At 64.8% G+C, this 57671-nt stretch carries 44 protein-coding genes and 1 tRNA gene (1 of these 45 running past the window's edge); 26 read left to right on the top strand and 19 right to left on the bottom strand.

Annotation, left to right across the window (positions count from 1 at the left end; all coding sequences use genetic code 11):
* Both rsmH and ABFD92_13135 read right to left on the bottom strand, forming a co-directional pair.
* Positions 1 to 514 carry the 5' portion of a 16S rRNA (cytosine(1402)-N(4))-methyltransferase RsmH gene (gene rsmH, locus ABFD92_13140; GenBank protein ID MEN6505483.1) on the bottom strand. It extends 392 nt beyond the left edge of the window, so only the first 514 of its 906 coding nucleotides appear in the window; it begins with the start codon at positions 512 to 514; its stop codon lies beyond the left edge, outside the window.
* A gap of 351 nt (positions 515 to 865) precedes the next feature.
* Positions 866 to 1345 (bottom strand): hypothetical protein, encoded by a 480-nt coding sequence (locus tag ABFD92_13135; GenBank protein MEN6505482.1) that lies wholly within the window; start codon positions 1343 to 1345, stop codon positions 866 to 868.
* Between the two features lie 679 nt (positions 1346 to 2024).
* Between ABFD92_13135 and ABFD92_13130 the strand changes: the two genes are divergently transcribed.
* Together ABFD92_13130 and ABFD92_13125 are read left to right on the top strand one after the other, a co-directional pair.
* On the top strand, positions 2025 to 2258 hold the full coding sequence (locus ABFD92_13130) for a DUF6364 family protein (GenBank protein MEN6505481.1): 234 nt from the start codon (positions 2025 to 2027) through the stop codon (positions 2256 to 2258).
* Between the two features lie 2 nt (positions 2259 to 2260).
* On the top strand, positions 2261 to 2698 hold the full coding sequence (locus ABFD92_13125) for a TA system VapC family ribonuclease toxin (GenBank protein ID MEN6505480.1): 438 nt from the start codon (positions 2261 to 2263) through the stop codon (positions 2696 to 2698).
* A 207-nt stretch (positions 2699 to 2905) separates the two neighbouring features.
* On the opposite strand, the gene ABFD92_13120 is transcribed toward ABFD92_13125, so the two are convergent.
* From ABFD92_13120 to ABFD92_13105, 4 genes are all read right to left on the bottom strand, one after another.
* A complete protein-coding gene (locus ABFD92_13120; GenBank protein MEN6505479.1) occupies positions 2906 to 3421 on the bottom strand; it encodes a D-lyxose/D-mannose family sugar isomerase in 516 nt (171 codons plus the stop codon).
* A gap of 291 nt (positions 3422 to 3712) precedes the next feature.
* Positions 3713 to 4831 (bottom strand): glycosyltransferase family 4 protein, encoded by a 1119-nt coding sequence (locus ABFD92_13115; GenBank protein MEN6505478.1) that lies wholly within the window; start codon positions 4829 to 4831, stop codon positions 3713 to 3715.
* On the bottom strand, positions 4828 to 5886 hold the full coding sequence (locus ABFD92_13110; protein MEN6505477.1) for a glycoside hydrolase family 130 protein: 1059 nt from the start codon (positions 5884 to 5886) through the stop codon (positions 4828 to 4830). Before ABFD92_13110 ends, ABFD92_13115 begins: the two co-directional genes overlap by 4 nt.
* A 238-nt stretch (positions 5887 to 6124) precedes the next feature.
* A complete protein-coding gene (locus ABFD92_13105; protein MEN6505476.1) occupies positions 6125 to 6901 on the bottom strand; it encodes a DUF72 domain-containing protein in 777 nt (258 codons plus the stop codon).
* Positions 6902 to 7509: 608 nt separating this feature from the next.
* Here ABFD92_13105 and dinD point away from each other — a divergent pair.
* The 4 genes from dinD to ABFD92_13085 all read left to right on the top strand — a co-directional run bounded on the left by dinD (position 7510) and on the right by ABFD92_13085 (position 13859).
* A complete protein-coding gene (gene dinD / locus ABFD92_13100; protein MEN6505475.1) occupies positions 7510 to 8376 on the top strand; it encodes a DNA damage-inducible protein D in 867 nt (288 codons plus the stop codon).
* 73 nt (positions 8377 to 8449) lie between these two features.
* Positions 8450 to 9376 carry an HNH endonuclease gene (locus ABFD92_13095; GenBank protein ID MEN6505474.1) on the top strand — a complete coding sequence of 309 codons (927 nt, stop codon included), beginning with the start codon at positions 8450 to 8452 and terminating at the stop codon, positions 9374 to 9376.
* 51 nt (positions 9377 to 9427) lie between these two features.
* Positions 9428 to 11413, top strand: a complete 1986-nt coding sequence (locus ABFD92_13090) for a DUF2075 domain-containing protein (protein ID MEN6505473.1) — start codon at positions 9428 to 9430, stop codon at positions 11411 to 11413.
* A gap of 541 nt (positions 11414 to 11954) precedes the next feature.
* On the top strand, positions 11955 to 13859 hold the full coding sequence (locus tag ABFD92_13085; protein MEN6505472.1) for a LamG-like jellyroll fold domain-containing protein: 1905 nt from the start codon (positions 11955 to 11957) through the stop codon (positions 13857 to 13859).
* Between the two features lie 339 nt (positions 13860 to 14198).
* Here ABFD92_13085 and lexA read toward each other — a convergent pair whose 3' ends face one another.
* Positions 14199 to 14810, bottom strand: a complete 612-nt coding sequence (lexA, locus tag ABFD92_13080; GenBank protein ID MEN6505471.1) for a transcriptional repressor LexA — start codon at positions 14808 to 14810, stop codon at positions 14199 to 14201.
* 794 nt (positions 14811 to 15604) lie between these two features.
* Complete coding sequence (locus tag ABFD92_13075; protein MEN6505470.1) at positions 15605 to 15880, bottom strand: hypothetical protein; 276 nt, start codon at positions 15878 to 15880, stop codon at positions 15605 to 15607.
* 261 nt (positions 15881 to 16141) lie between these two features.
* On the opposite strand from ABFD92_13075, the gene ABFD92_13070 reads away from it, so the two are divergent.
* From ABFD92_13070 to ABFD92_13050, 5 genes are all read left to right on the top strand, one after another.
* A complete protein-coding gene (locus ABFD92_13070) occupies positions 16142 to 16777 on the top strand; it encodes a Maf family protein (GenBank protein ID MEN6505469.1) in 636 nt (211 codons plus the stop codon).
* Positions 16774 to 17232, top strand: a complete 459-nt coding sequence (locus ABFD92_13065; protein ID MEN6505468.1) for a DUF192 domain-containing protein — start codon at positions 16774 to 16776, stop codon at positions 17230 to 17232. The genes ABFD92_13070 and ABFD92_13065 overlap by 4 nt, the downstream gene beginning before the upstream one ends.
* A gap of 101 nt (positions 17233 to 17333) precedes the next feature.
* Positions 17334 to 18500 (top strand): PP2C family protein-serine/threonine phosphatase, encoded by a 1167-nt coding sequence (locus ABFD92_13060; GenBank protein ID MEN6505467.1) that lies wholly within the window; start codon positions 17334 to 17336, stop codon positions 18498 to 18500.
* Positions 18501 to 18606: 106 nt separating this feature from the next.
* Entirely contained in the window at positions 18607 to 20106 is a 1500-nt protein-coding gene (locus ABFD92_13055) for a fucose isomerase (GenBank protein ID MEN6505466.1), read from the top strand.
* Positions 20107 to 20252: 146 nt separating this feature from the next.
* Positions 20253 to 21218, top strand: a complete 966-nt coding sequence (locus ABFD92_13050) for a 3'(2'),5'-bisphosphate nucleotidase (protein MEN6505465.1) — start codon at positions 20253 to 20255, stop codon at positions 21216 to 21218.
* 114 nt (positions 21219 to 21332) lie between these two features.
* On the opposite strand, the gene ABFD92_13045 is transcribed toward ABFD92_13050, so the two are convergent.
* On the bottom strand, positions 21333 to 23492 hold the full coding sequence (locus ABFD92_13045) for a glycoside hydrolase family 3 C-terminal domain-containing protein (protein ID MEN6505464.1): 2160 nt from the start codon (positions 23490 to 23492) through the stop codon (positions 21333 to 21335).
* A 129-nt stretch (positions 23493 to 23621) separates the two neighbouring features.
* On the opposite strand from ABFD92_13045, the gene ABFD92_13040 reads away from it, so the two are divergent.
* Both ABFD92_13040 and ABFD92_13035 read left to right on the top strand, forming a co-directional pair.
* Positions 23622 to 23966, top strand: a complete 345-nt coding sequence (locus ABFD92_13040; protein ID MEN6505463.1) for a nucleotidyltransferase domain-containing protein — start codon at positions 23622 to 23624, stop codon at positions 23964 to 23966.
* Entirely contained in the window at positions 23923 to 24333 is a 411-nt protein-coding gene (locus ABFD92_13035) for a HEPN domain-containing protein (protein MEN6505462.1), read from the top strand. The genes ABFD92_13040 and ABFD92_13035 overlap by 44 nt, the downstream gene beginning before the upstream one ends.
* Before the next feature lie 46 nt (positions 24334 to 24379).
* Here ABFD92_13035 and ABFD92_13030 read toward each other — a convergent pair whose 3' ends face one another.
* Entirely contained in the window at positions 24380 to 26176 is a 1797-nt protein-coding gene (locus ABFD92_13030; protein MEN6505461.1) for a radical SAM protein, read from the bottom strand.
* A 404-nt stretch (positions 26177 to 26580) separates the two neighbouring features.
* On the opposite strand from ABFD92_13030, the gene ABFD92_13025 reads away from it, so the two are divergent.
* A complete protein-coding gene (locus ABFD92_13025; protein ID MEN6505460.1) occupies positions 26581 to 31317 on the top strand; it encodes a PQQ-binding-like beta-propeller repeat protein in 4737 nt (1578 codons plus the stop codon).
* Between the two features lie 113 nt (positions 31318 to 31430).
* On the opposite strand, the gene ABFD92_13020 is transcribed toward ABFD92_13025, so the two are convergent.
* On the bottom strand, positions 31431 to 32162 hold the full coding sequence (locus tag ABFD92_13020) for a PEP-CTERM sorting domain-containing protein (protein ID MEN6505459.1): 732 nt from the start codon (positions 32160 to 32162) through the stop codon (positions 31431 to 31433).
* A 604-nt stretch (positions 32163 to 32766) separates the two neighbouring features.
* On the opposite strand from ABFD92_13020, the gene ABFD92_13015 reads away from it, so the two are divergent.
* From ABFD92_13015 to ABFD92_12975, 9 genes are all read left to right on the top strand, one after another.
* Positions 32767 to 33111, top strand: coding sequence for a thioredoxin domain-containing protein (locus ABFD92_13015; GenBank protein MEN6505458.1), 345 nt, complete (start codon positions 32767 to 32769; stop codon positions 33109 to 33111).
* A complete protein-coding gene (locus ABFD92_13010) occupies positions 33108 to 34931 on the top strand; it encodes a glycosyltransferase (protein MEN6505457.1) in 1824 nt (607 codons plus the stop codon). The genes ABFD92_13015 and ABFD92_13010 overlap by 4 nt, the downstream gene beginning before the upstream one ends.
* Positions 34932 to 35120: 189 nt before the next feature.
* The gene (locus ABFD92_13005; GenBank protein MEN6505456.1) at positions 35121 to 35864 is read left to right on the top strand and encodes a class I SAM-dependent methyltransferase; all 744 of its coding nucleotides are present in this window, start codon (positions 35121 to 35123) and stop codon (positions 35862 to 35864) included.
* 402 nt (positions 35865 to 36266) lie between these two features.
* Complete coding sequence (locus ABFD92_13000) at positions 36267 to 37091, top strand: hypothetical protein (GenBank protein ID MEN6505455.1); 825 nt, start codon at positions 36267 to 36269, stop codon at positions 37089 to 37091.
* Between the two features lie 95 nt (positions 37092 to 37186).
* Positions 37187 to 37963 carry a UvrB/UvrC motif-containing protein gene (locus ABFD92_12995; protein ID MEN6505454.1) on the top strand — a complete coding sequence of 259 codons (777 nt, stop codon included), beginning with the start codon at positions 37187 to 37189 and terminating at the stop codon, positions 37961 to 37963.
* A 7-nt stretch (positions 37964 to 37970) separates the two neighbouring features.
* Positions 37971 to 39281 carry a phosphomethylpyrimidine synthase ThiC gene (gene thiC, locus ABFD92_12990; GenBank protein ID MEN6505453.1) on the top strand — a complete coding sequence of 437 codons (1311 nt, stop codon included), beginning with the start codon at positions 37971 to 37973 and terminating at the stop codon, positions 39279 to 39281.
* 128 nt (positions 39282 to 39409) lie between these two features.
* Positions 39410 to 40435, top strand: a complete 1026-nt coding sequence (locus tag ABFD92_12985) for a zinc-binding dehydrogenase (GenBank protein MEN6505452.1) — start codon at positions 39410 to 39412, stop codon at positions 40433 to 40435.
* 42 nt (positions 40436 to 40477) lie between these two features.
* Positions 40478 to 40663 carry a hypothetical protein gene (locus tag ABFD92_12980; protein MEN6505451.1) on the top strand — a complete coding sequence of 62 codons (186 nt, stop codon included), beginning with the start codon at positions 40478 to 40480 and terminating at the stop codon, positions 40661 to 40663.
* A gap of 17 nt (positions 40664 to 40680) precedes the next feature.
* A tRNA-Arg gene (locus ABFD92_12975) sits at positions 40681 to 40754 on the top strand.
* Positions 40755 to 40788: 34 nt separating this feature from the next.
* On the opposite strand, the gene ABFD92_12970 is transcribed toward ABFD92_12975, so the two are convergent.
* Positions 40789 to 42219, bottom strand: coding sequence for a radical SAM protein (locus ABFD92_12970; protein ID MEN6505450.1), 1431 nt, complete (start codon positions 42217 to 42219; stop codon positions 40789 to 40791).
* 233 nt (positions 42220 to 42452) lie between these two features.
* Between ABFD92_12970 and ABFD92_12965 the strand changes: the two genes are divergently transcribed.
* Complete coding sequence (locus ABFD92_12965) at positions 42453 to 44315, top strand: CehA/McbA family metallohydrolase (protein ID MEN6505449.1); 1863 nt, start codon at positions 42453 to 42455, stop codon at positions 44313 to 44315.
* 127 nt (positions 44316 to 44442) lie between these two features.
* Here ABFD92_12965 and ABFD92_12960 read toward each other — a convergent pair whose 3' ends face one another.
* Both ABFD92_12960 and ABFD92_12955 read right to left on the bottom strand, forming a co-directional pair.
* Positions 44443 to 46239 carry a hypothetical protein gene (locus ABFD92_12960; GenBank protein ID MEN6505448.1) on the bottom strand — a complete coding sequence of 599 codons (1797 nt, stop codon included), beginning with the start codon at positions 46237 to 46239 and terminating at the stop codon, positions 44443 to 44445.
* Positions 46240 to 46333: 94 nt separating this feature from the next.
* Complete coding sequence (locus tag ABFD92_12955) at positions 46334 to 47455, bottom strand: protease inhibitor I42 family protein (protein ID MEN6505447.1); 1122 nt, start codon at positions 47453 to 47455, stop codon at positions 46334 to 46336.
* A gap of 165 nt (positions 47456 to 47620) precedes the next feature.
* Between ABFD92_12955 and ABFD92_12950 the strand changes: the two genes are divergently transcribed.
* Complete coding sequence (locus ABFD92_12950; protein MEN6505446.1) at positions 47621 to 49423, top strand: sugar-binding domain-containing protein; 1803 nt, start codon at positions 47621 to 47623, stop codon at positions 49421 to 49423.
* 143 nt (positions 49424 to 49566) lie between these two features.
* Here ABFD92_12950 and ABFD92_12945 read toward each other — a convergent pair whose 3' ends face one another.
* The 4 genes from ABFD92_12945 to ABFD92_12930 all read right to left on the bottom strand — a co-directional run bounded on the left by ABFD92_12945 (position 49567) and on the right by ABFD92_12930 (position 52182).
* Complete coding sequence (locus tag ABFD92_12945; protein ID MEN6505445.1) at positions 49567 to 49755, bottom strand: ferredoxin; 189 nt, start codon at positions 49753 to 49755, stop codon at positions 49567 to 49569.
* A 138-nt stretch (positions 49756 to 49893) separates the two neighbouring features.
* On the bottom strand, positions 49894 to 50814 hold the full coding sequence (locus ABFD92_12940) for a sigma-70 family RNA polymerase sigma factor (protein ID MEN6505444.1): 921 nt from the start codon (positions 50812 to 50814) through the stop codon (positions 49894 to 49896).
* A 138-nt stretch (positions 50815 to 50952) separates the two neighbouring features.
* Positions 50953 to 51219, bottom strand: a complete 267-nt coding sequence (locus tag ABFD92_12935) for a hypothetical protein (protein ID MEN6505443.1) — start codon at positions 51217 to 51219, stop codon at positions 50953 to 50955.
* A gap of 279 nt (positions 51220 to 51498) precedes the next feature.
* Positions 51499 to 52182 (bottom strand): response regulator transcription factor, encoded by a 684-nt coding sequence (locus ABFD92_12930; protein ID MEN6505442.1) that lies wholly within the window; start codon positions 52180 to 52182, stop codon positions 51499 to 51501.
* A gap of 175 nt (positions 52183 to 52357) precedes the next feature.
* Between ABFD92_12930 and ABFD92_12925 the strand changes: the two genes are divergently transcribed.
* Positions 52358 to 53548, top strand: coding sequence for a hypothetical protein (locus ABFD92_12925; protein ID MEN6505441.1), 1191 nt, complete (start codon positions 52358 to 52360; stop codon positions 53546 to 53548).
* Positions 53549 to 53555: 7 nt separating this feature from the next.
* On the opposite strand, the gene ABFD92_12920 is transcribed toward ABFD92_12925, so the two are convergent.
* Positions 53556 to 57416 (bottom strand): PQQ-binding-like beta-propeller repeat protein, encoded by a 3861-nt coding sequence (locus ABFD92_12920; GenBank protein MEN6505440.1) that lies wholly within the window; start codon positions 57414 to 57416, stop codon positions 53556 to 53558.
* Between the last annotated feature and the right edge of the window lie 255 nt (positions 57417 to 57671).

Raw genomic sequence — 57671 nt, 5'->3', positions numbered from 1 at the left:
CGATCGCCCGGGCGATCCGGCGGCTGTAACGCTCCTCGCCATAGGCGTAGATCAGGTCGGCCAGTTCGCCTTCGTCCATCTTGGCTACCAGGTCCGCCGCGGTGGGCCTGCCGCCGGTGCGGTCCAACCGCATGTCCAGCGGACCGTCCTGGGAGAAGCTCAGACCGCGAGCGGGATCGTCGAGTTGGCTCGACGCCACGCCCAGATCGGCCAGCAGGGCGTCGACTTTGGAGATGGCGGCTTCATCGAGCACAGCGCGGGCTTGGGAGAAGTTGCCTTGAAAGAGCCGCACCGGTTTTCCCAGCGGTTTGAGCCGCTGACCCGCGCGGACGAGATTGCCGGCGTCCAGGTCCATCCCGATCAGTTGAGCATCGACAGGGGCTTGACTTAACAGCAGCTCCGCGTGGCCGCCCAGGCCTACGGTGCAGTCCAGAAACACATGTCGCCCCGGTCCGCCCAGCAGTTCCACGACGTCCTGGGGCATCACGGGACTGTGAGCGGGCAGGCCGGTCATGGCCTTGACCTCGCCTCAGTCGCCGGCGGCACAGGCGGCCGCCGCCACGGCCACGTGAGGAGAGAAAGCGACCCGGGAGTAGCAACCGCCCAGTCCCTGAACCCGCCTGAGCTTCTGAACTAAGTCCAGCAGGCGCTGCCGGTGCCCATCGGTCATCAAAGATGGCCGGTTAAGCTGTCGGCGAAGTTCGGCCAGGCTCGCGGGAGGGCTTCCATGCCTTCCGGTGGAGTGGCTCTGGGATGTCTGAGAGGTGGCCATTTCAGTCCGTTGTCTCCCGGGACCGCTTTCCTTTTTCTTAAGTCCGCCGCGGGCGTGGTCAACCATGACCGGCCCGCGGGCGATTCCCACGCCTCAGTCCGTTGAGGCGCCTTGTTTATTCTGTGCGTTCAGCGCGTCTGCCGCGTCGTAAAGCATGTCGCCGTAGACGGGCAGTTCGCTGTCGACTCGAGCGTCCCATTCCTCGCTGGGCCAGATCTCGATGTGATCGTCCATTCCCAGCAGCGTCACCTTGTCTGCAATCACCGCCCGCTGCATCGACTTTTCCGGAAGCACGACGCGACCCTGGGAGTCGCCCTTGAGCATCCGCGCCATCGCGAAGAACAGATCGATCTTCCGCTTGTCGCGAGTGGGCAGGGGCGAACGCTTCAGGCTGGCCGCCAGGCGACGGTAGTACAGGTCCGGATAAAGCCACAGATGCCGGTCCGGACCCAGAACCAGGATGAAATCCTTGCCGTCTTCCTTGGGATCCATGCAGTCGCGCAACGCCGCACTGATAGCCAAGCGATGCTTGGCATCGATGAGTTGCTCGAACTCTCCCACGAACAGCGCCATTCAAGGTTCTTTCCGCCACCGGCTGGGATGGCTAGGGAATATTAACCACTAACAGGGAAACCAACAACAAAAAAAAGCGATTCATCACAAAAAAATCTGTCCAGTCTCTGTTAGGCCTTCCCTGGCCGGGTGCCGCTTTTGTGGCATGGGCGTCCCGCCCATGCATCCGTGTGTGGCATGGGGCGTCTCGCCCATGCACCCGGATACCCATGGCGACCCACGAAAACAGAAACGTGTGTCGCCATGCCACCCGCGCCGTCTGCCGTGGCCTTCCCTGGCCAAGCCGATCTTCCATGACCTGTGCGGCCGCACGCGCCGCGCCCCCGCCGGGGCATCCATGCCCGGCCAAGACATCCGATAGCGCCCAACCAATCTCTGGCCGGGCGCTGACTCACTAGAGAAACTTGTCAATCAGCGCGATACTCAAGCCAGGGCGCTATCCGCCCTTCGTGTGGTTATCGGCCCTTTGGTGAAAATCGCATTATGAAATTTCGCAGCAAAATCGAAGCGATCAACCCGCCCTGGCCGCCCAGCTCGACGCTTTCGCCTGCCGCTGGCTGATCACTGTCAAGCTTCACTTTCTCCGTGTTCTTTACGCCCGTTGCGGCCAAGCCTTTCGCCGATAGGACATTTGAATCGCCGGTTGACATTTCGCCATATGCATGATATGGTTAACCATATGAAGACCACGTTGAACATCGATGACGGGGTGATGAAGCGTCTTAAGGAAGAGGCGGCCCGACAGGGGCGGACCATGTCGGAATTGGTCGAGGCCGCGTTGCGGACGAGTCTCAAACAGCCCCACCGCCACAGGAAGGCTCCTCCCCTGCCGACGTTCGACAGCGGCGGGGCGTTGGTGGACATCGCCAATCGCGAAGCGCTCTACGAGGCGATGGAATCTTCCAAGGATTAGACATGTTCGTCGTCGACACCAACATCCTCGTCTATGCCGCTGACCGCCACGCCGATGAGCATGCGCGATGTCTGAAACTGATCGAGGGCCTGCGCCGCGGCGTCGAACCCTGGTACCTGACATGGCCAACCGTCTACGAGTTCCTCCGCGTCGTGACGCACCGAAAGGTGCTGCGGCATCCTTGGAGCCTGGCCGAAGCCCTGCAGTTCATCAACGCCCTGATGGAGGCTGACAACCTGAGCCTGCTGCCCGAGACGCCTCGCCACATGGCCGTGCTGGCGGACCTCGCCGCGCAGTCACACGTGTCGGGGGGCAACACCGTCTTCGATCTCCACATCGCCGCCCTGATGAAAGAGCACGGCCTGAGCCGAATCTATACCCGCGACACCGACTTCCACCGCTTCACGTTTATTGAAGTGGTGGATCCGCTGCAAAAGTAGGGGATCATGCCAAGTCTTTCTCCCCATCCGCAGGCAGCGCAGGGGGCGACGTGAGCGAGGCCTTCAGCGACAGTGAGGGTCTTGAACAACATCCAGGGCGGCGTCGCTGCCGCCGCACTCCAGGGTCGCCTTGCGGCGACGAGAGCCCAATCCTCCATCATTCCAATCTCTGTCTCTGCGGTCTCTGCGAACTCTGCGGTGAATCGTCTATTCCTTGCCCCCGGTGATTCTCTTGTCGTCGAAGTAGTTGTCGCAGGCCAGGCTGGGTTTGCTCACTTCCAGCAGCAGCGCGCTGCCGATGCCGGTGAAGCGGTGGCGGTAGCGCGGGCCGGGGGGCATGGCCAGCACGTCGCCGGCTTTCATGATCCGCGTGCGGGCCCCGACGGTCATGCGGACCTTACCCTGGGCGACGAAAAACGTCTCGTGCTTCATCTTGTGGCAGTGCATGGGGCAGGTCTGGCCGTCGAAGAGGAAGAGGTACTTGCCGCAATACCCCGCTTCCACCTCGTTGGCGATCCAGACCTCGATCAGCCCGGTCTTGTCAAACTCGCCCAGGCCGAAGTCGATGATCAGCGGCTCGGCCGAGGCCGGCAGGGCAACCTTCCACGCCCGCATCTGCCGGCGAAACGCCGCCATCGCCGCCGCGGCCGCCCGGCCGGTGATCGAAACGTACACCCCCTTGTTCTTCTGCGCGCCCACGGCGGATTTCGTTTTCTTCGCCATCTCTCACGTCCTCGGGTTCGGGGAAATAACTCTGCCACAGAGGTCACAGAGAACACAGAGGGGGGGTCAAAAACAAAGTTCTTCTCTGTGCTCTTTGTGACCTCTGTGGCAAAGCTTCTTCTCTGCGTTCTCTGCGACCTCTGCGGTGAACTGGTTTTGAAAAACATCCAGGGCGGCGTCGGTGCCGCCGCACTCCAGGGTCGCCTTGCGGCGACGGGATCAGCCGCCCACTCTTCCATCATTCCAATCTTCCACCCATTCCATTCTTCCTTGGTTTCTGCGGTGAGTTCCTCATCCCCCCGCCACTTGTTCGTAGAGCGCCTCGTGGGCGGCGACGGTTTTTTCGATCGGGTACGTCGCCCGCACGTGCTCGCGGGCGGCCGCGCCTAGCGTTTGGCGCAGGGGCGCGTCGGCGGCCAGTTCGAGGATCGTCTCGGACAGGGCGACCGAGTCGCCGGGGTCGATGAGGATTCCCGTGCGGCGGTGGGCGACCAGGTCGCGCAGGTGCCCGGTGTCGCTGACGATCACCGGCAGGCCGACGGCCATCGCTTCGGCGGCGGCCGTTCCGAACGCCTCCCAGCGGCTGGGCAGGACCATGATGTCCAGGGCGTTGAGCAGCGCGGGCACGTCGTCGACGAAGTCCAGCAGGCGGCAGCTTCGCCCGCCCTCGCCGTAGCGGATAAAGTTGCGCACGATGGCCTGGCGGGGCCCCTGACCGGCGATCACCACGTTGACCGGGTTGCCCCGCGCCCCGAGGTGGCTGATGGCCGACAGCAGCGTGTCGATGCCCTTCTGCGCATTGAGCCGCCCGACGAACCCCACGACGATCTGCCGCTCGTCGACGCCCCACTGGCGCCGCATCGCCTCTCGAAGCCGCGGCGCGGGGGCGAAACGCTCGATGTCGATCCCGTCGGGGATCAGCGCGTACTTCTCCTCCGGCAGGCCGCTGCGACGCTGATGAAACTGCCGCACCGACTCGCTCACGCACACCAGGCGGTCGCAGTACCCCGCCAGGAACCGCGTGAAGGCGAACTCCCACGGGCGGAACCGGCCCGCCGGCGTGCGGGCGGTGTGGATCAGGTGCGGCACGGCCGCCAGGCGCGCCGCCGGGCGAGCGGCCAGGTCCGCCTGATACAGATGCGTGTGGACAATGTCCGGATGCAGGCGGCGGAGCTGGTCGCTCAGACCGCGCAGGCGCAGCAGGCGCCACGGGTGCGTCATCTCCAGATCCGTCACGTCGATGGCGGCGTCCTGGAACCATTGTGCTGCCGAACCGCCCCGCAGCGCCAGCACCCGCACGTCAAAGCGGTCGCGGTTGAGGCGCCGCGACATTTCGCACACGCTGCGCGCCGCCCCGCTGGGACGCAGGTCGCCGATCACGTGGCAGATTCGTATTTTCGAGTCGCTCAAATCCGGCTATCCTTGGCGGCCGCCACCATCTCGTCGATCGTGGTCGTGGCGGCGGCGCAGACACGATCGCCTGCGCCGTAGTAGACCACGATTCGCCCGTCCTCGTCTACCGTCAGTCCGTTGGAGAAGACGCAGTTGGCGTAGATGCCGGCCATCTCGTAGCTCTCGCGGGGCTCCAGGACGGGCCTGGCGCTGTGGCTGATGATCCGCTGAGGGCGTTCGAGTTCGCTGAGCATCGCGCCGAGATAATATCGGCCTTGTTCGTCGGCGGCATGGAAGATTTCCAGCCATCCCTCGGGCGTCTCGATGGGCGCGGCACCGCATCCGACGCGTTGGCCCATCCACGTCGAGGGCGTCGGGGCCAGGGTCAGCTCGTGGCGTCCCCATGATTCCAGGTCCGGCGACCATCCCGTCCAGATGCACGGGGGGTTGAAGATGCTGCTGTAGGGGCGGTGGCGGCAGACGTACATGTTCTGGATCTTGCGGGGGAAAATGCACACGTCTTTCTGGTACGGCGGAAAGATCACCCCGTGGCGGTAGAACTCGACGAAGTCGCTCGTCGAGGCCAGCGAGACCGTCACCCCGCGGTCGCTGACGGAGGTGTACGTGATGTAATACTGCCCGTTGGTGAACGTGATGCGCGGGTCTTCGCAGCCGTACGCTTCGTACTCGTTGACGGGGAAGATCGCCGGTTTGCGGTCGAAGCTGAAGTGCTCGCCGTCGCGGCTGCGGGCGATCCGCAGGTGCGACAGGCTCGACAGGAGCATGCGTCCGCGGTAGTGATACCCGCGGGCGTCGGGCATCGTCAGGTCCGGGTCGCTGGTGGCGATGTGCTTCACGTCGATGGCCCCGGCCGCGGCGTCATAGATGAGGTAGCTGACGTACTGCGGCTGCGGGATCGGGCGCTCCCCGACGCGGACCAGCAGCAGCGTTTCGTCGCCGAGGCGCACTGCCGCGGGGTTGAGCGTGCAGAGCACCTCCAGGTCGCCCCGCGTGGGGGCAACGTCCTGCGGCGTCAGCAGCGGATTGGCAGCCAGTCGTTGCAGTAGCGGCATCATGCCCCCTTTGGGGGAAAACCCCAAATCCTAAACTCGAAATCCGAAGGAAACCCAAAAGAACAAAGTCCCAAACCACAAACCTCAGCGAAAATCCCCAACCTCCAACCTCTAACCTCTAACCCAGGTCCATTCATCCACTCATCCACTCATCCATTCATCCATTCATCCATCCATCCATCCATTCATCCACCCATCCGCCTTCGCCAAGGCTACGGCGGACAGGTCCACTCACCACTCAGAGTTCCCGCACAATCCGCTCGAACGCCTTGGCATTCGCGGCCGCCTGGCCGGCGTGGCAGTTGTTGAAGAACGCGTAAACCTTGTCTACCGGCGCCTCCAGCGACGACCAGCCGCGGGCGATCTCTTCCAGCTCGGCGTCACCGTAATTGTAATCATATCGGGCCGCGTAGCCCGCGTGCCACTTGGCCGCGTCACGCGAGTGCAGGCGGAAGTACCCCGCCCCCGCCGTGGCCACCGGGGCGTGATGGTACAGCTCGGCCAGGTCCGGAACATCCGGTACCACCAGCAGCACGCCCCGCTCTCGCAGCGACTGCATAGCCGCCTCGTCCTGCCACGAACAGTGCCGAAACTCCACCGCCAACCGAACCGCCGCCAGGTCGTCGCAGACGGCCGCCAGGTACTTGCGATTGCCCACCGTTCGATGGAACGACTGGGGAAACTGCAGCAGCACCCCGGCCAATTTGCCCGCCGCCGACATCGGCGCCAGGGCCTCGAGGAACGGCCCAGCCGCCTCGCGAAGCTGCTTGTGCGTGGTGTCCTGGTTGGCCTTGACCCAGAACTCGAACCCCGCCGGGCTCTTGCCCGCCAGCGCCCCCATCGTCGCGGCCGACGGCATGCGGTAGTACGTGAAGTTCAACTCGACAGCCGCAAACTGCCGCGCGTAATAATCAAACATATCCCCCGTCCGAACCTGGGCCGGATAAAAACTCCCAACCCAGTCGCCAAACGAATACCCGCACGTGCCAATGACAAATTGAGCCTTCGCGCCCATCACCGTAATAGTACCCGACAGCCCGCCGCGACGGCAGGAAGGATGCCGTTTCCGATTTCCAATTTTCAATTTTCAATTTCCAATTTGCCGGGAGGCCCAACCCGGTACGATTCCTCCATTTCCAATTTCCAATTTGCCGGGAGGCCCAACCCGGTACGATTCCTCCATTGCCAATTTCCGATTTCCAATTTCCAATTTGCCGGGAAGCCCAACCCGGTACGATTCCTCCATTGCTAATTTCCGATTTTCAATTTCCAATTTGGCGGGAGGCCCAAGCCGGTACGATTCCTCCATTGCCAATTTCCGATTTCCAATTTCCAATTTGCCGGGAAGCCCAAGCCGGTACGATTCCTCCATTGCCAATTTCCGATTTCCAATTTCCAATTTGCCGGAAGGCTCACGCCGGAGCCGGCGCGGTTCCCTCTTCAATTGGAAATTCCCAATTGGAAATTGCAAATGCCCTACTGTCTTGCGAACCGGCCGCCGCGAAGGCATAATGCCCCGCAGGGCATTTTCCGACAGGGGACTGCCCCATCGTCTTTGAAAGGCCGCAATGCTTTTGCCGACATTGGGAAAATAGTTCGCTCGACTTATTGAAGGGGTAAGACATGGACAAGGAAATCGTCGTTCGACTGCATGCGAATTTTGAAGACATGGTCCACAAGGACTCCGAAAGCGGGGTGGAATACTGGTGTGCCCGCGACCTGCAAGTGCTGCTGGAATATGCACGGTGGGAGAGCTTTGCCAAGGTTGTTGATCGCGCTATAACTGCTTGCACAAAGAGTGGTTGTGATCCGAAGGACCATTTTCGTGGTTTGACGAAAATGGTCGACCTGGGTTCGGGGGCTGTCAGGGAGATTCAGGACATCGCCCTGACCCGCTACGCCTGCTATCTGATCGCCCAGAACGGCGATCCGGCCAAGGAACAGATCGCCTTCGCCCAAACCTACTTCGCCGTCCAGACCCGCAAGCAGGAGATAGTCGAGCAACGTCTGGCCGAGGCCGAGCGCGTCAACGCGCGAAAGAAACTCACTCATTCGGAGAAGGAGCTTTCGGACGTCATCTTCGACCGACTGCGGGCGCATGAGAGTTTCGCCCGGATTCGCAGCAAGGGCGATACCGCCCTCTTTGGCGGACGCACCACGCAGGATATGAAGGCCAAGCTTCGCGTGCCCAGGACGCGGCCGCTGGCGGACTTCCTGCCCACCATCACGATCAAGGCCAAGGACTTCGCCAACGAGATCACCAATTTCAACATCAAGGCCAACGACCTGCGCACTGAGGGCGTCATTGCCGACGAGCACGTCAAGAACAACCGAGACGTTCGCGGCCTGCTCGTCGCCCGCGGGATCGTCCCCGAGTCGCTCCCGGCGGCCGAGGACGTCAAGAAGGTCCAGCGCCGCCTGGCGTCGCAGCAGAAGAAGCTACCCAAAGAAGTCGAGCCCTTCGAAGGCGAAACAAAGGCGGGAACCTGACCGGGATGCGGCCTGCAGCCCTCCCGACATCCGTACTTGCGGATCCCGCGGCGCACCGATATCTTGTTCACCCATGAACGGGTCCACTCTGGGAGCTTCTGAAGATATCCGCTGGCTGGGCGTTCTCAGCAATATCCATTACGACCCCGCCAAGGGGATAGCGCCGCACAAGCCTCTTTTGCTATTGGTCGCCTGTGATTTGGCTGAGGAGGGAAAACTCAGCGGCGCGATCCTGAGAAGAGACGGCGACCTTGCGTTTCGCTTCAGCTCTTACTGGAAGATCGTGGCCGAGAGGCGACGCACAAAGCCTGACGTGAGGCTTCCATTCTTCCATCTTCGCAGCGAGGGAGTATGGAACCCCCTGGAGGCAGACGGCCGACCCGCCGAGGATCGCAAGCGCGCAGAGCTGGCGCAATTGGATCCTTCATTCTGGATATGCCTGTGCGATTCATCCTTCCGCGCTCTGGCGCGGCGAACCCTGATCGCCAAGTATTTCAAGCCAAGCGAAAGGGCGGAACTCTACGCTCTTCTTGGGATAGAGGCTCCTCCCGACGATGTTGTTGCCGCCGATGCATCACGTTTCCTGACGGCGGATGATTCGCAGGCCAAGCGCGACGCCAGGTTTTCCATTCGGGTTCTGCCGGCTTACAACTACACGTGCGCCCTCACGCGGTATCGCATGATTTCGGTCGATGGAGTAACGCCCCTTGATGCAGCCCACATCCACCAGTTCAAGAAGGGCGGGCCCAATCATCCCGGCAACGGGATCGCGCTGACCAAGACCGCGCACTGGCTCTTCGATCGGGGCTTCTGGTCCATCAGCCCGGACATGCGCGTAATAGTCGCCCAAGCCCGCTTTGACGAAGCGGGCGAAGAGGCCTATTTGCTCAAGCCAATGGCGGGCCGGGAAATTCTTCTGCCGGATAACCCCTACCTTCGGCCGGACCTCGATTGCCTGCGCTGGCATCGGACGCACCACAAGTTCGAGAAAGCCTCGTGATCTTTGAGGTGTTGCTCTCAAACGTCCCACTTGGCATAATCTCCCCTGCCCATGAAACGGCATTACTATTCCGATCCAATTGCGGGATTTCTCGACAAGGAGCCAGATGCGATTCTGGGCGCCCTTGCTCGCGGAGCCGAATTTGCTACCGAAACGACACAGACCGATGCTTGGCAGGAAGAGATCGCCATCCTCACAGACGTGCTGACGGACTACCGCGGCCGCGGAGCGGTGTTTTTTGAATACTCCATCCCACGGCTGGGACGGCGAATCGATGTGGTGGTCATCGTCGATCACGTTGTATTCGTTCTGGAGTTCAAGGTCGGGGAAAAGGACTTCGCGGGCCACGCGATCGATCAGGTCTGGGATTACGCGCTGGACTTGAAGAACTTTCACGAGCCCAGCCACGGCTGCGCGATCGCGCCGGTACTGATTCCTACCGAGGCAAGGCGCGCGGCGACAACCATTGCCATGACGCCGCAGAACGACCGGATTCTACAGCCGATTCGCAGCACCAGGTCCCATCTTGGCGAGGTGATCAAGAACGTCCTGAGCTTCGTTGACGGCCCGGCGATTGATGCGGCCGCATGGGAGCAGGGGCGGTATCATCCCACGCCGACGATCGTTGAGGCCGCCACGGCGCTCTATCGCGGGCACTCGGTGGAGGAAATCTCCCGACGCGATGCCGAGGCTATTAACCTCACAGGCACATCCAACTGCATTTCAGACATTATAAGCCGTGCCCAGGGGGAGAAGCACAAGGCCATCTGCTTCGTAACCGGCGTGCCGGGGGCGGGCAAGACGCTTGTGGGACTGGATATTGCAAACAAGCATAGTGACAAGGATACCGAGCTCTACAGCGTCTTCCTCTCGGGCAACGGGCCCTTGGTCAAGATTCTCTGTGAAGCGTTGGCGCGAGATAAAGTCCGACGCCAGCGTGAAAAAGGCAATAGACTCTCCCTGGGGGAGGCCCGGAGCACAGTCAAGCAGTTCATCCAGAACGTGCACCATTTCCGCGACGATTGCCTAGTCGATAGACTGCGTCCGCCGATTGAACACGTGGCCATCTTTGACGAGGCCCAGCGCGCGTGGGACTTAGAGCAGACGGCCAAGTTCATGCGCAACAAAAAGAAGGTTCTCAACTTCGACCTTTCCGAGCCCCAGTTCCTGATCTCATGCCTGGACCGCCACAACGACTGGGCCGTCATTGTTTGCCTGGTCGGTGGCGGCCAGGAGATCAATACTGGCGAGGCTGGCATCAGCGAGTGGATCGAGTCGCTCCAGCGCGCGTACCCAGACTGGCACGTGTATGTGTCGCCGCGTCTGACGGATAGCGAATACGCGGCCGGGCAGGCGCTGGAAAGAATCAAAGCCCTGCGGCACGTGAATTACGCGGACGAACTGCATCTGGCCGTCTCGATGCGTTCCTTTCGTGCTGAGCACGTATCGCTGCTCGTTAAGCAGATTCTGGACCTCGAGGGCGACGCCGCGCGGGGGACGCTGGCCAAGATTAGGTCCAAGTATCCCCTCGTGGTCACGCGCGACGTGCGCACAGCCAAGGAATGGCTGCGATGGAAGGCCAGGGGCTCAGAGAGGTACGGGATCATAGTTTCATCGCAAGCCGAGCGACTCCGCCCTCACGCTATCCACGTGAAGGCGCCCATGGATCCGGTCCATTGGTTTTTGAATCCTAAAGAAGACGTTCGATCTTCTTACTATCTGGAGGATGTGGCGACTGAGTTTGCTGTGCAGGGCTTGGAGTTGGATTGGACCTGCGTAACGTGGGACGCAGACTTCCGCTACAGCGACAAGGGCTGGCAGCACTGGTCATTCAAACGAGGGCACCGCTGGGAGAACATCCGCAAGTCGCATCGCCAGATGTACCTCAAGAATTCGTATCGGGTCCTGCTGACCCGGGCGCGCCAGGGAATGGTGATCGTTGTCCCCAACGGCGACCCCTCCGATCCCACCCGCAGGACCGCATATTACGATCCGACGTTTGAATACCTGCGCGAGGTGGGATTTGAGATCATATAGAGCCGGGAATACCTGATGGCGGATTGCCTGAGAGGACATCCGGTAAGAGACTCGCACCCGGCGTGCTCATTCATAGCCAGTAGCCACAGAGGAAGGGGACATCACCACAAAATCATAGAACCAGAAGATTTTGCGACGCGGGCGTTGTGCTCTGGGCTGACGAGTATTCGTCTTTCGAGCGAAAGAGGATATCGCTTAAGACCTTTTTGAAACTGATTGTTGCGATTCCACCGAAACCGCTGTGAAAAGTACAACAAAGTGCAAGGAACGACAATTGTGGTGAGGTCTATCAGCTTTAAGCCATCGGCTATCAGCGGATGCCCCGTTGTTGCACTTCCGCGAAAGTGCTGTGAAAAGTACAACAAAGTGCAAGGAAAGTGCAAGTCGCGGTGGAGGCGGGCTTGACCGGCGGGGTGGGGATTGGCGGGGCGATTCTTTGGCCGCAAAGCAACATTGGCCCGGCGGGGGCGTTAGGTATTATAATGCCTTGGACCGGCGGCGGCTGCGGGGGGAGGCGTCGCGACTCTTACGAGGTGGGTCTATGGAACGTGGCGCTGCGACGGCGGCGGCCTTGATGGTCGCTTCGATGGTACTGGGGTCGGCGGGCGGGACGGCGGCTGCGCCGACGTCGCGTCCGGCACGCAGAGCCGCCAGCCGGCCGGCGGGTCGACCGGTCGCTCGACCGGCGGGGCAGGCGAGCACCCGCCCGGCGGCCGCCAGCCAACCCGAGGCGCGCGGGGCGGCGTCGAGCCGTCCGGCGTCGGCGGCGGCGACCTCGCCCGTCGCCCAGGCCCAGAGGCTCACCGACGCCCAGCGGGCCCAGCAAGTCAAGAAGGCCGCCGGCGAGTTCGATCGCATCCTGGGCAGGCACGTTCGCGCGGCGCTGGCGACGCCGGCAGTCCAGGACGACCTGTCGCTGGCCGAGGCAATTCTGACAATGCAGGCCGAGGCGGCAGAGGACGTGTTCTTCGCCGCGGCGATGTGCGAGAAAGCCTACGAGCTGTCGGCGCCCAGCGCGGCGGGGCAGACGACGGCCGCGACGGCGCTGGAGCAGTTGCTCGCCCTGGCGCCGTGGAAGAGCCGGGCGTGGCTGGAGGCGCTGGTCGAGATCCGGCGCAAGAGCTTCGCCGCCAGCCACGGCGAAGACCGCGTGCGCGATGGGAACCTGCTCGTGGCCGACACGCTCCGGCTGGCCGAGGCGCTGTCCGAGGACGACGCGTTCAACGAGGCCTGCGACGCCTGCTACCGGGCGATCCCGGCGGCCAAGGCGATCAAGTCGGACAAGGTCGAGGCGCTCGAGGCCGCCCAGGCTCGATACGCGGCGCTGAAGCCCATCGGCATCGCGATGACGGTGCTGCGGAAGCGCATCGAGGCCAACCCCGCCGACCAGAACGCCCGCAACGAGTTGATGCGCCTGTACGTGGTGGAGCGCAACGCCCCGGACAAGGCGGCGGCCCTGCTGACGCCGGGGGCGCCGGCGGACTATCGGGACAATCTGCCCGACGCCCAGCGCAGCGCGGCGGCGATGGACGAGCACCAGAGCCTGCGCCTGGGGCTGTGGTACGAGGGGCTGCTCGAGCGCGCGACCGACCAGGGCAAAGCGCTGATCGGACAGCGGGCGCGCGAGTATCTCCAGCAGTACCTCGATCTGCACGAAACCGCCGACACCCGCCGGGCCCAGGCGTCGGCCGCCCTCAAGAGCGTCGAGGCGATGCTGCTGAGCCTGGAGCAGAAGAAGACCCGCCAGGTGATGAAGTTCGTGCGGACGCTGGATCTGTCGTCGGGGCGGCTGGTGTCGAACTCGCCGGCGCAGTTCCGCGCCGCGTACGCGTATCGCACGATCGACCTGTGGATGCAGGCCGGCAAGGACGACGGGATCATCATCGACCAGGGCTCGTCGCGCACGGGGATGGCGCTGGGGTTGTTCAAGGACCGCCTGCATTTCGCCTTCGGCGACGCGAAGGAACACCTCCGCCACTTCCGCGACGACCAGGGCAAAGACCGGACAGAGCCCGTTGCGGCGGCGGTGATATCGGCCCCGCTGGGCGACCGCAACAAATGGTGCCACGTCGCGATCCAATACGCCGCGGGGCACCTGTCGCTGTGGGTCGACGGCAAAATGCTTGCCGAACGCCAAGTCGGAACGCCCGCCGTTCCCGGCGACGCCGAGGGCGCGTCCATCGGCGGCGGGGCCGGGTCCAACGCCGGATACTGGGGCACCAAGGGCTTCGGCGGCAAGGTGGCGGCCGTGCGCCTCTCGAACCGGGCGCGGTACACCAAGACGTTCGAGCCCGAGGAGCAGATGGGCACTAGCGGCGCGTTCGCGTTCATCGGGGCCGACCGCCTGCGAGTGGGCGAGATCGAGCGCAGCACGCGCGACAGCGTCTCGGCCATGTACATCGTCTGGACGGTGCTCGGCCAGGTGCGCGTGGTGAACGTCGAGTAGCAGATTTCGGATTGCGGATTACCCCAGATATTTCACCGCTGAGATCGCAGAGGCCGCAGAGATGTTTTGAACGAAAAGATTTACAGAAAACTACGGAAGCGGGGACAGTCTGTTTTTTCGAATTAACGCCGACGGCGACGTTAGATGGTCTTGTTTTAAGCCATTTGCTACTCCGCGTGCTCTGCGATCTCTGCGGTTCATGCAGTTTTCGGATTAGCTTGGGGTGGCATGGCGACACGCGTTGTTCTGCGGGTCGCCATGGGCGTGCGCTGAGCATCATGGCGACCCACGAGAAACCCAAACGTGCGTCGCCATGCCACCCATTCCGCCGCCAGCGGCTCAGACGCGGCGGATGACGCCGACGACCACGCCCTGGATCGCCACGTTGCGGACGTAGATCGGTTTGTACTTGCGATTGGCGGGCTGGAGGCGGATGCGGTCTTTTTCTTTGTAGAAGGTCTTGAGCGTCGCTTCGCCGTCGGCGAGCAGGGCGACGACCTTGTCGCCGTTGCGGGCGGTTTCGCTGCGGCGGCAGATCACGTAGTCGCCGTCGGCGATGTGCTCTTCGATCATGCTGTCGCCGGTGACCTCCAGGGCGAAGGTCGAGCCGCCCACGTCGAAAAGCTCGTCCACATCCAGGCTGCGGGTATCCTCGATCGCTTCGATCGGCGCACCGGCGGCGATGCGCCCCACCAGCGGAATGCGGCTGGGCGTTTCGTCTTCGAAGGAGTAATCAGGCCGGACCTGCAAAGAGCGAGCCTTGTGCTTGGGCCCGCGGATGAGCAGCCCTTTTCTTTCCAAGGCGCCGACGTGCTCGAAGACCGTGACTTTTGTCAGTTGCAGATGATCGCCCATCTCCTGCATCGTCGGCGAATAACCGCAGCGGTTGCGATAGTCGCGGATGTACCTCAGGATCTCCAACTGTCGGGGAGTCAAAGTCTCTGTCTGCATGTTCGTTCTCCTGGGTCTGTGCCCGGATAGCCGCGGCTGCACGCGACGCGCTGACCACGTAGCCCCGCGCGGCCGTCAGGCGGGCGTCGGGCGGCTGAACCATCGCCACCTGCTCCAGCGGGGCCGTGGCGTTGGCCAGCACGACATCCTTGTGCTCGCGAAACCCTAACAAACCCGTCACGGCGGTCCAGAACCCCGCCCGGTTTTCCTGGTGAGGGCCTGAGCGTTGCGGGCGTTTCCGCCAGACAATGCCCTCAGGCCCGACGCTCACCAGCGGAGCTTCCAGGCCCATGGCGGCGGCCTCATCGGCGATCTTGACCGTCGGCGGTTCCAGCGGCAGCGGGGCAAACCGCGCCGGCCACGATGTTCGATACACGCCGCCGGGGCCGAACTGGCACACGGGCAGCGTTTCTTTCTCCACCGGGTACATCAGTCCGTCCGCGGGCTCCGCCGGCCGGCTCGCCCGCCCGTCGCGTCTCAGGTTGTCATGTTGGTCTTTCATATGTATGCTACCCTAACATCGGCCAAACGCAAAGCGAAAGCTTAGAAAATCTTTCCAGCCTTCCGTGGCCACCCCGTCCCGGCCGGCGATCCGTCGCCGACAAGATTCCCGACATGCAGTATCTGGGACGCGCGTGGAGTCGCGGCCCCTACCGCTTGCTGTTCCACTATCGTCGCCGGAGTGGCGGAGACTTGACGGAAAGGCACGGGGAGAAGAAGGCCTTGCCCGGTTGCCAAAAAAAAGCCGCCCTTGCTTTCGGCAGGGGCGGCATGAGATCGATGTATCGGTTGCGTCAGAATCCGGGCGTTTCGCCGGGGGCGTTGGGCGGGCGGGTCTCGAGCATCTGTCGCAGATATCGATTCTCGCGCCGGGTGGCTTCGAGGTCGAACAGCATGTACTTCATCTGCAGGCGGAGTTGATCGAGGTCGGCTTCGACCGAGTCGGTCTCGCCGCAGATCAGATCGCTGGTGAGCAGTTGATCGGAAACGTATTTTGCGTCCGGAAGGCCCGAAGCGCAGATTGCTTCACGCAACTCCGCCAGGCGTTCTTTCAATGCTAATTCATTCATTTGAAATCCGGCCCCTAATGCGCGGCACCCGCTTCCTCTAAAACGGCCGCCGCTAGTCTCCTGAACTCCTGATAGCTAAGTGTGGCTGCATTTTACAGCGACATCCTGCTTTGATCAAGAGGGAATCCCTGAAAACAGCCTTCTTTTCCTGAGATAAATATCGGAAATCCACCTACAGATTGTTTCTCTTACCATCCCTGTAACCAGATCTGCCCTCTTTGCCACTTATCATCGCAGACACCGGCAATCGGACGTGATATCATGATGACCGAAATGACCCGCACGATGGATTTAATATTGGCCTCTTCCAGCCCGCGACGCAGGAGCCTGCTGCGCCAGGGCGGTATCGCATTCAGGGCGGTCGACCCGCCGCTGGACGAGCCCGCTTCGCTCCAGCCGGGCATGACCGCCGCCCAGACCGCCGAGGCTCTGGCGTACTACAAGGCCCGAAGCGTAGCCGAAAGCCACAGCGAGAGTCTCGTCCTGGGCGCCGACACGGTGGTGGCCGCCACTGACGGAACGCTCCTGGGCAAGCCCGCCCATCGTCTCGAGGCGCGCACGATGCTCCAGACGCTCTCGGGCAGCCGCCACAGCGTCATCACCGGCGTGGCGCTGCTGGGCCCGGGACCACGACGCCTGATCGCCTCCGATACTACCTTCGTCACCATGCGAGCCATGAGCGAGACCGAAGTGGCCGCCTATCTCGACAGCGGCGAGTGGCAGGGCAAATCCGGCGCCTACGCCATTCAGGAAACGGCCGACCGGTTCATCACCAAAATCGAAGGCAGCTTCACCAACGTCGTCGGCCTGCCGATGGAACTGCTCGATCGCATGCTCGCCCTGGCGACCACGCGCGACGCCGGCGACCCCTGCTGCCGCGACGGGCACAGCCTATGAAAGCGACATCCCTCGCCATCGCGATCGCCGCGGCGGCTTTGGCCGGGTGCTCGCATCCGAGCCGGCCCGCCGCCGCCCCGAACGCCCAGGGCGGACCGACCGCCTCCGTCAACGGCCACACCTGGCATCTCGAACTGGCCCGCACATACGAGCAGCGATACCAGGGCCTCAGCGGACGCACCAGTCTTTCTGACGACGCGGGGATGCTTTTCATCTACGAGAATCCTCAGGTGCTCGAGTTCTGCATGCGCGGCTGTTTCATCGACCTCGACATCGCCTTCCTCGACGAGCAGGGGGTCGTCGTCTCGATGCACACGATGAAGGCCGAACCCGACCGCGTCGGTCGCGTCGCGTACAGCTCCGGCCAGCCCGCCCAGTACGCCCTGGAAGTGGCCGCCGGGTCGCTGGCGCGCCACAACGTCGCGGTCGGGCAGCAGATCCACATCCGCCCCTGACGGCCGCCTTTCGTTACTAAAGCCCCCGCCGGGCGTTGACGATGAGTCCTACAGGAAAACCGCCAGCCCGCGGACACTTCGCGCGGATGCAGAGGGCTTTCTTGAACAGGCAACCCAAGGTCATCTGGTGTTCCGATGAACCGGCGCCGCCCAACGTGGTCGCGGCGACGCGCGGGTGGGTTTTCCACACGCGCCGCCTCAGCGACCCTGCCGCCGACAAACCTCACGACGGCCTCACCGTCGTCTATCCCAACGGTCAGGCGTCGGACCCTGCCGCCATGATTCGCCTGCTCGAGAGCCTGCCTGCGACGACGGGGCTGTGCGTGTTCATGCTGCCTCGCGGCGAGTCGGTCGCCTGGTCGCTGATCAACCAGGACAGCGGGCGATGCATCGGGTTGGACCTCGCCACGCCCGCCGAGCAACTCGCTGCCAAGCTCGAAACGCTCGCACGCATCGAACCCATGGTCCGTGGCCTGCGCAGCGAGCTGGCGGCCGCCCACCATGCCCGCGCCGGCGCCGCCGACGCGGTGGCCAGCCTCAACGAGGAGATGCAACTGGCCGCCAAGCTCCAGCAGGACTTTCTGCCCCAGCGCCTGCCGGAAGTTCCACCGGCGCATTTCGCGGCGCTGTTCAGCCCCGCCAGTTGGCTCAGCGGCGACATCTACGACGTCACGCGCCTGGACGAGCGCTTTATCGGGTTCTACGTCGCCGACGCCGTCGGGCACGGCATGCCCGCGGCCCTGCTGACCATGTTCATCAAGAAGGCCCTGCAGACCAAGCGCGTCAGCGGCAACAGCTACCAGATCATTCCGCCGGACCTGTCGCTGCGGGAGCTCAATACCTCGATTTGCCAGCAGAATCTCTCCTCGTGCCATTTCTGCACGGCGATCTATGCCGTCCTCAACACCCAGACCCTGCAGATGACCTACTGCCGCGCCGGACACCCCGAGGCGCTGCTGCTGGGCGCCGACGGCTCCATCAAAATCCTCCCCTGCGACGGCGGACTGCTGGGCGTCTTTCCCGACGCCACCTTCCAGGCCCGGACCGTGCAACTGGCAGCCGGCGACCGCGTCGTGTTCTACAGCGACGGGATCGAAGAGGCCCTGCGAACCATCACCGCGCAGCCGCGCCTCCCGATGAGCGACCTGCTCTCGCCCTGGGCGGCTCTGCCCTGCGACGAGCTGATCGCGGAACTGTCCACGCAGATCGACGCCCACGCCAAAGCCAGCGACGACATCACCGTGCTAGGCCTCGAAATCCGCCGCTGATTGCGCCACTTGCGGCTTAGCATCTTTTCAGCCCCGCTGGACATGCCCGCGGCGGGAATATAGACTTGCGGCACATTCACGCGCTCGATCGCGCAGGAGATTGAACATGGCAAAGGCACTACCCAACGCACCGCAGGTCAAGATCGCGCTCGTCGGCGTCAGCCGCGACTGCTTCCCCATCGAACTCACCCGCAAACGCCTCGCGGCACTGAACAAGTCCTGCAAGGCCGCCGGGCTCAACGTCACCGCCCTCAAGACCGTTATCGAGAACGAGAAGGACACGCTGGCGGCGTTGGATGAGGCCGCCGAGGCCGGCGCGAATGCGGCTGTGATCTTCCTGGGCAACTTCGGACCCGAGGGCCCGCTGGCGATCTTCGCCGAGCGCTTCGGCGGAGCGGTGATGGTCTGTGCCGCGGCGGAGGAGTCAGGCGAGTCGCTCATCAACGGCCGCGGCGACGCGTACTGCGGCATGCTCAACGCGTCGATCAACTTCGCCCTGCGCAACCTGAACGTCTACATCCCGCAGATGCCCGTGGGTCTGCCGGACGAGCTGGCGGCCAAGATCGGCCACTGGACGAAGATCGCCCGCATTCAGCTCGCCGTGGCGGGGCTGAAGATCTTCACGTTCGGACCGCGGCCTCAGGATTTCTACGCCTGCAACGCCCCGATCTCGCAGCTCTACGATATGGGCGTCGAGGTGCAGGAGAACTCCGAGCTGGACATGCTGCTGGCGTACCAGGCCGTCGCCGAAGACGACGCCGACGTCAAGAAAACCGCCCGCGACATGGCCAAGGAACTCGGCGAAGGCAACGCCTACCCCGACCTGCTGCCCAAGCTGGCGCGGTTCGAGGTGGCGCTGGTGCGCTGGGCCGAGGCGAACCTCGGCAGCCGACAGTACGCCATCTTCGCCAACAAATGCTGGCCGTCGTTCGAGAAGGCCTTCGGCTTTGTGCCCTGCTACATCAACAGCCGCATGAGCAGCCGCGGCATGCCGGTGGCGTGCGAGGTCGACATCTACGGCGCCCTGAGCGAGTACCTGTGCTACCTCGCCAGCGACACGCCGGCGACGCTGCTGGACATCAACAACACCGTGCCTGCCGACATGATCGGCGGGCGGATGAACCTGATGGGCGCCCAGCCGGTGGACCTGTTCATGGGCTTCCACTGCGGCAACACGCCGGCCTGCTGCATGAAGAGCTGCTCGATGAAGTTCCAGCTCATCATGAACCGACTGATGGAAGACCCCAAGCAGGCCCCCGACATCACCCGCGGCACGCTCGAGGGGCAGCTCCGCCCCGGACCCATCACGTTCTTCCGCATCCAGGGCACGGCCGACGGCAACCTCGTCAGCTATGTGGCCGACGGGAACATCCTGGACCTCGACCCGCGCAGCTTCGGCGGCATCGGCGTGTTCGCGATACCGCACTTCGCGCGGTTCTACCGCCACGTGCTGATCGGCAAGAAGTTCCCGCACCACGGCGCGGTGGCGTTCCAGACGGTTGGCAAAGTGCTCTGGGATGCCGCTGCGATGCTGGGCCTGACCGACATCAACACCCCGCTGGCGCCGGGCAACCTGTACGCCGGCGAGAACCCGTTTGAGGGCTGAAGAAGTTACGTCCACGAATGTCACGAACCTGTCCGCCGTAGCCTTGGCGAAGGCGGATGACACGAATGGAAAAAGACTGAGATCGCAGCGCGGCCCCTTGGAGTGCGGCAGCCTTAGCTGCCGCTTTGGAAGTTTTTGAATCACAGATGGATCTGACCAAAGAAACCAGCGTCGCCTTCGGCGCCGTTCGCGACGCGATGAATTACTGCCTGCACGTGCAGCAGTCGCTCATCACGTCCTCGCTGGCCAAAGATGACCGCAGCCCGGTCACCATCGCCGACTTCGGCGCCCAGGCCATCATCTGCCGCGCGATCCAGAAAGCCTTCCCCAACGACTCCATCCTGGCCGAAGAGCACGCCACGCAGGTCATGCGCGACGGCGAGATGGGCAGGCAACTCGTCGCCGCCATCCACGCCGGCTATGACCCCGTGACCGCGCCGGACCTGGAAACCATCTGCTCGTGGATCGACGCCGGCCGCGGCGATTCGGCTGCCCGCCAGTGGATCGTCGACCCCGTCGACGGCACGAAGGGCTTTCTTCGCCGCGAGCAATACGCCATCGCCCTGGCGCTGCGGATCGACGGGCAGATCAAGGTTGGCGTGCTGGGGTGCCCGAATCTTCCGGCCCACAACGGCCAGATCGGCTGTACGTTCTATGCAACCGCCCGAGGCGGGGCCGTCGAGATGCCCCTCGGCGGCGAGCCGAGATCGCTGAGAGTCTCGCGAGACGCCGAACTGGTGCTGGCCGAGAGCGTCGAGAGCGGCCACACCGATCACGACCGTCACGCGGCGATCGCGGCGCGGCTGAAAATCACGCGGCCGTCGATCCGCATGGACAGCCAGGCCAAGTACGCCATCGTCGCCCGCGGCGACGCCTCGGCCTACCTGCGCCTGCCCAATCCCAAGACGCCGGACTATCGAGAGAACGTGTGGGACCACGCGGCCGGGTACTTGATCATCACCGAAGCCGGCGGCCGCGTGACCGACGCGGCGGGCAAAGATTTGGATTTCTCCCAGGGTCCAAAGCTGATCAACAACCGCGGCATCGTGGCCACTAACGGCCACTGCCACACTGCGGTGCTTGAAGCCGTAGCACGGGCATCTTGCCCGTGAGTAGCACGGGCATCTTGCCCGTGCAATCCGGGGAGCATGGGCGAGACGCCCATGCCACACCGCAAGAGCATGGGCGAGACGCCCATGCCACTCACGGCCGGGACGGCCGTGCTACTAATACGGCAGTTCCTGCCTCTGCCCGATCACTTCTAATCGGCCCTTGAGGCCTTCCTGACAGCCGCCGACGGTGATGGTAAACCAGCCTGGTTCGAGGATGCGATTGCCGTCGTTGCTGATCAGCGACAGATCGCGAGGCGTGAGGGTGAAGGCCACGCGCTTCTTCTGGCCGCGCTTGATCGTGATGCGTTTGAAGCCGCGCAGGTCGCGCTTGGGCGTGGTTACCGAGGCCTCTTCGTCGGTCACGTAAAGCTGCACGACCTCGTCGCCGTCGCGTTTGCCGGTGTTGGTCACTTCGACGCTGACGGCGAACGACCCGCCGGCGGCGGGCTTGATCTTGAGCTTGTCGTAGGCGAAGGTCGTGTAGCTCAGGCCGAATCCGAACGGATACAGCGGCTCGGCTTCCATGTAGCGGTAGGTGCGATTCTTCATCGCGTAGTCTTTGAAGTCCGGAACGTCGGCCAGGCACTTGACGATCGTCACCGGCAGTCGGCCGGCGGGGTTGCAGTCGCCAAAGAGCACGTCAGCGATCGCCCGGCCGCCCTGGGCGCCGGGGTACCACGCCTCGACGATGGCTGGGACATTCTCGGCCGCCCACGTAATCGAGATCGGGCTGCCGTTGAGCAGCACCAGCACGACGGGCTTGCCCGTGGCGTGCAGCGCCTGGAGCAGTTGCTCCTGCATGCCGACCAGGCCGATGCGGACGCGGTCGCCGCCGCCCTCGCCGCCCATCTCCTCGCCCTCGAGATCGGGCGTCAGGCCCATGACCGCCACGATTACATCGGCCTGCTCGGCCACTTCCAGAGCCTCGGCGAACCCGCGCGACGCGCGGCCGACCCACTCGTTGTCCTTGTCCGAAAAGTCGAAGCAGCCCGGCTGATACAGCACGCGCGTCTGCTTGCTGACGGCCCGGCGGATGCCGTCCAGCGGCGTGATTGATTCACTCGGCGTGCCGTTATAGTTGCCCAGCAGCACGTTGGGCGCGTAGGCGTTGGGGCCGATGACGGCGATGGTCTTGACGTTCTTCTTCAGCGGCAGGACGTTGCCCTCGTTCTTGAGCAGCACGATGGACTGCCGCGCCATCTCGATGTTGAGATCGCGGTGCTTGGGGCAGTCGACGACCGAGAACGGCGTGCGGGCAAAGGGCACCTTGGCCGGCGGGTCGAACATCCCCAGGCGGAACCGCGCCATGAACAGCCGCGTCAGCGCGCGGTCGACGGACGCCTCGCTCAGCAGACCGCCCTGCACCGCGGCCAGCAGCGAGTGGTATGCCTTGCCGCAGTTGAGATCGCAGCCGTTTTCGGTGGCCAGTGCGGCCGACTCGGTGGCGTTGTGCGTGATCTTGTGATGCTCGTGGATGTCGCAAATGGCCATGCAGTCGCTGACGACGTAGCCTTCAAAGCCCCACTCGTCGCGCAGGATTTCCTGCAGCAGGGTCTTGCTGGCGCAGCAGGCCTCGCCGTTGACGCGGTTGTACGCGCCCATCACCGACAGGGCCTTGCCCTCGACGACGGTGTCGCGGAACGCCGGCAGGTACGTCTCGCGCAGGTCCTTCTTGCTGACGATGGCGTCGAATCCGTGCCGCAGCGGCTCGGGCCCGCTGTGAACGGCGTAGTGCTTGGGCGTCGCGACGCTCTTGAGGTACTTGGGATGGTCGCCCTGGAGCCCCTTGACGAACGCCACGCCCATGCGGCCGGTGAGGTACGGGTCCTCGCCGTAGGTTTCCTGCCCGCGGCCCCAGCGGCCGTCGCGGAAGATGTTCACGTTGGGCGTCCAGAAGGTCAGGCCCTTATAGATGTCCGCGTCGTTGCGGCGGAGGTAGTGGTGATACTTGGCGCGCCCTTCGTCGGCGATGGCCGAGGCGACCTTCTGCATCAGATCGACGTTCCACGACGCGGCCATCCCGATCGCCTGGGGAAAGACCGTCGCGATGCCGGACCGCCCCACGCCGTGGAGGCACTCGTTCCACCAGTTGTACGCCGGAATGCCCAACCGCTCGACGGCCGGGGCGTCGAAGAGCATCTGCGTGCATTTCTCCTGGATGGTCATGCGGCCGATGAGATCGGCCACGCGCTGCGGCATGGGCAGCGAGGCGTTGAGGTAGGCGGGTTTGGCGGGCTTGGATTTCGGAGCGTCAGGCGCGGCAGCTTGGGTCATGGAAGGATTCCTTTTTGTGGAAGATATGATTCTATTGGAGGCGGCGGAGGCGAGCAAGATCGAGAATCGAGACGGAAAGGCTCGTCGATTCTCTTGTTCGCCTGCCCGGAGGCTGGTATTGTTCTTGACGTGACGAATCTTACGGCAATTCGACGGGCGGTCAGGCAGGCGGCACGAGCTAACGGCGCGACCTTGGCAGTGTTATTCGGCTCGCATGCGCGCGGAACGGCGACGCGGCATTCGGACGTCGACGTTATTTTCGTGGAAGAGACGAATGATCGCTTCCTGGACCGGCTCGTGCGGTACATGATTCCTCTGTCGGAGGCGCTGCACGAGGCCATCGAGGTCCTGGTTTATACTCCTGCCGAGTTTGAGGATATGAAGGACCGCGCGTTCGTTCGCCGCGCGCTGCAGGAAGGAATCATTCTATATGAGTCTGGAAAAAAACGCACAACAAGCCGCTCGCTGGCTTGAGCAAGCCCAGCGCGATCTCAAAACCGCCCAAGGCTCACGTGCGATGGGCAGCCACGAATGGGCCTGCTTTCAGTCCCAGCAAGCTGCCGAGAAAGCCGTCAAGGCGCTATGGTATTTCCACAGCTTCGATCCGTGGGGACACAGTGTCTTGAAACTGATCCAGGATTTCCCTGATCAATCTGTCGCCTCAACGCTCGGCAAGCTTAAGAATCAAGCAGCGCGTCTCGACAAACTTTATATTCCGACAAGGTATCCCAATGGCCTGCCCGATCTGGTGCCGGGCGACGCTTACACTTCAGCGGAAGCGGCGCAGGCCATGAAGGCCGCTAAGCAAGTCATAGATCTTGTGGCTTCTCTCATCCAATGACAGCACGGGCGGGGCGCCCGTGTGACTCACGGGCAAGATGCCCGTGCTACTGCGAGATGTCATGGGCCGCACGGGCGCCGTCGGGGGCTCGCATGGGGATGGGGCTGGCCAGCGGGGCTTTGAGGCGGGTGATCTTGCACATTGCCAGGCGCAGGCCCCAGGTGAAGGTGCGGCGGACGGTCTGGAGCAGGCCGCCGATGCCGATGAACTGCACGCCGGCGGGCTTGAAGCCCAGGCGGTCTTTGCGCCACAGCAGCGTCCAGATCAATCGCAGGGGATTGTAGAACGACAGGTACGCGATCATCAGGTTGTACTGCTTGCGCCACGGGCGGCGGGCGGTGGAGGCGATGACGTAATTGCCGTCGTACATGTGCGGCTGAACCTGGCGCGACCCGACGCTCTCGAGCACCATGCCGGAGGTGAAAGTGTCGACGTAAAGTTTCGAGCCGGCCGAGGGCGTGATCATCAGCACCTGCATGGCCACGCCGCCGGCTTTCTTGAGCAGGCCCACCTGGTTGAGCAGCCCGCCGGCGCCCGTGCGCGTCCAGAGCGGCTGATCGTCGTGGTGCATCATCATCGGCATGGGGCAGATGCCGTGGCTTCGCAGCAGGCGGAACGCCTCGATGGTCTTGTCGACGGTCTGGCCCTTCTTGACCAGCGTGCCGGTCATGTCCTCGACGCCCATCCACAGCGCCCGCAGACCGGCCTTGTGCGCCACCGCCAGGTGGTCCTTCATCGTCAGCACGTCATGCACGGTGACTTCGGTGGCCCAGCGGACGGTGCGCCCGAGCTTCTTGCCCCAGGTGCCGGTGGTGGCGGCGATGGCCTCGATGATCGCCAGCGACCGTGGCGGGTCGTTGAAGAAGTTGTCGTCGGCCCCGAAGAAATACTTGATGCCGTACTGGCTGGCGAGCTGCGACATTTCCTTTGCGATGCGAGGCCCGCTCTTGGCGCGGTACGTGCGCTGGTTGTAGGCGGGGATCGGGCAGTACCCGCAGGAGAAGCGGCAGCCGAAGGTCATCGCCAGCGAGCCGATGGGCGTGTGCTTGTGTACGCTGTTGGCGGGGATAGGCGCCCCGGACAGATCGCGCCGGCGGCTGGGCGGCTCGAGCAGCGAGTACCCCAGCGTGGGGTCGGGCAGTTCGTCCAGGTCGCCGCAGAGGCGCTGGATGCCGGTGTCGACCAGGGCCTCGGGCGCGCGGCCGTCGGGTCCGACGGGATACACCAGTCCCGGCACGGCGTCGAGGGCGCCGGAGGCTTTGGCGCGCATGAAGGCGGCCCGCAGGGGCTCGCCCGGCGCCCGGGTGTCGAGGACGGCTTCGAGCATGGCCAGGAAGACGTAGTCTTCGCCGGTGACGGCGATATCCGCGCGCCACGGGTCTGCGTCGTCGGGGCTGAAGAGGTCCCAGGGCGCATAGACGCACGAGGGCCCGCCGGCGACGATCAGCGGGCGGTGCGCCGGGTCGATCGCGCAGGCCTGGCGCAGCATCCGCCGCGCGCGGTCGATGTGCAGGCCCATGCTCGAGATCAGCAGCATGTCGGGCAGGCGCCCGTCAAGCCGCACGCGGCCGGCGTGAACGTTGGGGTTCCACTGCTGAAGCACGAGGCGCGTTTTTTCGAACCCGCTATCAGCCAGCGCCGAGCCGATGGCGCGGATTCCGGCTGGGGCCATCCGCAAGTCGGCGTAGATGAACGGGAGCATTCGCGTGCGGTGGTCGAAGGCGCACAGGGCGACGCTGGCCAGATCGTGGGAGGCGGCTTTAACGCGCAGGCGCCGCCGGATGTCTGTCGCCTCGCCGGCGGGCAGCAATCGGTCGTCATCATCGCGGCGCGGCAGTTCCATCCACAAACTCCTGCCAGGGGGAAAGAGATGCATCATAGCATCCGCGTCCGGGGCCACAAAGGCTTTTGCGGGCGGCCGCGCCAGGAAGTTGGGCCACAGGGGCACAGAGAAGAACGAGGAGAGGGGCACAAGTAACTAGATGCCGCCGCATTTGACGGGTGGCATGGCGACACGCGTTGTTCAGCGGGTCGCCATGGACATGCGCTGGTCATGGCGACCCACGAGAAACAAAAACGTGTGTCGCCATGCCACCCGCCTTCGGGTACGGCGAGGCGAGCAGCGCGGCCATGGCGGCTGGTTTCTTCAATCGCATTGTCCGGGGCGGGGGTTAAAGAGATGCCGGTTTGTGCCATGGAGGGCATTTCAGCGCGGAATTTTCTGTGCCCATGCTGCATAATCGTGTCGTGAGACTGCTGTGCCCTCAACTGGTGGCCGTTGCGATGCTGACCGGCGCGCTGTGCGCTGCGCAGCCCGCGGCGCCGCGCAAGATCGACTTCTTTCCCCCGCAGTGGACCGCCCTGAACATCGTCTGGCAGCCGACGTGGGAGGCGACTGTCGCGGCTAACAGCGAGCAGGCGTGGAGCGAGGAGCTCTCGGCCGACAAAAGCCTGGCTCAGGCGGCCGGTCAGATCGTGGCGCTGCGGCGGATCGCGTTACACAAGGCGCTGATGGAGCGGTTCCCCCGCGAGAAGGACAAGCACCTCCAGGCCTACCGCACCATCGCCATGAGCTACCAGCAGTTGGGCATGGGCTACTGGCGAAGCTACTGGGGCTGGAAGCTGGTACACGACTTCCCCGCCCGCAAAGAGCAGCACGCCGAGGCGTACGGCTGGATGATGCAGTGGCCCTACGCCGGCAGTTACTTCAGCCCCGACGCGGCGCAGTGGAAGTTCGCCATCGACGACGTGCTGGCGCTGCACGCCCGCGGCGTCATCGCCGACGACAGCCCGCTGCTGGCGCAGGCGGCGGGCGCGCTGGCCGAGATGAGCGTCCAGGAGGACCGCTACGACGTTTTCGCCGGCGAGCTCGACCGCATCGAGCGGCTGGGCAAGACGGTGCCCCGGTTCAACGAGATCGCCCAGAACCTCCTCCTGCCGTACGGTCACTTCGTGGCGGCGGCCAAGTGGGCAGACCGCGCCGGAAACCCAAACTCCTTCGCCCTGCTGACCGACGCCCCCACCGGGTCGATCGAGGGCCTCATCCAGAACCAGGAGCTCCAGACCCGCTGGGAGGCCCTGACGCAGGGCGACAAGCTTTCCAACCCCGCCGGCGCGCTCGACGCGGCCGCGGCGCAGGAGATCCTCGACCGCGCCGCCGGCAGCGAAGCGTTCATGAAGCGCGACGAGTCGCACTATGTGTCGTTCCAGGTGATGGCCGCGGCGGCGCTGGACGAGCTGACGCCCCAGCGGCTCGAGCCGCTGCGTGCGGCGCAGTTCAAGGGCGCCGCCCGGATCGCCGACGCCGTGCGCCTGACCGGCAGCGGCGACGACCTGGCGCTGGGGCTGAGGCAATATCCCTGGGCGGCGAACCTGCACGAGCTGGAGGTGGATTTCGCCGAGCAGGCCCTGCGCCAGGGGCGCTGCCAGTGGGCGATCGCCGCCTTCCGCGACGCCGCCCGCCGCGGCGGCGACCCGGCGCTGCGACGCGCCGCCCAGGCCGGGCTGTGGATGGCGCTGGCCCAAAGCAGCGGGGCCGACTTCCAGACCGCCATGGACGCCGTGCCCAACGAGACGCTCATGCCCTGGTTCGGCGGAACCATTCCCGCAGGAAAGCTCAAGAGCCAACTGCTCGCCCAGGCCGCCGCGGCAGACCAGACCCGCTCGCTGGCGCTGAACGCCTTGGCGCGCCGGCGCATCAGCCTGCCGCCGGACTGGCCGACGGACGACCTCCAGGGCCCGCCCGCCGACCAGGGCGCGCACAGCCCCTGGCCGGTCCAGGCCATCGCGACGACCGGGGCGGCGCTGATTGTCTCGGGCCCGGGACGCATCGCTCGCTACGACAGCGGCCGCCCCACGCCGGTGTGGACCTATCCGCCCGGCGAGGCCTCGCAGGAGCCCCCCTCGTGGGACGCCGCCGCGGCGTGGCGCTACCTGGGCGACATGCGGCACTTCCCCTTCAGCCGCCGCCCCGTCGCGGTGGGCCCTGCCGCGGTGTGCGACGACGGTTCCGTTGCCTTCACCCTGACGCTCCAGCAGGGGCGCTGGATGGTGACGGCCCTGAACCTGGCGACCGGGCGCGAGGCGTGGTCGACGCGGGACCGCAGCGACTGCAGAGACCTGAACTTCATGAGCGAACCGGCCGTCGTCGACGGGCGCGTTTACGTTCTGGCCGCGCCGGCCGAAATCGCCCGCGACGCCGGTCAAGGTCCCGGGCGCGACGCGGGCACCCCCGTCCTGCTGCACCTGGCGTGCCTGGCCAGCGAGGACGGACAACTGCTCTGGAAGCGCGACATCGGATGGCAACCGCACACGCTGCTGGACCTGGCGCAGCGATCGGCGGCCGTCACCGTGCATGACGGGGCGGTGTACTGTTCGACGAACATGGGGCTGATCGCCCGCTGCGACGTGCGCGACGGGATGGTCGAGTGGGTGCATGGCTACGCCAGCGCCATCCAGGCGCGCGGGTGCCTGTCGGTGAACTTCGCCCGCCAGGGCAGCCGCGCCATCGTCGCGGGCAGGAAGCTCCTGATCGCCCCGCGCGATCACACGGGCATTCTTGCCTTCGACACAGCCAGCGGCCGGGGGCTCTGGGAAACCGTGCTGACGCCGTCGGACCGCCTGCTGGGCGTGACCGGCAGCGCCGTGATCGGCGCCAACGAGCGGTGGCTGGCGGCGGTGGACCTGGCCAGCGGCCGCCAGCTCTGGTGCCGGGAGTTTCGCGGAGGCATCGCCGGCCAAGGGGCAGTCTGCGGCGGCGAAGTGGCGGTCATTTCGGGCGGCAGGGTGCATCGGATCTCTGCCCAGACGGGGCGCGACGTCGAGTCGGCCAGTCTGGCGACGGGTCCCAACGCCGAGCCGATCATGCTCGGCGACGGTAGCATCGTCGAGGTGGAGGCCCCGCCGCTGGCGCCAGAGCCTCCGCGCGACGGCGCCGGCGGCGGGCTGCAACTGCCCCTCAAGTGCATCTGGCAGTTGAACGCCCCGCGGGCCACGCTCGTTTTGCCGCCGCAAGGGCAGGCCGACGGATTCATGGCCGTCGTCAGCGGGCGGCGGCTGGCATGCCTCAAGACGCATCCGAAGTGGCAGATCGCCTGGCAGCGCCTGCTGGAGCGGCAGCCGCAGGCGGTCGTGGCGGCAGGCGACCGCGTGATTGCGGCGACGCTGCACGAGCTGCGCGCGTACGACGCCGGCGACGGGCGGTTGCTCTGGTCGCTCGAGCTGGGGTTCCTGGCCGGGACCCTCGGCGGCGACGCAGCAACGATCTTCGCCGTGACGGCGACGGCGCACGAACCGCACGTCGCCGTGATCGACGCGGCGTCGGGCAAGCTGCTCTGGACGCGCAGCCTGGCGCTGGGGGCGCGGTTCAGCGGGGGCATCTGGGACGCGGCACTGCACCGCCAGGGACAGGCCGGCGTCGACGTCGTCATCAACACGCTCTGGGGCGACGTCGGATGGCGGTGGAGCCTGGTGACGTTCGAGGCCGCCACCGGCGCCATCCGCGACATCCGCCGCTTCATGCCCGACGACATGAACTGGTCAGGCTACGCCTCGCTCGACGGCGATTCGATGCGGTTCATGGGTCACGACGCCCGAGTTCACGTGGCGCCCCGCGGCGGCGGAGGCGACCAGGCCGCCGCCTGGGAAACTAAGTTCCACCTGAACGCCTGGAACCACTTCCGCCACCTGGCCGAGATCCGCTGGACCGGCAAGGCGATCTACGCCAACGCCGTCGATCAGTTGTTCGAGTTCGACCTGTCCACCCGCAGGCAGACGGTCTACACGCCGCCCAAGGACGCCCGCATGATCCAGGCGGTCATCCACGACTTCCGCCCCGGCGGCGAGGCCGCCTGGGTCGTCTCAGGCGTCACCGGACAGATGCGCGCCGTCGGCGGGCAGCCCGCCCCCCCGCCCTTCTACAGCCTTGCCGACTCGCGAATGTACGTCGACATGTTCGACCCCGCCACCGGGCGGCACCTGGCGAGGCAGGAACTGCCCGACGCCCTGTGCGGCCTCAAAGATCTGGCGGGCTTCGACACGCGGGCTCGCATCCTCGACAATGGCGTGGTGGTGGCCGACCCGCGGGCGGTGCGGATCTACGCCTCGGGCGCCGCCGCGGCCAAGCCCGCCCCCCGCGCAACGCCCGCCAAGCCCCCCAGCACCGAGTGGTTCTACAAGAGCAAGTGGGGCGTGTTCCTGTTCTATGCCCCCACGCTCCAGCGCATCCGAACGCCACAGGAGTGGGATGCGACCGTGGCGGCCTTCGACGCCCCCGCCCTGGCTCGCCAGCTCAAGGAATGCGGCGCCGGATACCTGATGATCCCCGTGCGGTACCACGGCGATTTTCCGCTGGCGCCCAACTCGGTCATCGAGAAGGACCGCCCCGGTCTCGCGCCCAAGCGAGATCTGATTGCCGACCTGGCCGGCGAGCTGGACAAGCAGGGCATCGCCCTGGTGCTCTACTGCACCGCCGGGGCCGGCACCGGCGACATCGGCGAGGCGGCCGGTTCCGCGGCGGTCATCGAGGAGTGGTCGCGGCGCTACGGGACGGCGGTCAAAGCCTGGTGGATCGCCGGGATCAACGACGCGGCGGTGCTGCAGCGCATGCTCGCCGCGGCCGCCCGCGCGGGCAACCCCGACGCGCTGGTGGGCTTCGGGCGAGAGGGCGTGCCCCGGCGCAACAGCCCGTATGAAGACTTCACGGCCTCGTTCTTCGCCGATGCGGCAAAGCTCTCCTGCCCAGGGCGGCGAGTGGACGGCCTGCAGTGGCACGCCGTGCTGCCCTTGGGGGCGACCTGGGGCGCCCAGCGCGGCGCGGCGGTGCGATGGCAGGGCGATCGGCCAGCCGCCATCACCGAGACCCTGCTCAAGCGCGGCGGCGTCATCACCTGGGACGCCAAAGCCATGCGAAGCGGGCTCATCGAGGTGGACTGCCTGCCCGCCCTTAAAGCAATCGGGCGGACGGCAGCAACGTTCCGCCGGTAGCCCCCCGCATCGCGCCCGCCGCCCCTCCATCAACCAGCGCCCTGAGCGCAGAAAATGCCCCGGCATCGCAGTGCCGGGGCATTGATGAAAAACAAACGTTACCGCCGCGCGGACTATTTTCTGCGCCGGCGAATCACCGCCGCCACACCGCCCAGCGCCAACAGGCTCATCGTCGCCGGCTCGGGGACGGGCGCGACGATTTCGGTCTGCAACAGAACATCCGACACGGCAGACACGTACCCGTGCTTCTGAATGCGCATTCCGATGTTGCCGATGTCGAGATAACTAGTGCCAAGACCGTTGACCGTGGCGATCGAGGTTGTGCCGCCGTCAATAAACAGGTCAACGCGGTCGTTGGTCTGATCGATGACCATTGAAAGCGTATGCCATGCCGCATCTGTACGGACAGTACTGGCATAGAGGACGCCATCCCACTTGATCCCAAAATGGTTATACGAAGTGGGTGGGTCGCCTTCGTTATATGCGAACCCGTACTCGCCCATGTAGAACATTTCTTCGGTCGGAGCAGAGTTGCGGGTCAGGCCTACCCAGGTCCGAGCTCCGGATGTCATCATGCTGGCGGTAATTGTGACCTTGTCGACGTTGGCCCAGTCGATGGAGGCACTGTGGTATGGCATTGCCCAAACATTGTAAGCCACACTGTAAATATACTTGTCTCCACCACCGCGGTCGGCAACGGAAAGTGAACCCGGATTCTGCCATCCGCCATCGGGGTTCTGCCACGAACTGTAACCGTCAAAAGTGTCTTGGAAAACCGTCACCGGCGCCGCCCAGAGCGTCCCGCCTGCCGCAAGAACAACTGCAATCGCTGTAAGGATCTTCATCTCGTTTCCCTTTCCTTTGGCCATTGCTGACGTTGACAGGCCCATCGCAACGATGGGAAAACACAATCACTGCCAGCCGCGATAACAGCAAAAAGATGATTCGTGAAGCACAATATGAAACCACTACGGTCGGAGATATGCCTGCCTCCGTTGAGCGCTTTCGGCCGCCTGATGAAGGGGCCGCCTCTGCAATCGCTCAAACACAAGGCCTACGCTCGACCTGTGATCACCTTACCACGGAACCGCAATTTTGCAAGTCAAAAAACGGCAGATTATCGACTGTTCTGCGGACATCTCGACGCTCAGAGATGGATCACACCGCCAACCCCTCCAAAATGCACCGTAAAAGCACCCAAAAAGCACCCAAACCCCAGGTATGAGCCCGGAAGACTGCATGAGCTAAGGGATCGTGGCTCTTCAGGCCTGCGGCCCTTCGCGCCACGGAACCCGATGCTGCCGGCCCTGCGCTATTCGACCTCGGCGGTGGACATATGCGGAATAGACCAAGCTCAGGAGCTATCCCAAAGGGATTTTCTTTCCGCCGCGGCGGCGCTGCGATACTATCTGCCCTGGACTGCTGACCCGCCACGACAAGGAGACGGTTGTGCCCCAGGACATTGCGGAACTTTCTGAAGACTCGTTCGACGACGAAATCGGGCGCTCGGCGCTGCCGGTGCTGATAGACTTTCATGCCCCCTGGTGCATCGACTGCCGTCGCCTGGAACCGGCGCTGCAGGAAGCGGCGGGCGATTTTCACGGAAGGCTCAAGGTGTATAAAGTCGATGTCGATAAGCAGGAAGCTCTGGGCCGGCGGTTCGGCATCAGCACGATCCCGGTGCTGGTGCTGCTGTCGTCAGGACAGGAAGTGCGGCGCCTGGTGAATGTCAAAGACAAGCTGCGGATCGTCACGATGATCGAGGCCTTCATGGCACACGAGAAGCCTTCATGAGTCGCAGAAGCAGAAAAGAACCCGAGGCCGCCCCCGAGGCGGCGCCGGCGGGCAAGGGGCTGCTGTTCGAGATCGCCTGGGAAGTCTGCCAGCAGGTCGGCGGCATCTACACCGTCCTGCGCAGCAAGACGCCCTGCATGGTCGAGCGATGGGGCGACCACTACTGCCTGATCGGTCCGTGGAACGACGAGGTCAGCCCGCTGGAGTTCGAAGAGATCCGCCCCACCGGGCACCTGGCCGAGGTGGTGAAAAAGCTCGCCGAACTCGGGATCACCGCCCATCACGGGCGATGGCTGATCACCGGTCAGCCGCGCACGATCCTGCTGGACCTTCGGGCGGCCTTTGGTCGCCTGGCGGAGATCCGCTACCGCTTCTGGCGCGACTTCGCCATCCACTGCCCCGTCGAGCCGCTGTTCGACGAGGTGATCGCCTTCGGCTGGAGCGTCGAGCAGTTCTTCCGCTTCCTGATGGCCGAACACGCGTCGCGCACGCCGGTGATCGCGCACTTCCACGAATGGATGGGCGGCTCGGCCATCCCTGCGCTGCGGGCGGCGAAGTTGGGCGTGTCGATCGTCTTCACCACGCACGCGACGCTGCTGGGGCGGTACCTGGCCTCGAGCGACCTGGGCTTCTACAACCGCCTGGCGCGCGTGAACTGGCTGGAAGAGGCCCGCGCGATGAACATCGAGCCGCACGTGAAGCTCGAACGCGCCGCCGCCCACGGGGCGCACGTGCTGACGACGCTGAGCCAGATCACCGCAGACGAGTGCGACCACCTGCTGGGGCGCCGCCCGACGGCGCTGCTGCCCAACGGGCTGAACATCGAGCGCTTCGTGGCGATGCACGAGTTCCAGAACCTGCACCTGCAGTACAAGGAACGCATCAACCATTTCGTGATGGGCGAGTTTTTCCCCAGCTATACCTTCGACCTGGAGAACACGCTGTACTTCTTCTCGGCGGGGCGCTACGAGTACCGCAACAAGGGCTACGACCTGACGCTGGAGTGCATGGCGCGGCTCAACGCGCTGCTGCAGGGCAGCGACCGCACGGTGGTGTTCTTCCTGATCACGCGCCAGCCGTTCCGCTCGATCAACGCCGAGGTGCTCAACCGAATCGCGATGCTCGAGGAGCTCCAGCGCAACTGCCTGGCGATTCGCGACCAGATCGGCCAGCGACTCTTCGCCGCGGCCGCCGGCGGGCAGATCCCCGACTGCAACGCCCTGGTGGACGACTATTGGCGGCTGCGGCTCAAGCGCCTGCTGCACGCCCGCAAGAGCCACTCGCTACCGACGATCGTCACGCACGACCTGGTCGACGACCAGCACGACGAGGTGCTCAACCAGCTTCGCTACCTCAACCTGGTCAACGGCGCCGACGACCGCGTCAAGGTGATCTACCACCCCGACTTCGTCAACGCCAACAATCCGCTGTGGGGCATGGACTACGACCAGTTCGTGCGCGGCTGTCACCTGGGCATCTTCCCGAGCTTTTACGAACCGTGGGGCTACACGCCGCTGGAGTGCGTCGCGCGCGGGATCCCTGCCGTCACCAGCGACTTGTCGGGCTTCGGCTCGTACGTCTCGCAGGCCATGCCCGATCATGATGAATCCGGCATCTACGTCGTGCCCCGCCGCGGCAAGTCGTTCGAGGAGTCTGCCCAGCAGCTCGCCGGGCGCCTGCTGCAGTTCTGCCGCATGGATCGCCGCCAACGCATCACCATGCGAAACCAGGTCGAACGCACGGCCGACCAGTTCGACTGGGCCGTCATGTGCCGCCACTACGACGCCGTCCACCGCATGGCCGCGACGATGAACGACTAGGACTATTTCCAATTTCCGATTTTCAATTTCCAATTGAACAACAACCTGAAAGACCTCCTGGCGCGGATTCCTCTGTTGTTTGTTCTTTGTTGTTTCAACTGTTTGTTTCGGATTTCGAAATTCGGTTTTCGGATTTGTTTCTCCCAATTGGAAATTGGAGCCGGGGCCTAGAATAGCTCAGGGCGCATCATGACCTTTTATGACGAAATCGCCGCCGGCTACGACAAGATCACCGGCGCCGCCGGGCGCGTGAAGGTGATCGAAGCCTTCGTCGGGGAGTTTCTCAAGCGCTACCCGACCGCGTCGGCCGTCGATGCCGCCACCGGCACCGGCGCCTATGCCATTGCCCTGGCCAGGGCGGGCGTAACCGTCACCGGCACGGACATCTCGGCGGCGATGGTCGACGAGGCGGCTTCGGCGGCCCTCAAGGCCGGACTGAACGTCGGCTGGATGTGCGTGCCCATGCAGGACCTGGCCGGACGGGTCGAGGACCCTGTCGACGCCGTGCTGTGCATGGGCAACTCGCTGCCGCACCTGTTGACCGCCGACGAGATCGAGGCCGCCCTGGCCGCCTTCGCCGCGATTGTCCGCCTCGGAGGTGTGTGCGTGCTTCAACTGCTCAACTACGATCGCGTCCTCAGGCTCGGCGAGCGCGTCGTCGGCATCGACCGCAGCGGCGAGCAGACCTTCGTCCGCTTCTACGACTTCCTTAACGACCGCCTGCGGTTCAACATCCTGGAAATCACCTGGGCCGGCGAACAGGCCGTTCACACCCTGCACAGCACGACCCTGCGCCCCTGGAGGGTCGCCGAGATCACCGCCGCCCTGGCCCGCTGCGGATGGACCGACGTGCAGCAATTCGGCGGCCTGGACTTCTCGACGCTTCACGACCTCAAGAGCGAAACGGTGATGCTGATCGCCAGGAAAGCGTAGACGTCGGTTGTTTCTTTTCAGAGCCCGGGGACGGGGACGGGGAGTGCGGGATTGGGACGGGATTGGGGGGATTAAGAGGATTAAAACAAAGAGAGAACGGGGAGAGTTTTCGTCCTCGTCCTCATCTTTGTTTCTTTTCTCTTTATTCGTGCCATCCGCCTTCGCCAAGGCTACGGCGGACAGGTTCGTGACATTCGTGGACGTAATTCTTTCCCCGAGTCATGGGGACGCGCGGGGCAAGCCCCGCCGCTAATTTCAGCAGTCTCCGTTTACTTTCTTAATCCTCTTAATCCCCCTAATCCTTTAATCCCGCACTCCCTGTCCCTCACTGCTTAAAAATCCGCAATCGATTGACTGGGCGGTTTTGCCGTTGTACTTTGACGCTCGAAAAGGAGAACACCAATGAACGTTCGCCCCTGGACATTTGCGATGATCGCTGCAGCGGTCCCTGCCCTGGTTGGCTGTTGCGTGGTCAAGCCGACCCCCGCGCCCGCGACGGTTGTGCAGGAACCGCCCCCGCCCGCGCTGATCGCGCCCTCGGGCGCCGTCGCCGCCAGCATCAAAGCCATGGGCGGCATCGAGGCCTGGCAGAACGTGCAGACCGTCACTTACGACGCGGTGGTGACCTTCTATAATGACGGCGGAACCGCACACGTCGACCGCCATCGCCAGGCGATCGATCTGATCAACTGGACGCTTACCGCCAGCTCGACCCGCCCGGCCGGGGCGTGGCAGGCCGTCGTCGACCCAGAGGGCAAGGTCGCCTTTCATCCCGCCCCCGCCCGCGAGAGCGATCTGCAAACCCTCCTGACCAACGCCCTGCCGATGGTCCTCGAACGGGCCCCGGGAGTGCTGAACCTGGTCTCGGTCCACACGAGCCAGCGGCCCGGCCGCCAGAGCCGCGCCCGCATCGACGGCATCGACGCGATCCGCGTCGCCGCGGCAGGAGACGGTTGGGCCAAGGCGTACTATCTCGACCGCGGCAGCAACCTGCTGCAGTTCGCCACCTCCGGCGGCGACGCGCCGGGCCAGAGCGGAACCATCACCCGGTACACCTTCACCCGCCTGGGCAAGGACATGCGGTTCCCCAGCCGCATCGAGGTCTTCGCCATCGGGCAAAACACGCTGCTGGGCGAGAAGAAGATTCTCGACATGGACCTGCTGAACATCCGTCTGACCCCGCGCCCGCCCGCGCCGGCGGCAGCCGCCCCAGCGCCGGCACGCTAGAAGTTCCTAAGCCCAGCCATTGCAATGGCTGGGCGTTTTTCCGCTAACAGAGGTTTCCCTACACGCCACGCCTGTGCAGCGATAGAATGTAGACGATGGGACTGGATATCACGAACATTCTGTCGGACTGGCCTTATGAGCCCGGCCAGATTACCGCCCGGCGCATCCGCGGCGCCGACGGCAAGAGCAAGATCCAGCTCCGCCTGGACCTGGGGCTGCTGCAGATGGAAGCCGAAGGCCGCCCCGACGGCAAACGCCCCCACGGCTACGAGAGCCTGCTCGATTACCACGAGCATCTGCTGCGCCGCTGGGTCGACGAGCACGGCAGCGACGAGGGCTTCGACCTCGATGAGCAGGCCTGCGAGTTGCTGCGCGGCGAAGGCGTGATGTACTACCACCGCTACCTGGCCGAGTTCGTGCTGGAAGACTACGAGAGCGTCGAGCGCGACGCGATGCGCAACGTCCGGGCGTTCGATCTCTGCCGCCGCTACGCCCGCGACGAGTCGGACAAGTACGCCCTCGAGCAGTACCGCCCGTACGTGATCATGATGATCGCCCGCGCCCGCGCGAGGCTGGCGCTGAAGCAGAACCGCCCCAAGACCGCCCTGGCGTCGGTGCGCAAGGGCATCAAAGACATCGAAGACTTCTGCCGCCAGTTCGGACAGGAAGACGCCATCGAAAGCTCCGGCGAAATCGCCATCCTCAAGGCCATGGTCAGCGAGATCGAGGCGCGAATCCCCGCCGACCCGATGCAGAAACTCAAAGAAGCGCTGGACAAAGCCGTCACCGATGAGCGGTACGAGGAAGCCGCCCAGCTTCGCGACCAGCTCCGCCGGGCCACCGAGCAATCGGCACGCCTCTCCCAGGAATAGCAACCCCATGACCCAGTACCAGCACGCCCGGGCGGGAACCATCACGCCCCAGATGAAAATCGTCGCCCAACGCGAGTCGCTGCCGGCAGAAACCGTCCGCGACGAAATCGCCGCCGGCCGGCTCGTCATCCCCGCAAACCGCCTGCACCTGGCGCCTCCGGCCGGGGCGGCCGTCACCCTGGCGCCCTGCGGCATCGGCCGATGCGTCACCACCAAGATCAACGCCAACATCGGCGCCTCGCCCGTCAGCAGCTGCAAAGACCTCGAGCTGACCAAGCTGCAGTGGGCTGTCAAGTACGGCGCCGACGCGGTGATGGACCTGTCCACCGGCGGCGACCTCGACGCCACGCGCGAGCACCTGATCGCCAACGCCTCCGTGCCCATCGGCACCGTGCCGATCTACTCGATGATCGTCAACAAGCCCATCGAGGACCTCACGCGCGAGGACATCCTGGCGACCATCCGGCGCCAGGCCGCACAGGGCGTCGACTTCTTCACCATCCACGCCGGACTCCTGCGAAAGCACCTGCCCCTGGCCAACACGCGCAAGCTGGGCATCGTCTCGCGCGGCGGAAGCCTCCTGGCCAAGTGGATGGTCCATCACGGTCGCGAGAACCCGATGTACGAACTCTTCGACGAGATCAGCGCCATCTGCGCCGAGTACGACGTGACGTACTCGCTGGGCGACGGTCTGCGCCCGGGGTGCCTGGCCGACGCCTCCGACGACGCGCAGTTCGCCGAGCTCGAAGTGCTGGGCAACCTCGTGCAGCGCGCCCGCAAGTCCGGCGTGCAGGTAATGGTCGAAGGCCCCGGCCACGTGCCCTTCGATCAGATCGAGATGAACATGAAACGCCAGCAGGACTGCTGCGACGGCGCGCCGTTCTACGTGCTGGGCCCGCTGGTGACCGACGTGTTCCCCGGTTACGACCACATCACATCGAGCATCGGCGCCACGGCCGCGGCCTACTGGGGCGCCAGCTTCCTGTGCTACGTGACGCCCACCGAGCATCTGGGCCTGCCCCGCCCCGAGGACGTGCGAACCGGATGCATCGCCTACAAGATCGCCGCCCACGCCGCCGACGTGGCCCGCCACCTCCCCGGCGCCCGCGACTGGGACGACCGGATGGCCGCCGCCCGAGCCGACTTCGACTGGAAGAAACAATTCGAGCTGGCTTTCGACAGTGAAGCCGCCAAAGAAATCCGCACCCGCGACGTCAGCACCGAAGAGCACTTCTGCTCGATGTGCGGCCGCAACTGGTGTGCGGTTCGGCTCAGCCAGGAAGTGCGGAAGACCATGCAGGACCAGGCCGGGGCATAGCCGGCGAGCCGGATGCTCGGTTTCCTTAATCCTGCAATCGCGCACTCCCCGTCCCCATTCGTGTAATTCGTCACATTCGTGGACGTAGCTGTTTCTCTCCGCCTAGGATTGACCGAAAGGAGCCGACCATGAAAGCGGCGGTGCTGGAACGATTCGGCGACATTGATGCGATCCAGATCAAGGACATCGAGCGGCCCAAGCCGGCGGCGGGCGAGGCGCTGCTGGAGGTTCGGGCGGCGGCGTTGAACCATCTGGACATCTGGATCCGCCGCGGTTCGCGCAAGGACGTGCCGCTGCCGTGGGTCTTCGGCAGCGACGCCGCCGGCGTAGTGGCCGAATTGGGCCCCGGCGCCCGCGGGCTCGATGTCGGCCAGGAGGTGGTGATGCACAGCGGCCTCGACCGCATCGAGGCCGACGCGCCGCTGTCACACGGGCGGCGGATGGTCGAGGGCATCATCGGCGTGGCGCGGCCGGGGGCGTTCGCGCAGTACGTGGCCGTGCCGGATTACTCACTGCATCCCAAGCCCGCGCACTTGGATTTCGCGGCGGCATCGGCAATCTGCGTCGACCACCTGACCGCCTTTCGCATGGTGTTCTCGCGGGCGCATCTGTTCGTCGGCGAGAGGGTATTGATCCACGGCATTGGCGGGGGGGTGGCTTTGGCGGCGCTGCAGCTCGTCACGGCCGCCGGCGGCAGAGCGATCGTCACCTCCAGCAGCGACGAGAAGCTTGCCCGCGCGAAAGAGATGGGGGCGGCGGCAGGCATCAACTACCACACGGCTGGCGACGTGGCCGAGGCGGTGCTGGCGGCCACCGATGGGCGCGGCGTCGACGTGGTGATTGACTCTGTGGGCGGCGCGACCTGGGGCATCAACTTCAAGGCCGCCCGCCGCGGCGGACGTATCGTACACTGCGGCGTCACCGGCGGGGCCGAGGCGACGGCCGACATCTCGACGTTGTACTGGAAACAGCTTTCGGTGCTGGGAGCCACGCTGGGCAGCCAGGAGGAGTTCGACGAGCTGCTGCACCTGATGTCAGATCGGGCGATGGCGCCGGTGATCGATTCGACATGGCCGCTGGAGCAGATCCACCAGGCCACCCAGCGACTCGAAAGCGGACAGCAGTTCGGCAAGATCGTGCTGACCGTTTCGTGAGATTCACCGCGGAGACCGCGGAGGTCGCAGAGGAAAAGGGGAATGATGGAAGGGTGGAAGATTGGATGGATGGAAGAAGAATGGGTGGCATGGCGACACGCGTTGTTGTTTCTCGCGGGTCGCCATGGGGCCAAGCATAACACGATTGGCGCGGGTTATGTTGACTTCCGCGCGGCCAGGTGCAAGAATACGTTTTCCGGATTGATCAATTGGGAAATTGCCAATTGAAAATCGGAAATCGAAACGCGCCCGTAGCTCAGCTGGATAGAGCGTCTGCCTCCGGAGCAGAAGGCCAGAGGTTCGAATCCTCTCGGGCGTAGTGGTTACGAAAGGCTGCCAGGAAGGCAGCGAGATCAGGAGAGCGGAGCAGCTCCGTCGCGTCGCTTCTGGGCGCGGCGCCTGGACCTGTCCCGCAAGTACGTCATCCATCGCAGAGCGATCTTCGGCAAGTAGGGCAGCACGCCGGGCAACAGGCTCACCGCACCAACCTGCAGCCCTTTTCGGGCCATGCGTGCAACCCCGGCGGCTGTATAGAACTCCCGATGTATCTGTCGCCGCACTCGCCGCATCTGTTTGCCGGAGCAGTGGTCGGAGTAGATCTTTCCGCTGCTGGAAATCTGATAGCCCGGGCTTTGAGCGACCAGTTCGTCCAGGCCGGAGTAGGGACTGTATCGCAGGCAGGAAAGACCGATCGTGTCCAGGCCGAGTTGGCGAGCGAAGGGGCCGATCGCCAGCATGTCTTTGACGCTCTCCCCGATGCAGCCAAGGATGAAATAGCCGTGAAGGATCATGCGGCTGTGGCGCAGAACCTCGAAGTACTTGCGGATCCGCGCCACGCCGAAGCCCTTCTGCATGGACTGCAGGGTCTTGTCGTGGGCGGACTCGATGCCCAGAAGGAGCATGAGGAAACCCGCCCGCTCCATCTTCCGCAGGACCTCCGGGCGCCGGGCGATCTCCAGTCGGGCGTTGACGATATACTGTTTGCGGATGCCCCGGGCGAGGATCAGGTCGCAGATCCGTTCGACCCGGTCCATGTCGTGCGTGAACAGATCGTCGGTGAAGCCGACCAGTCGAGCGTCCATCTGCCCCAGTTCATCGACGACGGACTCCGGCGACCGGGCCGTCCACTTGCGCTTCTCGCCCCAGGGGTTTCGATTGAATGAACAGAACTTGCACTGAAACGGACAACCGCGCGAGGTGGCGATCGAATCGACCTTCAGGCCCGTGCTGACGCCCTTGATCTTCAGGACGTACGCCCCGCGGCGGAGCCGGCGGTCGGGGTACAGGTCGTCAGGCGCTTGGCCGAGGGTCCGGTTGGGATTATGTCGGATGAGCCCGTCCTTGCGGAAACTCAGCCCGGCAACCTCGTCCATCGGCACGCCCCGACATAGTTCCTCCATCGCCTCCTCGCCGTCGCCTCGGACCACTGCATCGATATTAGGGAACTCCGTCAGCCACCGCTCCGGACACTCGGTTGCGTGTCGGCCGCCGACAATCGTGAGAATCCCCGGCGGCACGGAACGGATTTCTTCGTCCAGAAACTCGCGATCGAGGTCCCAATTGACCGAGAAGCAGACCAGGTCTGTCTCCGGTCGCAGGAAGTCGCCTGTTCGCCCTTTCTCCATTCGAAGATCGACCACATCCAGGGTCCGGGCGTGTCGCTGGACGACAGCGGCAATGAATTCGAGCCCCAGCGGCGGCCAGAAACCCGCCTCATTGAGCTCTCGCCGATAGGGATACACGCACACCGCGTGTCTGAAGGCCGCTGGTTCGTTCGGCTGCATCGTCGCGCTCCTATACCCCCTGCCCCGGTTTCTCAGGTCTGAGTGCAGGCCCATGCTGGCACCGGCCGCAACCGCTGCCAACGCCTGTCGGTCCGACGTGCTGTGCGGCCAGCAATTGATTGTAGCCCGGCCGCCATCAATTCGCAACGTTCCGTTGCCCGGCCAAATGGCGGCTGAAAGACGGATCGTCGCGCGGTAGAATCGGACTCGCCAACAAGCAAGGGAGCAGCAACATGACGCAGATGACAATCGTTCTTCTGGTGGCAGGACTCGTTGTGGTGGGCTGTACGGTAAGTTCCGCCGCGGCGGCGCCGCCCAGCGGCGCGGGCGCGGGGCAGGCCAAGGTCGCCGGCGTGCGGCTGGACCAGGCCGAGATGACGTTTGAATTGATCCTCCGCAGCAACGTTGCCGCCGGCACGGATCTGCGCCTTCGCCAGGAGAGCCGGCTGCGCCCGGTGATCGTCGGCGTTTTCCAGGTGACCGGCGTCACGGTCGCGGGCGAGCCGCTGACCCTGCGCGACGTGCCGACCTTCGAAGACATCACCGGCAAGTGGGGCCAGTACGAGAAGTACGGTCTGATGGCCGTTATCAAAGCCCCCAAAGAATTGCCCGCGGGCACGAAGCTGACCGTGCGCGGCCGCAAGTATGACGGCGTCTCGGCCATCACGCAGCGATACACGATGCGCCAGGCGAGCATGTGGCTCGAGCCGGCGGCGGTCGCCATGGAGGCAGCCGCGCCGGTCAGCGAACCGCTGATCGTGCGGACGCTCAGCGGTCCGGCGCAGTACATCAAGGCGTACCGCAAGGCCGATGGGCGGCTGCTCATCCAGGCCTTCGACAAGGGCGACAACCCTGCCGACAGCGCGGGCGTGACGTACACGATCAAGGACGAGGGCGGCAAGTCGATGACCGTCGCCGCTGCGCCGGGCTACGAGTTGACCGAGGTGCAGTTGCCAGCGCCGCTGCAGGACGCCGCCGCTCTGCACGTGAGCGACAGTGCCGGGCGAACCTGCCGCAGCAGCGCCCTTCCGCGGAGCCTGGACGGGCGGGCCGTCTACTTCGGCGACATCCACGTCCACACCAGCTTCTCCGACGGCGACTACCCCACCGCCGACGTGATCGCCTGGGCGCGGACCCGCATCGGCCTGGACTTCACCGGCCCGGGCGACCATATCAGCGAACAGGGCGACTTCGCCAACCTGACGTACGTCGACTACGCCCGCATCGGGCGCCAGTTCGAACAGACCGGCAAGTTCTGCCGCGTGCCCGCGCTGGAGATCGCCGGCGCGCCCGGACACCAGTTGCTCATGGCGCGTGATTTTGAGAGCTTCGAGAAGGCGATGGCCGCCTACGTCAAGAACGTCGGATCCAAGGGCGGCCTGGACTCCGCCGCCTTCTGCCAGGCCCTGAGCGCCGTGATGATCCCCGGCAAGACGATGATCGTACCGGCCCATCCGCTGGGCGAGAACGCCCGCTGGCCCGACATCGCCGACAAGTCGGCGTTCGGAGCGGCCGAGATCATGCGCGGACCGGGGTCGCAGGAGTCATACGAGAAAGAGCCGCAGTGGCACGCCGGCGGGCGGGGCGGAAAGGACGACAGTTCCATCCGCCACGCCTTGTCGCTGGGGTATAAGCTGGCCTTCACCGGCGACTCCGACAACCACCGCCCCCTGCCGGGCCAACCCCAGGCCGTCTACCACGGCATCACGGCCGTCCAGGCGGAGAAACTCGACACGGCTGGGGTCTTCGACGCCATCGCCGCCCGCCGCTGCTACGCCACCAGCGGAGCGCGGATCGTGGGCGACGCCCGCTTGAACGACGCCCCGATCGGCAGCGACGTGCAGGTCGCCCCGGAGCAGCCGCGGAAGTTCACGATCGTCATACATGGCACGGCGTCGATTGCCGAGACGCAGATCATCCATTGCGGCAAGGTGCTCAAGACCTTCAAGGCGGCCTCCGACCAGCACGATGTGACCGTCGAATGGACGCACACGCCGCCGGCATCCGACAAGGCGCCCTCCCACGAGTACTACTACATCCGCGTGCGTCAGACGGACGGCCACTGCGCCTGGCTGAGCCCGTTCTACATCCAGTAGCACGGTGGCACAGCCTTTCCAGGCTGTGCCTGCACAGGCTGGAAAGCCTGTGCCACCCCGGCCCGCGACATGCATGGGCGGGACGCCCATGCTACTCACGGGCAAGATGCCCGTGCTACGGGGCTGCTCAGTTCCGGGGCTTGAAGGTCTTCTCGTCGAGGACCTTGAGCCCTTTGATGTCGGCGTCAGCATTGCCGCCGGTGGCCAGCACCTGCATCCGGATGGCGCTGTCGGTCACGTCGAAGACGCAGAAGTGGCGCGGGCCGAAGTAGCCGCACCACTCGCGACCGTCAGGCAGGGTCTGCTTGCCGCTGGTGCCGCGGGCGTTGGCGGTGGGACCGGTGGGGCCCTGCTCGTGCGATCCGAACCGCCCGTCCCACTTGTGCCAGCTCTTCCACCCGCTGCAGCCGGTGACGATCTGCGTGCAGCCCTTGCCCGGTTGGGGCTCGATGCGCTCGTACGTCGGGTCCCAGCTCGAGAGCATCATCGTGGCCTTGTACTTGTCCAGCAGGGGCATGATGACGTCGCGGGTCTGCAGGCGCCCGCCGTAGATCCGCTTGCTGTTGATGCCCGACGTATACGCAGGATAGCCGCACAGGACGACGATGAACTTGTCCTTGGACTGGCTGAGCACGCCTTCGAGCCACTGGGTGTTGGCCCCGCCGCTCTTCCAGGCTTCGTTGCCCTCGATGCCGATGAACCGCACCGGGCCGACCACCTTCGTCCAGTTGTGGGCGAACGTGTCGGCGGCCGGCGTGACGTGCAGCTCGTTGAAGATGCCCGTCCAATCGCGGTTGCACGGGGTCACCAGATGCGGCACGCGGGCGAGCATCTCGGCGGCAGGGGCGGCGTAGGCCGCCTCGAGATTGAACGACCACGACTCCTGCTCCATCAGGTTGCCGGTGTTGAGGACGAAGTTCGGCTGGGCCTTGAGGACGAGCCTGGAGGTGACGGCCCAGGGGTGCTTGGTGAGTTCCTCAGGCGCCACCGGATGCTGCTGCATGTTGCCCAGGGCGACGAAGCGGAACTCCTTGCCCGGCAGCGCGACGGCGTACGGTCCGCGTTTCGTCACGTGATCGCCCACCTTCGCCGAGACGGTGTAGGAGACCTTGCGCGTATCTTTGGGCAGCTCGATCTTGACGCGGTGCCAGATGCCCACGGGAGCGGTAGTCTTGACAGTCGGGCGGGCAGGCTCGGTCGACGTGGCTTCGATTGTCAGTTCCGCCGGAAGCTGCGTACGGCAGGCGAAAGTGAAGTACCCCTCCCCGGTGTCGCCGAGGATGGGGCCGTTGTAGATGTTGGCCGGCTGAGGCTCGGCAGCGACAATCTTCGCGTCGATGAGAGTCGGAGGCTTTCGCAGGCCCGTCCAGGCGGCCCCGCCCCAGTAAGTGTACACGTGCCCGCTGATCTCGATGGTATTGGCGCCTTGCTTGAGGCCGCTCAGGGGCACCCAGAATTGCAGCAGCGGTCCGTGGGCAAGCTCGATCTCCTTGCCGTTGACCTTGATCACGGCGTCGAGCAGCGTGGGGCAGAAGCCCAGGTCTTTCCAGTACCCGCCGCTGGCTGCGACGATATCTCCATTGCAGATGGACGCGCGAGGGTCGTCGCTATCTTCGCAGATTCGCACGAACGCGCCGGCGACCTTGGCCGGGTCTGCAATCTCCAACGTGCCCTTCCAGACGTACTGGTACATCGACGTGTCGACGTTGTCCTTGGACTTCTCGCTTCCCGGCGGCGGCGGCGGGCAGGGCTTGTCGGAGAAAGTCTTGCCGCCGTCCTTGCTGTACTGCCACTTCACCGATAACGAGGTGAACTTGATGTTCTCAAAGGGTCCGTTGGGTTCTTCGGCGCGCGCGGTTGCCGCGAAGGCAACTGCCGCGGCGACGATCAGGCCTGGCACGACGCTCTTGTTCATGTGACGCATGCGTGGTTCCTTTCGAGGGCTCATGGGCGCATGTTGAAAGCCCGCGTGTTCCAATGAAACACGTGAGCTGACGCCTGCGGTCGCTGTTTCCCCATTACGGATTGGCGGGTTGGCCCATGCGCAAGGCGCTGATGATGGGCCCGTGGCGCGGGACATCGTCCGCGATGCGGGTGTCGACCCAGAAGCAGTGCTGCAGCACGCCGTTGGGATAATAGGCCACGTACAGCTTGCCGTGTTCGGGCACGCCGACGGCGAGCACTTTCTGCGCATCATCATACAACTCGTCGATGCTCTTGGCCGCCGCGCCGTCGCCATGGCTGCCCAGCGCGTCGGCGCTCTCGGTCCAGCCCTCGGGTTTGGGCTGAGGCTGCTCGACCGTCGTCCCATCGGGCGACAGGCGAACCACCTGCACCTGGTTTCGATTGAACTTTTCCAGCCGCCTCTGGACCACCTTGCCCTCTTTGGCAACGATGGTGGTCGTCTGGCCGAATCCGACCCAACTCTGGAACTTCACGTCGTATTCGTAATTGCCGCCAGAGGCGGCCTTGAGCTTGAGCCAGGCCGCCTTGCTCGTCTGCAACCGCTCCTGCTCGCGCGCAGACTCTGCGGCGGCCTTGAGCGCAGAGGCCTTCACCTGCACCGTCAGGGTGAAGGTTTTGGCCGGCGGGGTGTTCTTTTCCCACGGGCGTTTGTACTCCAGGGTCAAAACGCTTTGACCGACCTTGACGGGCTCGAACGTGGCGACGAACGTTCCGCCGACGCCGACGCGGCCGCGCGCGGGGGCTTGTTCGTATTCGATCTTGCCGACGAGCTTGACCGCGTCGCCTTCAATTTTGGCGACGGTCCAGGCGAATCCGGTGGTCATGTTGCCGCTCAGGCGGATGATGAGCTTCTGCCCCATCGCCACCTCGACGGTCTTTCCGTCCTGGTCCGCGGCGACGACTTTCGCCGCCGGTTCGTCCGCGGGTTTGTCGGCGGGCTTGGTGGCAGGCTGCGTTGTCGCGGCCGCCAGCGCCGCCAGGCATGCCTGGCACTTGCCCTGCTTGGCCGAGCAGGCCCGGCAGAGCGTGAAGGCTCCGCTGGAGGTATCCCCGCTGCAGCTTCGGCACGTGCCGATATCGCAGGTGAACATTCTGTCAGAGCACTTGGGGCATAGGTCGGCGACGGCGAAGTTGGCCAGGAACAATACGGTCACGATTGCGGCGATCTTTCTCATGCGATTCTCCAGTATGTCTCTTTCGAGCATCCGGCCATTGGACGCCGGCGACGGCGAAAAGTTCCCGGATCTTCGCCCGATCTATTGGAAAGCATAGCCGAAGATCTTATCCTGCAACCACTGAGTTTTGTCCGGGCTCTTTTTCGTTGGTGGAAAGGACTACTGATGGCGATTCCGAGGAACGAGTACCCGCGGCCGCAGTTTGTGCGCAAAGACTGGCTGTGCCTTAACGGCCCGTGGGAGTTCGAGATCGATGCCGGCGACACCGGGGCCGAACGCGGTTTGACCGAGCGACCCCTGGCGGACAAGATCATCGTGCCCTTCTGCCCCGAGAGCAAACTTTCGGGCCTGGAGCATCTGGATTTCATGAACACCGTGTGGTACCGCCGCACGGTGAGCATCCCCAAGGCCTGGAGCGGCCGAAACGTGCTGCTGCATTTCGAGGCCGTCGACTACGAGGCCACCGTCTGGGTCAACGGCAGGAAGGTCGGCCAGCACCGCGGCGGGTGGTGCGGTTTCACGTGCGATCTGACGGGAGCCGCCCAGGGCGGCGGCAAAGCGACGATCGTCGTCCGCGCGCGGGACCTACGGGCCGACGCCGGCAAACCCGCCGGCAAGCAAATCAACTGGGCATACCACCCCAGCGGCTGCAACTACCCGCGCACGACGGGTATCTGGCAGAGCGTGTGGATGGAACCGGTTCCGGCGGTGCGTCTCAATCCCCCGCGGATCACGCCCGACGTGCGCGGCGGGCGATTCCTGCTGACCCAGCCCATCACGAACAGCCGCCCCGGCACCGCCCTGCGCGTGACGCTGCGCGACGCCAAAGGCATCGTCTGCACCGTCAAGGCCGATGCCACGCAGGACTTCACCCCCACGCTCGATCTGCCGATCCCCAAGAGCCGCCGGCGGCTGTGGTGCTGCGAAGATCCGTTCCTCTACGATATCCGAATCGAGTTGCTCGACGGGCGGGGCAAAGTCATCGACGCCGCTGACAGCTACGCCGGCCTGCGCAGCATCACGATCGACGGCAAGGCGGTGAAGCTCAACGGCCGCAGCGTCTTCCAGCGCCTCGTGCTGGACCAGGGCTATTACCCTGATGGCATCCTGACGGCGCCCTCGGACAAGGCGCTGGTCAAGGACATCGAGTTGTCGATGGCGGCGGGCTTCAACGGCGCGCGGCTGCACCAGAAGGTGTTTGAACAGCGGTTCCTCTACCACGCCGACCGGATGGGCTACCTGGTCTGGGGCGAGTTCGGCGACTGGGGCATCGACAAGGCCTCGCCTAAGGCTACGTACATCGGCCAGTGGCTCGAGGTGCTGCAGCGCGACTACAACCACCCGTCGATCGTCGGATGGTGCCCGCTCAACGAGACCGGTCAGCCGATCCCCGACGGCGTCGAGGGGCTCGACGATCTGACGCACGGGCTGTTCCTGGCCGCCAAGGCGATGGACACGACTCGCCCGGTAATCGACGCGTCGGGCTACTCGCACCGCCGGCAGGACACCGACATCTACGACAGCCACGACTACGAACAGGACCCGGCGAGTTTCAAGGCCCGCCACGCAAGCCTGGCGCAGGACGACCCGTACGTCAACCCGGGCAAGGCCGGCCAATGGTCGCTGCCGTACGCGGGTCAGCCGTTCTTCATCAGCGAGTTCGGCGGCACGTGGTGGCACCTGGAGATGAACACGCACCGCGAGAAGTACGCCTCCGATCTGTCGTGGGGCTTCGGCATGTCGCCGATGACGCTGGAAGAGTTCTACCAGCGGTTCGAAGGCCTTTGCGGCGTGCTGCTGGACGACCCGCACATGTTCGGCTACTGCTACACGCAGCTCACCGACGTCTTTCAGGAGCAGAACGGGGTCTACCTCTTCGACCGCAAGCCCAAGTTCAACATCGCCCGCCTGCGCCGCGCGCAGGCGCGCCCGGCCGCGATCGAGCACTATGGAGTGCGGCAGCCTTAGCTGCCGCTTTGGATGGTCAAGGTGTGACACGAAGGCGCAGAGAAAACCGGAAAAGAATAAGTACGCTTTCGCGATGAGTTTCGTCGTCTGTAGTTGTCTGTGCGATTCGGCGCCGGTCTGCGGCCGATCGAAAGACGGCGGCGCTACTCCTCGATGTGGATGGCATCGACGGGACAGCTCTCGGCGGCTTCGGTGGTTTTCGCGCGCAGTTCCGCCGGGACCGGGTCGGTGATGGGCTTGGCGAAGCCGTCGTCGCCCATCTGGAAGACTTCCGGGCAGATGTCCACGCACAATTCGCAGCCGATGCAGGTTTCGTCGACGATGGCTTTCATGATATCCCCTGAGGCCGGGCCTCAGTTGCGCCGGAAGAGTCGAGGCAGAGGGCGCTGAAGAACGCATCTCCGCGACGACTCTTCCGTCGGCAACTGCGATAGCCCCGGCGGGAGCGATGGCGGTCTCCCCCCCGTGGGTTAGACCGCCAGGCTGCCCTCCAGGGCATAACGGATCTTCGATAGCGAACTCTTCTCGATCTGCCGCACGCGTTCCAGCGACAACCCCAGGATCTTGCCGATCTGCATGAGCGTGCGCGGTTGATCGTCGTCAGACATTCCAAAGCGTTCCTGGATGACGGTGCGTTCGATGTCGCTCAGGGCGGCATGGTTCTTGAGCAGCACCTGGCGCACGACGTCGATGGCATCGGTGCGCTGCTGTTCGTGGCGCTGTTCGATGAAGTCGCTGCGCTCCAGTTCCGGGTCGAACTGCACGGGGCAGTATTTGTGCCGCGTGCGGGCCTTGCTGGCCAGGCGCGAGAAGCAGGCCAGGATCGAGCGGCAGGCGTAGGTCGAAAACTTGAACCCGCGCGCGACGTCGAACTTCTCGACGCTGCGCAGAACGGCCATGTAGCCTTCCGAGATCAGGTCGCTGAACTCCACGCCGCTGTGGGTGGCTCGCTGGGCCATCGCCGGAACCAGCGGCAGATTGGCATGCACGATCTTGCGGTGGGCGTCCTGGGCGCGGCGCCGCCAGAGCCCCCACTGCTGCGTCGCAGCGCCGCTGCGGCGCGTCAGCTTCGACATGCGGTACTTGGCGTAGTTGTATCGCAGGAACAGTAGTTTCTCCTCGTGCGTTCGCAGCGAGGGGCGGCTCTGCGGTTGCTCGGGCACGTCATCGAGCACCTGCGGGAGCAGGCGGTAGTTCGGCACGTCGATCGACGCCGAGGACGGCCCCCACAGCCGCTCCTCCGCCCCTGGCAGCGAGAAACTGCGATGATGAACGTGATCCAGGCTGGGCAGTTCCATCTCCATCCGGGTCAGCCATTCCTTGTCGAGATCTTTGCTGCTGCAGGAAGCCGCCGGGGCCCGCCGCCGGGATGTGACGATTGCTTTGACCACGTTTCTGTCCTTGCCGCCCTGACCGGGGCCCCGGGCTCTTGAGGAAGCCTTCCACCCGTCGCTGCGGGCAGACCGCGGCCGTGCCGCGACTGCACGTTTGGATTGTGAAGCATTTGTTTTCATGGTGACCTCGCCGAATCAGGCGCTGCAGAACGACGAATGCTCCTGTCCGGCCAGGTCAGAATGCAGTGTCAGAACATTTGGCAGAGCGCTGTTGGGCTGGTGGCGAGCCAGTTCCCTGGGCAACGCCACTTCCATCGTGGCCAGATATCCGCTGACGGCCGCGTGCATCTTGCGGGAGGCTTCCTGCCGCGTGTGCCCCCAGACCCGGCAGCCGGGCAACGCCGGGCACCAGGCCTTGAATGTCCCGTCAGCCTGGGCAGTCATTTTGAAGACCAGTTTCATATTGCACATCCTCAAGTAAATAAAGATCGTTCGAGGCGTCAGAGACCAACCGTCTCGCTTGCTTCAATTGTGGCCTGAGCCGGAGAGCTTTCAATCGGTGCTGTTACCGCTTTGTGACCTGCCGATACTTCCAGAGGCACTGGGGAAAACACCTAGAAGCGGACGAGAGAAGAGGGACGGGGGGAGGGAGGGATGGGTGGACGGGTGGATGGATGGACGGGTGAAGTACTCGCCAGGGATAACTGATTACCGATTACTGATTACCGATCACCGCTTTGATCAACATTCCTGGTACTGCACCCAGTGGATCGCCTGGCGGAGCAGGCGCGAGGCGCTGCTGCATTTGAGCTTGTCCTTGATGTTCTCGCGGTGCGAATCGACGGTCTTGGAACTGATGTGAAGCCGCTGGGCGATCTCCCGCGTCGGAAGACCGTTGCCGATCAGCTCGAAAATCTCCAGTTCGCGATCGGTCAGCGTGTCGAAAGGGGTACGCCCGCCGCCGGTTCCGGAGTTGGCGAAACGGCTGAGCACCTTCGACGACATCTGCCCGCTGATATAGATATTTCCCCGCAGCACCGTCCGGATACCTTCGATGACGTTGGCGGGATTTTCCTCTTTGGTGATGTAACCCATCGCCCCCGATCTCAATACTCGCTCGGCATAGAGCGCCTCGTCGCGCATCGACAGCACGACCATCCGCAGATCAGGGAACTGCGTGCTGGCCTGGCGGATCAGATCCAAGCCGCTGCTGTCCTTGAGACTCAGGTCGATCAGGACCACGTCGGGTTTCTGGGCGGCCATCATCACCAGGGCGTCAACGGCGTTATCCGTCTCGCCGCAGATGCACAGGTCGCTCTCGCGTTCGACCACCATCCGAACGCCCTGCCGGACGATCGGGTGGTCTTCAACGAGCAGAACCTTCGTCAATATGACCGTGGCGCGCGCTTTTTCAGATTTGCTCATATGCATCCTCATCCATCCCCGAACCCGACTTGGCGTAATCATAACACGCGCCAGCGGAAGTTCACTAAAAAAACCGCCGGCCGTCCTGCTTCGCCATCGCGGTGGCATTTTCTCCTTCGCCCGGCGCGCATATAGTGAATAAGGGAAGCTTAGACCAATAAGCAGGAGGCTCGTCATGGCCGAGCAGATCACCAAGGCTCGCATCCGCGAGTTGATGTCGCAAGTTCATCCGCAGAACGTTTCGATCACCATGGCCATGCATCCGTTCGGGCCCTCCAAGCAGGAAGATGCCCTCCGGCTCAAGAACCTGCTGGAAAAGGCTCGCAACGGTCTTATGGCCCTGGGCGTCGCCGGCGCGCGGGCGCAGCGGCGAGTTGACGGCGTGGCCGCACGCGTCGGCGCCGGTCACATTTGGGAAAACCAGTGCCACGGACTGGCCGTCTATTTGGGTCAGGAGAGAGACTATGTCTTTCTGCTGCCCCAGCCGCCGCGCGAGATGGTCGTCGTGGGTCCGAGATTCCAGATCAAACCGCTCCTGGCGGCGGTAAGTCCCCAGGGAAAATTCTACATTCTGGCCTTGAGCTCCAATCACGTGAGGCTTTACGAAGTTGACCGCAGGAGCATCAAGGCCGTCGAGACCCCGGCGATACCTCGCGACTATGCCGAGGCCACGCGCTTCAACGAGTTTCAGCGCCAGGTCAGCTTTCACACCGGAACGTCGGGGCACGGCCCCGGCGCCAGACGCCCGGCGATGTTCCACGCCCAGGGCGGCGGCGGGGACGACTCCGACAAGAAAAAGTACCTCCTGGACTTCTGCCACCTGGTAGACACCGGCCTTCAGAACGTGCTGGCTGGCGAAACCGTCCCGCTGGTGCTGGCGGCGTGTGAACCGCTGGCGGGCATGTTCCGCCAGTGCTGCAGCTATCGGTTCCTCTATGACCGATCCGTCGATGGCAATCCTGAGTTGCTGGCCCCACAGGACCTGCACGCACTGGCGATGCGGGAGATGGGCGAGCACTTCTCGCTCACGAGGCGCCGCCATGGCGATCTCTACCGCCAGTTGGCTTCAACGCCTCACGCATCGAGCAACATCGAGGAGATCCTCTCAGCCGCCGGATATGGGCGCGTCGAGACGCTGTTTGTCTCTGGCGAGGACCAGTGCTGGGGCCGCTACGACGGCGACAGCGGGCAGATGGAGATTCACGACGCCCAGCAGGACGGCGACGAAGACCTCTTCGACCTAGCCGCGGCGCAGACGTTTCAAAACGGCGGAACGATCCACGTCCTGCCGCGTAACGAGATGCCCGACACCGGGGCGATCGCCGCGACGTTCCGGTACGCCCTGTCCAACGCCGAGGCGGGATAAACGAAGATCAGGGGCGCGGGCATCCATAGACGTGAACGCCCGCACTGTCGGCGACGACGACCGCGTTGTCCAGGATCACGGCCTGAGCGTCGCAGTCCTGGCGATAGGATTGGCTGCACGCGGCGCCGGTCAGTTCGCGGCGGGACAAATGGACCGCCGTCACGGCGTCGAAGACGTCCACATGCATCCGCGGCTCGATCCTTGCCCACTTGACGTCGATGTCCTGGCGCTCGCGTCGGTGCAGGTACTTGCCCTTGAGGCCCGACACCACGACCATCTTGCTGCCGACGACGCGGAAATCGTAGATGCCCTGCAGCGTCTGCTCGGGCCCGGGCGGCAGGTTATAGATGATTTCCTTCCGCGTTGCGGGGTCAAAGCGGAACAGTTGCCCGTAGAACCGCAGGTACGCCCCGTCGGCTTTGGATCGCACGCCCATGCACCAGGGATAGATCTCCGTGATGCGCGGGTCCGCCCCGCGGCGCCACGCCCCGGTGACGCCCGGGTCGCCCACGGCTGGGCGATATTTCGCCCGCAAGGCGCCGTTGATGTAGCACACGCCGGCGGGGCCAAAGGCCGAGCAGTCCGGCCAGTTCACCAGGTCGTCCAGCAGCGGCGAGATTTGTCGCACCCCGCCGCTGGTGGCGTCGACCGCCACGTCGGCCACCTGCCACGCTCCCCCGTCGCCGCCGAAGGCTGCGGTGAGGAACAGGTGCAGTTGCGCCCGCGCGTCAGCCCCGCGCTCGAACCGCATGCCCAGCAGCCCCTGGCGCGGGCGGAAACGCATCGGGTCGCTGAAGGGGCGCGACCAGAGCACCTTGCCCGTGCCGCCATCGACGGCTGCAGCATAAGGCTCCCAACTGTTGCCCAGCCTCCACGGGCAGGTTGCCGCCGCCACGAACGAGTCGTCGCCGTCGATCTGGTACGGACAAAACGGCAACTTGACCGACCAGCGCAGCGTTCCGTCAGCGAGGTCCAGGGCGGTCAGGTCGTGGCCGCTTCGCAGCACCATGCGGCCGCCGACAATGCTGCCACCGGCGGCCTGGGCGGGCAGGAATTGCTGCCAGGCGATCTTGACTTGCCCGCGCAGTTGCAGGGACGCGGCTTGGCGGCCGACCAGCACGCCCAGCGCGCCTGCGTCGCGGTCCTGCGGCGGCGTCACGAGGATCGGGTTCTGGCAGGGCAGGCTCCAGACCTCTTTGATGTCGGCCGGCGCGGCGAAAATATCCGCCCCCTCGGCGAGGGAGACACTCCTGCCGGCCGCGAGCGTCGGCCCGGCCACTTCAGCCAGCGAGCCGTCGGGTAAGATCGCGTGCTGCCAGAGGCTGCCCAAGTTGAGATCGCGCTGCTCGAGCGTTTTGCCCGTCTGGGCCTGCAGGCGGTGCGCGACAGCGCCGCTGACGAGAATGACCTCGCCGGCGACCACGGCGGCCTGCGAACCGGTGCCCTGCTCGAAAGAGCGGCACCACTGCACGCGCCCGGTGGCGACATCCAGCCCCGCCAGCCACTGCCCGTTGACGCACACCAGAGTGCCGCCGCTGACGCCGACGAGCCTGTCCGAGGGAACCAGCAACGCCTCCCAGAGCAGTTTGCCGCTGTCGCGATGCAGCGCCAACACGCCGCTGTGGTCGCGCGGCGCCACCAGCACTGTCTCGCCCGCCACGATCGCCCCGGCCCCCTCCCGCGACGACTGACCGGCCGAGCCGGCGTAGCCGCTGAGCCATTCCACCGTCCCGTCGCGGGCGTCGCAGCGGGCCACGATCCCCAGGTTCGTCGCGCAGTACACCGACCCCTGATGCACCGACACGCAGCACGCCCCCCGCGCCGATTCAAAGTCGCCGCGGTCCCAACTGCCGATGCCCTGCTTCCAGAGCAGGTGGCCGCTGCGCCCGTCCAGGCACACCAGCGTCAGCGCGGATGAATCCTCGCCGCCCTGCACCGCCAGCGCGTACAGACGCCCCTCGGCGACGGTCGGCTCGCTCAGTGGCGTAAGGTTCTTCCACTCACTCGACTCTGCGGTGGTCCACAGCGCGGCGCCGCCGCGAACGTCGCAGGCCTCGATCTGCGGCTTGGCGCCATCGACGAGCGTGTAGAACGCCCGCAAGGTTCCCAGCGCCGCGGCGACATCGCCCAGAGCCGACGAGGCGGGCCCGCGCACGGCGATGGGCCGCGGGAGGTTCTGCCGCCACCAGCGCGACGCTTCGACAAACGTCACGCCTTGCGCAGGAACCTTGGCAGCATTAGTTGCTTCCTGCGGCGGCGCGTGTACCCAGAGGCTCTTGCCGCCGGCCGCGGCGAACCGGGCGAGCTTCGCTCCGCTGACAAACATCGCATCGCCGTCGACCTGGATCGCATCCACCGGGCCGACGTCGCGCGGAGCGCCGGCGCCGCTCGGCGCCGCCCACAGCGGCGGCAGCTCGATGCGCCGCCGAACCAGCGATGCCAACGCGATCGGGCGCTCGCTCGCCCCCGCCGCGGCCGACAGAATCGCTTCCTTGATCTTCGCCGCCGGCGATCTGCCGCCGCGCCACGGCAGCAGCGTGCTGTCAGGCACCGCCGCCATGGCGGCGTCGATCTGCCAGCGCGGGGCGTTTTCCTGAGCCAGCGCCAGCCATAACCCCACTTGGGCGCACAATCGCAGGTCGGCGTCTCCCGCGTGACGCAGCACGTCGCCAAAGGCCGCGAAGGCGCCCTGCCGCCGCCCGCCGCGGAGCGAGTGCTCGCCGAAGTCCAGCAGCGCCTCATGCACGCTGGCGGCCCAGGGATACTTCCTGGCCAGGTTGGCCAGGTCGTGCGGGTCGCCGCCCTGGCGAAGCTGTTGGGCCAGGTTGCGTGCGGCCTGTTCCTGCGCCGTCCGCAGCGCCGTCAGCGCCTGGGGCGGCAGGTGACACAGGGCCTGGTCGGCCGCGGCGCGGTAGGAAATGTAATGCGTGTCGCTGACTCGCAGCAGCAGGCCCGACTGCCCGCCCAGGTCGGCCACGCGCGCCAGCTCGTCGGCTTTGGCGGCGGCGTCTTCGGCCTCGCGGATATGGATGGCCGCTTCCCACCGCATTTCCATGTCGACGTTGCGGGGCACGCGGATGGCCGGACCGGGCAGCGCCCGCCCCATGCCCTTCGACGCGTCCTGTGACTTGTCGTAATACGCCGCCGCCTGCTCGCCGTGCCCCATCGCCGTCAACAGGTCGCCCGCGGCCGCGTACGCGCGAGGACACTGCGGGCCCACGCGGGCGACCGCCTTGAAGAACGCCGCAAAGGCGTCGTATCGCGGCTGGGCGGCCAGCGCCGCCGCCATTCGCTGCAGCGCCGCGAGGACGACCGGATCCGTGTTGGGGATGGCGCCGGCCTCGTTGAGGTCGAGGATCTCCTGCATGACGAAAGCCCAGTCCATCGCCGAGGGGTTCTTGACGGCATCCTGGAAGGGCTGATCGATGATGTCGGCGTAGGCCGCCGCAGCAAGGTCTTTGCGCTGCGGGAACTCCTTGATCAACGCGTAGAGGTAGTAGGACCGCCACCACATGCTGCCGGCCTGGGCGTACGCGTCGGCGATCTGGCGATAGGCATCGGCGTGCTTTTCCCGATCGGCCGGCGATTTGAACCGCGCGATCATCGCCTTGAGCAGCGTGATCTTGCGAAGCGCCTGGGTGCGAGATGCGACAGCCGCAGCCGCCTTGTCGCGTCCGGCCTTGACCGGCTCGCCCAGCGGATTGGCTGCCAGCGTCTGCTCCCACGTGTCGCGCCAAACGATCGGCGGCCCGGTCCACTCCGGCGGCAGATAGTCCACCTCCCGCGCCCGCGGCGGCCCCTGTGCAAAAGCCGCCGCCGGCAAGAGGACCAGCGCTGCGATCAGCGATTTGAAAGCACGTTTGGGCATCCACGTTCATAACCCCCGCCCACCTGTCGGGGAACAGCAAATCGCCTCGGCCCCCAGGTGCCGTGGCGGGGAGTCCCGAAGGGACGGACAGCCACGATCCCTGATCGCCGGGTGCCATGGCGGCCGTTTCTTAGAGCATCTAGCGATCATCTGTAGCGTATCCGCAGCTACGGAAGTAGCCTTGGCACTCCTCCGCGCTCACGGCCCTGAGAGCTTGGCCGATCACACCAATGAGTTCCTCCAACGTACGCCCGG

This window comes from Planctomycetaceae bacterium (assembly GCA_039680605.1).
In the GTDB taxonomy this organism is placed as follows: Bacteria; Planctomycetota; Phycisphaerae; order SM23-33; family SM23-33; genus JAJFUU01.
The sequence above is the reverse complement of the archived record's forward strand: the minus strand, read 5'-3'. Positions and strand labels throughout refer to the sequence as shown.

What these genes read in the sequence shown, in the direction of transcription:
- ABFD92_13135 (MEN6505482.1), bottom strand. Translation starts at nt 1,345, where the DNA reads ATGGCGCTGTTCGTGGGAGAGTTCGAGCAACTCATCGATGCCAAGCAT.
- ABFD92_13130 (MEN6505481.1), top strand. Translation starts at nt 2,025, where the DNA reads ATGAAGACCACGTTGAACATCGATGACGGGGTGATGAAGCGTCTTAAG.
- ABFD92_13125 (MEN6505480.1), top strand. Translation starts at nt 2,261, where the DNA reads ATGTTCGTCGTCGACACCAACATCCTCGTCTATGCCGCTGACCGCCAC.
- ABFD92_13120 (MEN6505479.1), bottom strand. Translation starts at nt 3,421, where the DNA reads ATGGCGAAGAAAACGAAATCCGCCGTGGGCGCGCAGAAGAACAAGGGG.
- ABFD92_13110 (MEN6505477.1), bottom strand. Translation starts at nt 5,886, where the DNA reads ATGCCGCTACTGCAACGACTGGCTGCCAATCCGCTGCTGACGCCGCAG.
- ABFD92_13105 (MEN6505476.1), bottom strand. Translation starts at nt 6,901, where the DNA reads ATGGGCGCGAAGGCTCAATTTGTCATTGGCACGTGCGGGTATTCGTTT.
- dinD (MEN6505475.1), top strand. Translation starts at nt 7,510, where the DNA reads ATGGACAAGGAAATCGTCGTTCGACTGCATGCGAATTTTGAAGACATG.
- ABFD92_13095 (MEN6505474.1), top strand. Translation starts at nt 8,450, where the DNA reads ATGAACGGGTCCACTCTGGGAGCTTCTGAAGATATCCGCTGGCTGGGC.
- ABFD92_13090 (MEN6505473.1), top strand. Translation starts at nt 9,428, where the DNA reads ATGAAACGGCATTACTATTCCGATCCAATTGCGGGATTTCTCGACAAG.
- ABFD92_13085 (MEN6505472.1), top strand. Translation starts at nt 11,955, where the DNA reads ATGGAACGTGGCGCTGCGACGGCGGCGGCCTTGATGGTCGCTTCGATG.
- lexA (MEN6505471.1), bottom strand. Translation starts at nt 14,810, where the DNA reads ATGCAGACAGAGACTTTGACTCCCCGACAGTTGGAGATCCTGAGGTAC.
- ABFD92_13075 (MEN6505470.1), bottom strand. Translation starts at nt 15,880, where the DNA reads ATGAATGAATTAGCATTGAAAGAACGCCTGGCGGAGTTGCGTGAAGCA.
- ABFD92_13070 (MEN6505469.1), top strand. Translation starts at nt 16,142, where the DNA reads ATGATGACCGAAATGACCCGCACGATGGATTTAATATTGGCCTCTTCC.
- ABFD92_13065 (MEN6505468.1), top strand. Translation starts at nt 16,774, where the DNA reads ATGAAAGCGACATCCCTCGCCATCGCGATCGCCGCGGCGGCTTTGGCC.
- ABFD92_13055 (MEN6505466.1), top strand. Translation starts at nt 18,607, where the DNA reads ATGGCAAAGGCACTACCCAACGCACCGCAGGTCAAGATCGCGCTCGTC.
- ABFD92_13050 (MEN6505465.1), top strand. Translation starts at nt 20,253, where the DNA reads ATGGATCTGACCAAAGAAACCAGCGTCGCCTTCGGCGCCGTTCGCGAC.
- ABFD92_13045 (MEN6505464.1), bottom strand. Translation starts at nt 23,492, where the DNA reads ATGACCCAAGCTGCCGCGCCTGACGCTCCGAAATCCAAGCCCGCCAAA.
- ABFD92_13035 (MEN6505462.1), top strand. Translation starts at nt 23,923, where the DNA reads ATGAGTCTGGAAAAAAACGCACAACAAGCCGCTCGCTGGCTTGAGCAA.
- ABFD92_13030 (MEN6505461.1), bottom strand. Translation starts at nt 26,176, where the DNA reads ATGGAACTGCCGCGCCGCGATGATGACGACCGATTGCTGCCCGCCGGC.
- ABFD92_13020 (MEN6505459.1), bottom strand. Translation starts at nt 32,162, where the DNA reads ATGAAGATCCTTACAGCGATTGCAGTTGTTCTTGCGGCAGGCGGGACG.
- ABFD92_13010 (MEN6505457.1), top strand. Translation starts at nt 33,108, where the DNA reads ATGAGTCGCAGAAGCAGAAAAGAACCCGAGGCCGCCCCCGAGGCGGCG.
- ABFD92_13005 (MEN6505456.1), top strand. Translation starts at nt 35,121, where the DNA reads ATGACCTTTTATGACGAAATCGCCGCCGGCTACGACAAGATCACCGGC.
- ABFD92_13000 (MEN6505455.1), top strand. Translation starts at nt 36,267, where the DNA reads ATGAACGTTCGCCCCTGGACATTTGCGATGATCGCTGCAGCGGTCCCT.
- ABFD92_12995 (MEN6505454.1), top strand. Translation starts at nt 37,187, where the DNA reads ATGGGACTGGATATCACGAACATTCTGTCGGACTGGCCTTATGAGCCC.
- thiC (MEN6505453.1), top strand. Translation starts at nt 37,971, where the DNA reads ATGACCCAGTACCAGCACGCCCGGGCGGGAACCATCACGCCCCAGATG.
- ABFD92_12985 (MEN6505452.1), top strand. Translation starts at nt 39,410, where the DNA reads ATGAAAGCGGCGGTGCTGGAACGATTCGGCGACATTGATGCGATCCAG.
- ABFD92_12980 (MEN6505451.1), top strand. Translation starts at nt 40,478, where the DNA reads ATGATGGAAGGGTGGAAGATTGGATGGATGGAAGAAGAATGGGTGGCA.
- ABFD92_12970 (MEN6505450.1), bottom strand. Translation starts at nt 42,219, where the DNA reads ATGCAGCCGAACGAACCAGCGGCCTTCAGACACGCGGTGTGCGTGTAT.
- ABFD92_12965 (MEN6505449.1), top strand. Translation starts at nt 42,453, where the DNA reads ATGACGCAGATGACAATCGTTCTTCTGGTGGCAGGACTCGTTGTGGTG.
- ABFD92_12960 (MEN6505448.1), bottom strand. Translation starts at nt 46,239, where the DNA reads ATGCGTCACATGAACAAGAGCGTCGTGCCAGGCCTGATCGTCGCCGCG.
- ABFD92_12955 (MEN6505447.1), bottom strand. Translation starts at nt 47,455, where the DNA reads ATGAGAAAGATCGCCGCAATCGTGACCGTATTGTTCCTGGCCAACTTC.
- ABFD92_12950 (MEN6505446.1), top strand. Translation starts at nt 47,621, where the DNA reads ATGGCGATTCCGAGGAACGAGTACCCGCGGCCGCAGTTTGTGCGCAAA.
- ABFD92_12945 (MEN6505445.1), bottom strand. Translation starts at nt 49,755, where the DNA reads ATGAAAGCCATCGTCGACGAAACCTGCATCGGCTGCGAATTGTGCGTG.
- ABFD92_12935 (MEN6505443.1), bottom strand. Translation starts at nt 51,219, where the DNA reads ATGAAACTGGTCTTCAAAATGACTGCCCAGGCTGACGGGACATTCAAG.
- ABFD92_12930 (MEN6505442.1), bottom strand. Translation starts at nt 52,182, where the DNA reads ATGAGCAAATCTGAAAAAGCGCGCGCCACGGTCATATTGACGAAGGTT.
- ABFD92_12925 (MEN6505441.1), top strand. Translation starts at nt 52,358, where the DNA reads ATGGCCGAGCAGATCACCAAGGCTCGCATCCGCGAGTTGATGTCGCAA.
- ABFD92_12920 (MEN6505440.1), bottom strand. Translation starts at nt 57,416, where the DNA reads ATGCCCAAACGTGCTTTCAAATCGCTGATCGCAGCGCTGGTCCTCTTG.